Annotated in this window: 57 protein-coding genes and 1 pseudogene (2 of these 58 only partly in view); 46 read left to right on the plus strand and 12 right to left on the minus strand. The window is 69.8% G+C overall.

Translation table 11 applies throughout. The features are described 5' to 3' along the window. From ERL55_RS04605 to ERL55_RS04620, 4 genes are all read right to left on the minus strand, one after another. Window positions 1-235, minus strand: partial view of a bile acid:sodium symporter family protein gene (locus tag ERL55_RS04605; protein ID WP_129135381.1) — the beginning only. Its footprint begins 644 nt before the window's first position; only the first 235 of its 879 coding nucleotides appear in the window; it begins with the start codon at window positions 233-235; its stop codon lies off the left edge, out of view. 38 nt (window positions 236-273) lie between these two features. Beyond that, complete coding sequence (locus tag ERL55_RS04610) at window positions 274-693, minus strand: hypothetical protein (RefSeq protein ID WP_129135382.1); 420 nt, start codon at window positions 691-693, stop codon at window positions 274-276. 131 nt (window positions 694-824) lie between these two features. Continuing rightward, window positions 825-1502, minus strand: coding sequence for a C40 family peptidase (locus ERL55_RS04615; protein WP_241685838.1), 678 nt, complete (start codon window positions 1500-1502; stop codon window positions 825-827). A gap of 110 nt (window positions 1503-1612) precedes the next feature. Further along, complete coding sequence (locus tag ERL55_RS04620; RefSeq protein ID WP_129135383.1) at window positions 1613-2176, minus strand: C40 family peptidase; 564 nt, start codon at window positions 2174-2176, stop codon at window positions 1613-1615. 104 nt (window positions 2177-2280) lie between these two features. Here ERL55_RS04620 and ERL55_RS04625 point away from each other — a divergent pair, with 104 nt between their 5' ends. The 8 genes from ERL55_RS04625 (at window position 2281) to ERL55_RS04660 (ending at window position 10544) form a co-directional block, all read left to right on the plus strand. Next, complete coding sequence (locus tag ERL55_RS04625; RefSeq protein ID WP_129135384.1) at window positions 2281-2763, plus strand: peptidylprolyl isomerase; 483 nt, start codon at window positions 2281-2283, stop codon at window positions 2761-2763. 121 nt (window positions 2764-2884) lie between these two features. Then, complete coding sequence (locus ERL55_RS04630) at window positions 2885-4072, plus strand: DUF418 domain-containing protein (RefSeq protein ID WP_164972117.1); 1188 nt, start codon at window positions 2885-2887, stop codon at window positions 4070-4072. Between the two features lie 9 nt (window positions 4073-4081). Next, window positions 4082-5329, plus strand: a complete 1248-nt coding sequence (locus tag ERL55_RS04635) for an FAD-dependent oxidoreductase (RefSeq protein ID WP_129135386.1) — start codon at window positions 4082-4084, stop codon at window positions 5327-5329. Then, window positions 5326-6705, plus strand: a complete 1380-nt coding sequence (gene gorA, locus ERL55_RS04640) for a glutathione-disulfide reductase (protein ID WP_129135387.1) — start codon at window positions 5326-5328, stop codon at window positions 6703-6705. Before ERL55_RS04635 ends, gorA begins: the two co-directional genes overlap by 4 nt. Before the next feature lie 39 nt (window positions 6706-6744). After that, window positions 6745-7530 (plus strand): N-formylglutamate deformylase, encoded by a 786-nt coding sequence (gene hutG, locus ERL55_RS04645; protein WP_129135388.1) that lies wholly within the window; start codon window positions 6745-6747, stop codon window positions 7528-7530. A gap of 52 nt (window positions 7531-7582) precedes the next feature. Then, window positions 7583-9001: a multidrug transporter subunit MdtD gene (mdtD, locus tag ERL55_RS04650; RefSeq protein ID WP_129135389.1), complete on the plus strand. Its 1419-nt coding sequence runs from the start codon at window positions 7583-7585 to the stop codon at window positions 8999-9001. A gap of 150 nt (window positions 9002-9151) precedes the next feature. After that, entirely contained in the window at window positions 9152-9946 is a 795-nt protein-coding gene (locus tag ERL55_RS04655; protein WP_129135390.1) for an SDR family oxidoreductase, read from the plus strand. A 67-nt stretch (window positions 9947-10013) separates the two neighbouring features. Further along, a complete protein-coding gene (locus ERL55_RS04660; protein ID WP_129135391.1) occupies window positions 10014-10544 on the plus strand; it encodes a cytochrome b in 531 nt (176 codons plus the stop codon). 147 nt (window positions 10545-10691) lie between these two features. Here ERL55_RS04660 and parE read toward each other — a convergent pair whose 3' ends face one another. Beyond that, window positions 10692-12581, minus strand: coding sequence for a DNA topoisomerase IV subunit B (gene parE, locus ERL55_RS04665; protein ID WP_129135392.1), 1890 nt, complete (start codon window positions 12579-12581; stop codon window positions 10692-10694). Window positions 12582-12856: 275 nt separating this feature from the next. Between parE and ERL55_RS04670 the strand changes: the two genes are divergently transcribed. The 10 genes from ERL55_RS04670 to ERL55_RS04715 all read left to right on the plus strand — a co-directional run bounded on the left by ERL55_RS04670 (window position 12857) and on the right by ERL55_RS04715 (window position 20881). Beyond that, complete coding sequence (locus tag ERL55_RS04670) at window positions 12857-13138, plus strand: hypothetical protein (protein WP_129135393.1); 282 nt, start codon at window positions 12857-12859, stop codon at window positions 13136-13138. Between the two features lie 151 nt (window positions 13139-13289). Next, entirely contained in the window at window positions 13290-14981 is a 1692-nt protein-coding gene (locus ERL55_RS04675) for a CTP synthase (protein ID WP_129135394.1), read from the plus strand. A 151-nt stretch (window positions 14982-15132) separates the two neighbouring features. Continuing rightward, on the plus strand, window positions 15133-15969 hold the full coding sequence (gene kdsA / locus ERL55_RS04680; RefSeq protein WP_129135395.1) for a 3-deoxy-8-phosphooctulonate synthase: 837 nt from the start codon (window positions 15133-15135) through the stop codon (window positions 15967-15969). Beyond that, complete coding sequence (locus ERL55_RS04685) at window positions 15950-16474, plus strand: hypothetical protein (protein WP_129135396.1); 525 nt, start codon at window positions 15950-15952, stop codon at window positions 16472-16474. The genes kdsA and ERL55_RS04685 overlap by 20 nt, the downstream gene beginning before the upstream one ends. A 1-nt stretch (window position 16475) precedes the next feature. Further along, the gene (gene eno, locus ERL55_RS04690) at window positions 16476-17759 is read left to right on the plus strand and encodes a phosphopyruvate hydratase (protein WP_129135397.1); all 1284 of its coding nucleotides are present in this window, start codon (window positions 16476-16478) and stop codon (window positions 17757-17759) included. A 12-nt stretch (window positions 17760-17771) separates the two neighbouring features. Then, window positions 17772-18155, plus strand: coding sequence for a cell division protein FtsB (gene ftsB / locus ERL55_RS04695; RefSeq protein ID WP_129135398.1), 384 nt, complete (start codon window positions 17772-17774; stop codon window positions 18153-18155). Further along, window positions 18152-18859, plus strand: coding sequence for a 2-C-methyl-D-erythritol 4-phosphate cytidylyltransferase (gene ispD / locus ERL55_RS04700; protein WP_129135399.1), 708 nt, complete (start codon window positions 18152-18154; stop codon window positions 18857-18859). Before ftsB ends, ispD begins: the two co-directional genes overlap by 4 nt. Window positions 18860-18971: 112 nt before the next feature. Beyond that, window positions 18972-19463, plus strand: a complete 492-nt coding sequence (gene ispF, locus ERL55_RS04705) for a 2-C-methyl-D-erythritol 2,4-cyclodiphosphate synthase (RefSeq protein WP_129135400.1) — start codon at window positions 18972-18974, stop codon at window positions 19461-19463. Beyond that, window positions 19460-20515, plus strand: a complete 1056-nt coding sequence (gene truD / locus ERL55_RS04710) for a tRNA pseudouridine(13) synthase TruD (RefSeq protein ID WP_129135401.1) — start codon at window positions 19460-19462, stop codon at window positions 20513-20515. The genes ispF and truD overlap by 4 nt, the downstream gene beginning before the upstream one ends. Before the next feature lie 138 nt (window positions 20516-20653). After that, window positions 20654-20881 carry a hypothetical protein gene (locus ERL55_RS04715; RefSeq protein ID WP_129135402.1) on the plus strand — a complete coding sequence of 76 codons (228 nt, stop codon included), beginning with the start codon at window positions 20654-20656 and terminating at the stop codon, window positions 20879-20881. Window positions 20882-20956: 75 nt separating this feature from the next. Here ERL55_RS04715 and ERL55_RS04720 read toward each other — a convergent pair whose 3' ends face one another. Then, window positions 20957-21517, minus strand: a complete 561-nt coding sequence (locus ERL55_RS04720) for a Smr/MutS family protein (RefSeq protein ID WP_129135403.1) — start codon at window positions 21515-21517, stop codon at window positions 20957-20959. Window positions 21518-21691: 174 nt separating this feature from the next. Here ERL55_RS04720 and surE point away from each other — a divergent pair, with 174 nt between their 5' ends. The 3 genes from surE to ERL55_RS04735 all read left to right on the plus strand — a co-directional run bounded on the left by surE (window position 21692) and on the right by ERL55_RS04735 (window position 23990). Further along, entirely contained in the window at window positions 21692-22474 is a 783-nt protein-coding gene (gene surE, locus ERL55_RS04725) for a 5'/3'-nucleotidase SurE (RefSeq protein WP_129135404.1), read from the plus strand. Next, window positions 22474-23154 (plus strand): protein-L-isoaspartate(D-aspartate) O-methyltransferase, encoded by a 681-nt coding sequence (locus ERL55_RS04730; protein ID WP_129137210.1) that lies wholly within the window; start codon window positions 22474-22476, stop codon window positions 23152-23154. Before surE ends, ERL55_RS04730 begins: the two co-directional genes overlap by 1 nt. Window positions 23155-23240: 86 nt before the next feature. Beyond that, a complete protein-coding gene (locus ERL55_RS04735) occupies window positions 23241-23990 on the plus strand; it encodes a peptidoglycan DD-metalloendopeptidase family protein (protein ID WP_129135405.1) in 750 nt (249 codons plus the stop codon). A gap of 16 nt (window positions 23991-24006) precedes the next feature. Here ERL55_RS04735 and ERL55_RS04740 read toward each other — a convergent pair whose 3' ends face one another. Further along, window positions 24007-24384, minus strand: a complete 378-nt coding sequence (locus ERL55_RS04740) for an Mth938-like domain-containing protein (protein WP_129135406.1) — start codon at window positions 24382-24384, stop codon at window positions 24007-24009. Between the two features lie 48 nt (window positions 24385-24432). Then, entirely contained in the window at window positions 24433-24738 is a 306-nt protein-coding gene (gene yhbY / locus ERL55_RS04745) for a ribosome assembly RNA-binding protein YhbY (RefSeq protein WP_129135407.1), read from the minus strand. Between the two features lie 90 nt (window positions 24739-24828). Between yhbY and rlmE the strand changes: the two genes are divergently transcribed. From rlmE to ERL55_RS04845, 20 genes are all read left to right on the plus strand, one after another. Beyond that, window positions 24829-25461: a 23S rRNA (uridine(2552)-2'-O)-methyltransferase RlmE gene (gene rlmE / locus ERL55_RS04750; protein ID WP_129135408.1), complete on the plus strand. Its 633-nt coding sequence runs from the start codon at window positions 24829-24831 to the stop codon at window positions 25459-25461. A gap of 109 nt (window positions 25462-25570) precedes the next feature. Then, window positions 25571-27490 carry an ATP-dependent zinc metalloprotease FtsH gene (ftsH, locus tag ERL55_RS04755; RefSeq protein WP_129135409.1) on the plus strand — a complete coding sequence of 640 codons (1920 nt, stop codon included), beginning with the start codon at window positions 25571-25573 and terminating at the stop codon, window positions 27488-27490. Between the two features lie 103 nt (window positions 27491-27593). After that, window positions 27594-27797: a hypothetical protein gene (locus ERL55_RS04760; protein ID WP_129135410.1), complete on the plus strand. Its 204-nt coding sequence runs from the start codon at window positions 27594-27596 to the stop codon at window positions 27795-27797. Further along, window positions 27797-28699, plus strand: a complete 903-nt coding sequence (gene folP / locus ERL55_RS04765) for a dihydropteroate synthase (RefSeq protein ID WP_129135411.1) — start codon at window positions 27797-27799, stop codon at window positions 28697-28699. The genes ERL55_RS04760 and folP overlap by 1 nt, the downstream gene beginning before the upstream one ends. Before the next feature lie 291 nt (window positions 28700-28990). After that, window positions 28991-30502, plus strand: coding sequence for a sodium/proline symporter PutP (gene putP, locus ERL55_RS04770; protein WP_241685839.1), 1512 nt, complete (start codon window positions 28991-28993; stop codon window positions 30500-30502). Window positions 30503-30511: 9 nt separating this feature from the next. Continuing rightward, the gene (miaA, locus tag ERL55_RS04775) at window positions 30512-31471 is read left to right on the plus strand and encodes a tRNA (adenosine(37)-N6)-dimethylallyltransferase MiaA (RefSeq protein ID WP_129135412.1); all 960 of its coding nucleotides are present in this window, start codon (window positions 30512-30514) and stop codon (window positions 31469-31471) included. Between the two features lie 137 nt (window positions 31472-31608). Further along, window positions 31609-31881 carry an RNA chaperone Hfq gene (gene hfq / locus ERL55_RS04780; RefSeq protein ID WP_129135413.1) on the plus strand — a complete coding sequence of 91 codons (273 nt, stop codon included), beginning with the start codon at window positions 31609-31611 and terminating at the stop codon, window positions 31879-31881. A gap of 229 nt (window positions 31882-32110) precedes the next feature. Then, on the plus strand, window positions 32111-33430 hold the full coding sequence (gene hflX, locus ERL55_RS04785) for a ribosome rescue GTPase HflX (protein WP_129135414.1): 1320 nt from the start codon (window positions 32111-32113) through the stop codon (window positions 33428-33430). A gap of 112 nt (window positions 33431-33542) precedes the next feature. Then, window positions 33543-34709 (plus strand): FtsH protease activity modulator HflK, encoded by a 1167-nt coding sequence (gene hflK / locus ERL55_RS04790; protein WP_129135415.1) that lies wholly within the window; start codon window positions 33543-33545, stop codon window positions 34707-34709. Then, window positions 34706-35572, plus strand: a complete 867-nt coding sequence (gene hflC / locus ERL55_RS04795) for a protease modulator HflC (protein ID WP_129135416.1) — start codon at window positions 34706-34708, stop codon at window positions 35570-35572. Before hflK ends, hflC begins: the two co-directional genes overlap by 4 nt. After that, window positions 35569-35757: a DUF2065 family protein gene (locus ERL55_RS04800; RefSeq protein ID WP_129135417.1), complete on the plus strand. Its 189-nt coding sequence runs from the start codon at window positions 35569-35571 to the stop codon at window positions 35755-35757. The genes hflC and ERL55_RS04800 overlap by 4 nt, the downstream gene beginning before the upstream one ends. 218 nt (window positions 35758-35975) lie before the next feature. After that, window positions 35976-37268, plus strand: coding sequence for an adenylosuccinate synthase (locus tag ERL55_RS04805; RefSeq protein ID WP_129135418.1), 1293 nt, complete (start codon window positions 35976-35978; stop codon window positions 37266-37268). Between the two features lie 52 nt (window positions 37269-37320). Then, on the plus strand, window positions 37321-37839 hold the full coding sequence (locus ERL55_RS04810; RefSeq protein WP_129135419.1) for a M48 family metallopeptidase: 519 nt from the start codon (window positions 37321-37323) through the stop codon (window positions 37837-37839). A gap of 112 nt (window positions 37840-37951) precedes the next feature. Further along, window positions 37952-39163 carry an efflux RND transporter periplasmic adaptor subunit gene (locus ERL55_RS04815; RefSeq protein ID WP_129135420.1) on the plus strand — a complete coding sequence of 404 codons (1212 nt, stop codon included), beginning with the start codon at window positions 37952-37954 and terminating at the stop codon, window positions 39161-39163. Beyond that, window positions 39160-42240: an efflux RND transporter permease subunit gene (locus ERL55_RS04820; protein WP_129135421.1), complete on the plus strand. Its 3081-nt coding sequence runs from the start codon at window positions 39160-39162 to the stop codon at window positions 42238-42240. Before ERL55_RS04815 ends, ERL55_RS04820 begins: the two co-directional genes overlap by 4 nt. A gap of 125 nt (window positions 42241-42365) precedes the next feature. Next, entirely contained in the window at window positions 42366-43715 is a 1350-nt protein-coding gene (locus ERL55_RS04825) for a TolC family protein (protein ID WP_241685840.1), read from the plus strand. Next, on the plus strand, window positions 43708-44742 hold the full coding sequence (locus tag ERL55_RS04830) for an efflux RND transporter periplasmic adaptor subunit (protein WP_129135422.1): 1035 nt from the start codon (window positions 43708-43710) through the stop codon (window positions 44740-44742). The genes ERL55_RS04825 and ERL55_RS04830 overlap by 8 nt, the downstream gene beginning before the upstream one ends. Beyond that, window positions 44727-45914 carry an ABC transporter permease gene (locus ERL55_RS04835; protein WP_129135423.1) on the plus strand — a complete coding sequence of 396 codons (1188 nt, stop codon included), beginning with the start codon at window positions 44727-44729 and terminating at the stop codon, window positions 45912-45914. The genes ERL55_RS04830 and ERL55_RS04835 overlap by 16 nt, the downstream gene beginning before the upstream one ends. Beyond that, window positions 45911-47023 carry an ABC transporter permease gene (locus ERL55_RS04840; protein WP_129135424.1) on the plus strand — a complete coding sequence of 371 codons (1113 nt, stop codon included), beginning with the start codon at window positions 45911-45913 and terminating at the stop codon, window positions 47021-47023. The genes ERL55_RS04835 and ERL55_RS04840 overlap by 4 nt, the downstream gene beginning before the upstream one ends. 235 nt (window positions 47024-47258) lie before the next feature. Continuing rightward, window positions 47259-49337, plus strand: a complete 2079-nt coding sequence (locus ERL55_RS04845) for a M3 family metallopeptidase (RefSeq protein ID WP_129135425.1) — start codon at window positions 47259-47261, stop codon at window positions 49335-49337. Between the two features lie 112 nt (window positions 49338-49449). On the opposite strand, the gene ERL55_RS04850 is transcribed toward ERL55_RS04845, so the two are convergent. The 4 genes from ERL55_RS04850 to arsH all read right to left on the minus strand — a co-directional run bounded on the left by ERL55_RS04850 (window position 49450) and on the right by arsH (window position 51829). After that, on the minus strand, window positions 49450-50118 hold the full coding sequence (locus tag ERL55_RS04850; protein ID WP_241685841.1) for a hypothetical protein: 669 nt from the start codon (window positions 50116-50118) through the stop codon (window positions 49450-49452). Between the two features lie 109 nt (window positions 50119-50227). Then, the gene (locus ERL55_RS04855) at window positions 50228-50497 is read right to left on the minus strand and encodes a hypothetical protein (protein ID WP_129135426.1); all 270 of its coding nucleotides are present in this window, start codon (window positions 50495-50497) and stop codon (window positions 50228-50230) included. 159 nt (window positions 50498-50656) lie between these two features. Continuing rightward, entirely contained in the window at window positions 50657-51079 is a 423-nt protein-coding gene (gene arsC, locus ERL55_RS04860; protein WP_129135427.1) for an arsenate reductase (glutaredoxin), read from the minus strand. Between the two features lie 9 nt (window positions 51080-51088). Further along, entirely contained in the window at window positions 51089-51829 is a 741-nt protein-coding gene (gene arsH / locus ERL55_RS04865) for an arsenical resistance protein ArsH (RefSeq protein WP_129135428.1), read from the minus strand. Between the two features lie 17 nt (window positions 51830-51846). Here arsH and ERL55_RS04870 point away from each other — a divergent pair, with 17 nt between their 5' ends. From ERL55_RS04870 to ERL55_RS04890, 5 genes and pseudogenes are all read left to right on the plus strand, one after another. After that, entirely contained in the window at window positions 51847-52194 is a 348-nt protein-coding gene (locus tag ERL55_RS04870; RefSeq protein WP_129135429.1) for a metalloregulator ArsR/SmtB family transcription factor, read from the plus strand. 3 nt (window positions 52195-52197) lie between these two features. After that, window positions 52198-53484 carry an arsenic transporter gene (locus ERL55_RS04875; RefSeq protein WP_129135430.1) on the plus strand — a complete coding sequence of 429 codons (1287 nt, stop codon included), beginning with the start codon at window positions 52198-52200 and terminating at the stop codon, window positions 53482-53484. A 110-nt stretch (window positions 53485-53594) separates the two neighbouring features. Then, complete coding sequence (locus ERL55_RS04880) at window positions 53595-53870, plus strand: YlcI/YnfO family protein (protein WP_129135431.1); 276 nt, start codon at window positions 53595-53597, stop codon at window positions 53868-53870. Next, window positions 53867-54150, plus strand: a pseudogene (locus ERL55_RS04885) (type II toxin-antitoxin system RelE/ParE family toxin). Before ERL55_RS04880 ends, ERL55_RS04885 begins: the two are co-directional and overlap by 4 nt. 326 nt (window positions 54151-54476) lie before the next feature. Beyond that, window positions 54477-55007 carry the 5' portion of a restriction endonuclease gene (locus ERL55_RS04890; protein ID WP_129137214.1) on the plus strand. 357 nt of this gene lie beyond the right edge of the window, so only the first 531 of its 888 coding nucleotides appear in the window; the start codon lies at window positions 54477-54479; its stop codon lies off the right edge, out of view.

Genomic DNA, 55007 nt, shown 5'->3' on the forward strand with positions numbered 1-55007 from the left:
AGGCCGCCAGCAGCATCAGGCCCACCGCGAGTTCCGGCGGCAGGCGGAACAGCAGGGCCAGGCCGAGCGCGACCCAGGGCAGCACGCCGGTCTGCAGCAGCAGTCCGGTGACCACCGCCCGCGGGTAGCGCGCCACGCGGCGGAAGTCGTCGATGGTGAGCCCGAGGCCGAGGCCGAGCATGATCACGCCCAGCGCGAGTGGCAGCAGCAGCGTGGTGATCAGCGTGGATTGCATGTGGTTCCCCTCCCGGGAACGGTGAAGTGCTGTGGCGATCAGCGCCGCGGGTGAACAGGCCGGGTGCGGCGTGCCAGCAGGCCGCCCACCCAGGCCAGCGGCAATGGCAGCAACAGGCCGCCGGCGATCATCCAGGCCGGATGCGGCAGCGCCATCACGTTGAGGATCACGCCGCCAACGATGAGTGCACCCACCGCCAGCGCCGCCATGCTGGTCCGTGCCAGCGACAGGCGCGCCGCGACCCAGCCGCCCGCCAGCGCCGCCAGGCACCAGCCCAGCAGCACCAGTGCGAGCTTGGCCGGCGGCGCCTGTGCGACCAGCCGCGCGAGGTCCTCCTCGCCGGCGATGCGGGCGTCGAGTGGCAATGGAAACAGCCACGCACCCAGCGCTTCCATGGCCAGCATCAATGCGATGGCGACGACCAGGCCGGCCAGGATGGCGAGGACCGTGCGGATCATGGCGAGTTCTCCCCGGGCAGTCGGCGAGCATCGCTTCGCGCGCCGGGCCCGGGCAAGCCGCAGTGCAGCGTAGCGACGCGATCCAAAAAAAAAGGCCGCCCGGAGGCGGCCTGTACGAGGAGATGCGCTGGTCAGACGCCGGCGACGCGCCGGGCCTGCATGAACTTGCCGGCCCAGTAGCCGGTATCGAGTTCGGACACGGTGACGTCACGGCCGCTGCGCGGTGCGTGCAGGAAGCGGCCCTCGCCGACGTAGATGCCGACGTGGTCGATGCGGCCGCCGCGGCGGCTAAAGAACACCAGGTCACCGGCGTCGAGCTGGTCGCGGTTGACCCGCTGGCCGGAGTTGGCCATGTCGCGCGAGACGCGCGGAAGCTCGATACCCAGTGCGGTGCTGAAGACGTAGCTCACCAGCCCGCTGCAGTCGAAGCCGCGCTCGGGCGAGGTGCCGCCCCAACGGTACGGGGTCCCGAGCAGGGTCATCGCGCGCTGCAGCAGCACCTGCACGCCGCCGCGCGGCTGCGCCTTCGATTCCTGGCGCACCAGGTCGGCAGCGGCGATCAGCTGGTTGACGTCGGAGGCGAACAGCACCTCCGGGCCACCGGCGGGCAGCGGGTCGGCCAGCTGCTGGCTGACGGTGGCCACCATCGGCGACTGGTCCGCGGAGTCGCCTGCCAGGCCGGGCGCCGCGAGGGCAGGCAGAGCGAAGCCGGACAGCAGGCCGATGAGGATGAAAGAGGAAATCCGTCGGGCTCGACGGGGCGCGGTGGCGGCGGTTTGGCCTTGAAGCTGGGTTTTGGCTGTCGTCACGCGTCAAGTCAGGAATGTAGCGGTGGCGTGATGGTGCACGACGGGGCCGGGCTGTTTGTTAAGAGCCCGTCAATGAATGCGAGAGATTTCCTGAATGAATACGACTGGCGTCAAAGAATGCGACGTGCGCCCGAATAGTTGTCGCGCCAGTAATGGCCGTCGAGGTGATCGAGCCGGACGGTGCCGCCGCTGCTCGGCGCATGCACGAAGCGCCCCTCGCCGACGTAGATGCCGACATGGGTCACGTTTCCGCGGCTGCCGAAGAACACCAGGTCGCCGGACGCCAGGCGGCCCGGTTCGATGCGCGGCCCCTGCACCCCCGCCAGTTCACGCGACGAGCGTGGCAGGCGCAGGTCCAGCATGTCGCGGTAGACGTAGTTCACCAGGCCGCTGCAGTCGAAGCCGCCCTCCGGTGTGTTGCCGCCGAACCGGTAGGGCGTGCCCACCAGGCTGATCGCGCGGATCACCACCGAGTTGGCGGCTGCGGGATCGGACGGGGCGACCAGCGCGTAATGGCGCGAGGGCGAGGGCGCGGGGGCGGAGGCGGGGCGGACATCGCGGCCGCCACAGCCCGCCAGCAGCGACAGGATCGAGGCCGCGGTAGCCCAGGCCAGCAGCGAACGGGCGGCGCGGGTTGGCGTGGCGCGGCGGAAGCCGGGATAATCGTCGCTCATCGAGGCCGCATCTTGGCCGATCGGCGTGGCGATTTGAAGCCGCGGCGCCGTGTATCCCCGCCCTTCCATCCCACGCGGCACAGGCCGCGCCAGCAGGATCGCCCATGAAGATCGAGAAAGACCGTGTCGTCCGCTTCCATTACACCGTCGCCGAGGCCGGCCAGGAACCGGTGGAGAGCTCGCGCGACCGCGGCGAGCCGCTGGCGATCCTGTTCGGCCACGGCAACATCATTCCGGGCCTGGAGAAGGCCATGGACGGGCGCGAGACCGGCGACAGCTTCAAGGCCGACGTCAAGGCGGAAGATGCCTACGGCGAGCGGCGCGAAGGGCTGACCCAGCGCGTGCCCAAGAAGCACTTCGGCAACCAGCGCCTGACCGCCGGCATGCAGGTGGTGCTCAACACCAACTTCGGCCCGCGCGCGGTCACCGTGCAGAAGATCGGCATGAGCGTGGTCGATGTCGACCTCAACCACCCGATGGCCGGCAAGGACCTGCAGTTCGACATCGAGATCGTCGAAGTGCGCGAGGCTTCGGCCGAAGAGGTCGAGCACGGCCACGTGCACGGCGACGGTGGCCACCACCACTGAGGCGTCGCCGCCACGCAGCGTTTTCAAGAAGGGCCCGCCAGTGCGGGCCCTTCGTATGTGCGGGTGGGCTTGCCGGCACCGCGGTGCTCCGGCAAGGTCGCCGCTCGGCCGGGGAGATCACATGACGCAATGGGCGCCAATCGACGAGCGCGCGCGGATCGGCGTGCTCGATGCGCTGCGCGCGCTGGCCCTGCTGGGCATCTTCGTGGTCAACCTGGAGACGTTCAACCGGCCGTGGGACACGCTGGCCGATGGCATGCGCGAGGGGCTGGCGGGTGCGGACGTGGCCGTGGCGTGGTGCATCCAGGTCCTGGTGACGGGCAAGGCCTGGCTGCTGTTTTCGCTGCTGTTCGGCATCGGCTTCGCGCTCGTGCAGCAGCGTGGGGTCTCCGACGCGGTGTGGAAGCGCCGGACCTGGATCCTGCTGGTGATCGGCCTGCTGCATGGCGTGCTGCTGTGGCCGGGCGACATCCTGCGCACCTACGCGCTGGCGGCGTTCCTGCTGCTTGCGTTGCGTGGGCTGCCGCCGCCCCGCCAGCGCGACCTCGGGCTGATGCTGTATCTCGGCATCTGGGCGATGTTCGCCGCGCTGATGGCATTGGCCGGCGACATCGAGCTGCCCGCCGACGACGCTGCGGCCATCGCGGGCCGGGTGTATGCCGAGGGCGGTTGGGTGGCGGTGACGGCGCAGCGCCTGCGCGACCTGTCGACGATGCTGGGCTCCGACCTGATGTCGGTGCCGGCGGCGCTGGGCATGTTCCTGATCGGCGGGTGGCTGCTGCGCAGCGGGCGCATCCGTGATGCCGACGCCCATCTTCGCTGGCACCGGTTGATGGCAGGGGCCGCGCTGCCCGCCGGGCTGCTGGCGTCGGTGGCGATCGTTTCGACGGTCGGCCTCAACGTGACCCAGGCCGGCGGGTTCGACCGCTGGATGCTGGCGCTTGCGCTGCTGCAGGTTGCCGCGCTGCCGACGGCGCTGGGCATGCTGTCGCTGGTGGTGCTGGCCTGGCGCAGGCCGCGCTGGCGCGGCGCGCTCGATCGGCTGGCGCCGGCCGGGCGGATGGCGCTCACGCACTACCTCATGCAGTCGCTGGTCGCCTCCACGCTGTTCTATGGCTACGGCCTCGGGCAGTTCGGCCAGTGGGGCCCGGCGATGCTGCTGGCGCTGGCGGTCGTGGTGTTCGCGCTGCAGGTGCTGGCGAGCCACTGGTGGCTTGCGCGATTCCGTTTCGGGCCGGTCGAGTGGCTATGGCGCTGGTGGACCTATGGCCATCGTCCGCCGCTGCGGCGCATGCCGGTCGACGCGTAGACTTGTGCGATGGAACGAAGCGACGACGTACTGATCGTGGGCGGTGGCGTGGTGGGCCTTGCCTGCGCGCTGTCACTGCTGGAAGCCGGCCGCGGCGTGCGCATCCTGGAGGCCGGCAGCGTCGGCTGCGGCAGCTCGCACGGCAACTGCGGCACCATCACCCCCAGCCACGCCGCGCCGCTGGCGGCCCCGGGCGCGGTGGGCAAGGCGCTGGGGTGGATGTTCACGCCGGACGCGCCGTTCTACGTGAAGCCGCGGCTCGACCCGGTGCTGTGGCGCTGGATGCTGGGCTTCGCCTGGCGCTGCAATCCCAACGACTGGCGCCGCGCCATGGCCGCACGCGCCGGCATGCTGCAGGCATCGCGGCAGGCGCTTGAGGAGTGGATGGCGCGGTTCGGCCTGGACTGCGAGTTCGAGGCCTCGGGTGTCGATTATGTCTACCGCAGCGAGCGCGACCTGCTGGCCTTCGAGCACGAGGCCGGCGACCTGCGTGCGCTCGGCATCGACGTCGACATCATTGACGGGCCGACCTACCTGCGCGGCGAGCCGGCCTTGCGCGAGGGCGTGGCCGGGGTGGTGCGCTTCCCGGGCGATGCGCGCCTGCGCCCGGACCGTTATGTCGCCGAACTGGCGCGCGTGGTGCGCGCCGCCGGTGGCGTCATCGAGGAGAACTGCGCGGTGCAGGCGATCAACCCGGATGCCAATGGGGTGGCCGTCAGCACCGCGCGCGGCGGCTTCCACGGGCAGGACCTCGTGCTCGCCGCCGGCTCGTGGTCGCCTGCGGTCGGCCGCTCGCTCGGGCTGCGGATCCCGGTGCAGCCCGGCAAGGGTTATTCGATCACCTACACCCGACCTGCGCTGGCGCCGAAGCGGCCGATCGTGCTCAAGGAACGCAGCGTCTGCGTGACCGTGTGGGACAGCGGCTATCGCCTCGGCAGCACCATGGAGTTCTCCGGCTACGACACCAGCCTCAACCGTCGCCGACTGGATGCGCTCGAGCGCGGCGCGGCCGAATATCTGCACGAGCCGGTCGGCCCGCAGAAACTGGAGGAGTGGTACGGCTGGCGCCCACTGTCGATCGACGACATGCCACTGATCGGGCGTTCCCCCGCGCATCGGCAGATCTGGCTGGCCACCGGCCACGGCATGCTCGGCGTCAGCATGAGCGCGGCGACCGGGCGGCTGATCGCCGAACTGGTCACCGGTGGCGAACCACACCTGGATCCGAAGCCGTTCGACCCGGCGCGGTTCGGATGAGCGCGCGCGACCCGCTGGGCTTCGACCTCGTCGTCATCGGGGGTGGCTCCGGCGGGCTGGCCGGGGCGTTCCGCGCGGCCGCGCTGGGTGCGCGCGTGGCGCTGCTGGAGCCTTCGGAGCTCGGCGGCACCTGCGTCAACGCCGGTTGCGTACCCAAGAAGGCGATGTGGCTGGCCGCCGAGCTCGCCAACCGTATCGACCAGGCCGCCGATCTCGGCTTCGACGTGCCACCGCGGCCGGCGTTCGCCTGGCGCGAGTTCATGACCGACCGCCAGCGCTATATCGCCGGCATCCATGCCAGTTACCGGCGGCGGCTCGACGAGGCGGGCATCGTGTGGATGCCGCAGCGCGGCCGGTTGCTCGACGCACGCACGGTCGAGACCGGCGACGGCGTGCGGCTCGAGGCGCGCCACGTGCTGGTCGCCACCGGTTCGTATCCGGTGCGCCCGGACGTCCCCGGCGCGGAACTCGGGGTGGTTTCCGACGATTTCTTCCACTGGACCGAGGCACCGCGCCGCGTGGCCCTGGTCGGTGGTGGCTACATCTCGGTGGAACTGGCCGCGGTGCTGCAGGCGCTGGGCAGCAGTGTGGACATCCACGCACGCTCGTCGCGGCTGCTGACGTCGTCGGACGCCGGAATCATCGAACAGCTGCAGGAGCACTACCGGCACCTCGGCATCGGGCTGCATCTGGATGCGGAAACGGCCGCCCTCGAGCGCGACGGCGACGGCATCGTCGTGCGTCGCGGTGACGGCACGCGCAGCGGACCGTACGACAAGGTGCTGTTCGCCATCGGCCGCCGCGCGTGCACGGGCGGGCTTGGACTGGAGGCTGCCGGCGTGCGCCTCGACGACCGTGGCAGCATCGAGGTCGATGACGCGCAGGACACCAGTGCCGAAGGCGTACACGCCGTGGGCGACGTCACCGGCAGGGTCGCGCTGACGCCGGTGGCGATCGCCGCTGCGCGCCGGCTGATGGACCGCCTGTTCGGCGGTCAGAAGGATGCCAGGCTCGACTACCGCAATATCCCGACGGTGGTGTTCTCGCATCCGCCGATGGGTGCGGTCGGGCTGACCGAGGCGCAGGCGCGCGAGGCGCATGGCGATGCCGTGCGGGTCTACCGCACGAAATTCCGGCCGATGCTGCAGGCGCTGGCCGACAGCCCGCTGTGCAGCCTGTTCAAACTGGTCTGCGTGGCGGACGGCGAGGCCCCCGCGCAGCAGCGCGTGGTCGGCATCCACCTGCTGGGCGATGCGGCCGACGAGATCCTGCAGGGCTTCGCGGTGGCGCTGAAGATGGGCGCGACGCTTGCCGACCTGCATGACACGGTGGCGCTGCATCCCACCAGCGCCGAGGAACTCGTGCTGCTGCGCTGAGCGCTGCGGAAGCGGGCCGTGCTCGCCTACACTCGGGCGATGGACCACGACATCTTCCATCTGCACCGCGGTGATGCGCCTCTGCTGGTCAGCATTCCGCACAACGGCACGCGCGTGCCGGAGGCGATCGCCGCACGGCTCACACCCGAAGCCCGGCAGGTGCCGGATACCGACTGGCACGTCGAACGCCTGTACGCGTTCGCCCGCGAGCTGGGGGCGTCGATCCTGGTGCCGGTGCATTCGCGCTATGTCATCGACCTCAACCGCTCCGAGGGCGACACCTCGCTGTATCCCGGCCAGAACACCACCGGCCTGTGCCCGGTGCGGCGCTTCGATGGCGGCCCGGTCTACCTGCCGGGGCAGGAGCCGACGCCCGACGAGATCGCCGCGCGGGTCGAGACCTGGTGGCGGCCCTATCACGACGCGCTGGCCGGTGAACTCCAGCGGCTGCATGCCGCCCATGGCCGGGCGGTGCTGTGGGAAGCGCATTCGATCCGCGGCACCCTGCCGTGGCTGTTCGACGGCCGCCTGCCGGACCTCAACCTCGGCACTGCCAACGGCGCGAGCTGCTCGGCGACGTTGCAGGGGCGGCTCGACGCGGTGCTTGCCGCACAGCACGACTACGACGTCGCCGTGAACGGCCGCTTCAAGGGCGGCCATATCACCCGCCACTACGGGCGACCGCAGGCCGGGGTCGACGCGGTGCAGCTGGAGATCAGCCAGCGCTGCTACATGGACGAGGCCACGTTCGAGTGGGACGCCGCGCGTGCGGCGCGCCTGCAGCCGCTGCTGCGCGGGCTGTTGTCGGCCGCGTTGCATCCGTAGCCCGCGATCGCGTTAACACGCGGCGCACGCGGCCGTCGCCATCCTTCGCGCGATGACCGATTCCGAGACCCTGCGCGTCCACAAGCCGATGCTGTGGCTGGTGGCCGCGGCGGTGTTCATGCAGATGCTGGACACCACCATCGTCAATACCGCGCTGCCGTCGATGGCGGCCGATCTCGGCCAGTCCCCGCTGCGCATGCAGGCGGTGGTGGTGGCCTATGCGCTGACCGTGGCGACGCTGATTCCCGCGTCGGGCTGGCTGGCCGATCGCTTCGGCACCCGACGCCTGTTCCTGATCGCCATCGTGGTGTTCACCCTCGGCTCGCTGGCCTGCGCGCTGGCGCAGAGCCTGGACACGCTGGTCGCCGCGCGCGTGCTGCAGGGCGTTGGCGGTTCGATGCTGTTGCCGGTGGGGCGGCTGGCAGTGCTGCGTTCGGTGCCGCGGCAGGATTTCCTCGCCGCGATGACCTTCGTCACCGTGCCGGGGCTGATGGGCCCGCTGATCGGGCCGTCGCTGGGCGGCTGGCTGGTGCAGGTGGCCTCATGGCACTGGATCTTCCTGATCAACCTGCCGCTGGGCGTCGCCGGCGCGTTCGCGGCCATGCGGTTGATGCCCGACCTGCGCGCGCCGGTCGCGCGCTTCGATGGCATCGGCTACGGCCTGCTGGCGTTCGGCATGATCGCGGTGTCGGTGTCCGTCGATGCGCTGGCCGGCGAAACGCCACGGCGGGGTGCGATCGTGGTGCTGCTGGTATCAGGGCTGGTCGCGCTGGTCGCCTACTGGCTGCATGCCGCGCGGGCGAAGGCGCCGCTGTTTCCGCTGGCGCTGTTCCGCGTGCGCACCTATGCGGTGGGCGTGATCGGCAACCTGTTCTCGCGGCTGGGCAGCGGCGGCATGCCGTACCTGATCCCGCTGCTGTTGCAGGTGGCGCTCGGCTACCCGCCGGCGCAGGCCGGCATGATGATGATCCCGGTAGTGCTTGCAGGCATGTCGTCCAAGCGCATCGTGGTGCCGCTGGTGCATCGCTTCGGCTACCGCAGGGTGCTGGTGGTCAACACTGTGCTGACCGGCGCGGCGATGGCGAGCTTCGGGTTCATCGGCCCGGCGCAGCCGCTGTGGCTGCTGATCGTGCAGTTCGCCTGCTTCGGTGCGGTCAATTCGCTGCAGTTCACCGCGATGAACACCCTGACGCTGCGTGATCTCGGCGGCGAGCAGGCCAGCGCCGGCAACAGTCTGCTGTCGATGGTGATGATGCTGGCGATGAGCCTCGGTGTGGCCACCGCCGGCGGCCTGCTGGCGGCGTTCTCGGCCGATGCCGGCGCGCAGGCCAGCGAGCCGGTGCTGGCGGCATTCCGCTGGACCTTCATCTGCATCGGCGCGGTGACCGCGGCGTCCGCGGCGATCTTCGCGCAGATCGGCAACACCCGGCGCATCCCCGACCGGGTTGTGGAAACCACCGAGCAGCGTTGATCGCGAACCGCGGGGCGTACCCGTCCGGCCCGGGTGGGAATGCGCGTTCCAGGACACGTGCTTCCGCGTCGGGCTCGGCGTCGCCATATCTGGCTCACGGGTACGAGGCCGTCCGTCCGCATCCGCCCCGGCCGCCCACAGGAGCTGCACATGAAGATCGATCTGTCAGGAAAATCCGCCATCGTCACCGGGTCCACCGGCGGTATCGGCCTTGCCATCGCGACCGGCCTTGCCGGGGCGGGGGCGTGCGTGACCGTCGTGGGCCGCGACCAGCAGCGCGTGGACGCGGCGCTGGCGAAGCTTCGCGCTGACGCCGATGGCGCCGATGCCGGCGGCGTGGTGGCCGACGTCGGCAGAGCCTCCGGCTGCGACGCGCTGATCGCCGCGCGGCCGGATGCCGACATCCTCGTCAACAACCTCGGCATCTATGGCGCGCACGAATTCTTCGATATCGACGATGCGTTGTGGAGCCGGTTCCACGAAGTCAACGTGATGAGTGGCGTGCGCCTGTCGCGGCATTACGCGCGGGGCATGCGCGATCGCGGCTGGGGCCGGATCCAGTTCATTTCCAGCGAGTCTGCCCTCAATATCCCGGCCGAAATGATTCATTACGGGGTGACCAAGGCCGCCGTACAGGGGCTGTCGCGAGGACTGGCCAAGGTGTTGGCCGGCACTGGCGTCACCGTCAACACCATCCTGCCCGGGCCGACCCGCACCGCCGGGGCCGCGGAGATGATGGCGACGCTGGCTGCCGAACGCGGTGTCGACGAGGGAGCAATGGAAGCGCTGTTCCTCGCCGAGAACCGTCCGTCGACACTGTTGCGTCGCTTCGCCAGCCCGGAGGAAGTCGCGGCGATGAGCGTGTACGCCGCATCGCCGCAGGCCAGCGCGACCACGGGTGCGGCCCTGCGCGTGGAGGGCGGCATCGTCGAGAGCATCGCCTGACCGCGGAGCCACGGCGGTCATCGCGGGATTGCGGGATGATGGGGCCTTCCACACCGGGAGGGTCCACATGAAGAGCGATACCCCGCAACGTTACGGCACGCTGTCGCGGCTGTTCCACTGGGCGATCGCAGTCCTGGTGTTCTGGCAGGCGTTGAAGATCTTCGACCGCATCGATGACGGCGAGCACTGGGTGGGGCAGACGCTGGTGCCCTGGCATATTTCGATCGGCGTGCTGGTCCTGCTGCTCGTGGTGCCGCGCATCGCGTGGGCGCTGCGCAACCAGGGCAATCGCCCGCCGGGGCCGCAGCCGGCCTGGCTCGGTTTCCTCGCCAAGGCCGGTCATGTCGCCCTGTACGCGGCGCTCGTGCTGATGCCGGTGACCGGCATCAGCATCATGATCGGCAACGGCTACGGGCTGGCCGTGTTCGGCATGGAGCTGGTGGCCGGCGGCGGCGAGATCCCATGGCTCGCTACATTCGGCGGCACGCTGCACTCACCGGTCGCGTGGTTGCTGCTGGCGATGATCGCCGGCCATGTGGTGATGGCGCTGTGGCACCACTTCGTCCGCCGGGATGGCGTGCTGCGACGGATGCTCTAGATCGTGGGACCACCAGCAGGCCGGTGATCCCCTGGCAGCCCCGATGCCGGCGCCCAGGCCTCCGGCGTCGCCAGGTCGTCCCATGACGTTCCGCCGCCGTGCGGTGCGGGCCGTCGCCCGCGGCCGGCGTCAATGACGCAGCCGCACTCAGACCTCCAGCGTCGCCAGGTCGCCCTTGGTCTCCAGCCACGCTTTACGATCACCCGCGCGCTTCTTCGCCAGCAGCATGTCCATCAGCCCGCGGGTGGCGAGGTCGTCGTCGTTGGTCAGCTGCACCAGCCGGCGGGTATCAGGATGGATCGCCGATTCGCGCAGCTGCGAGGGGTTCATCTCGCCCAGGCCCTTGAAGCGGGTCACGTTGACATGGCCCTTGATCTTCTCGCGCTCGATCTTCTCCAGCAGCAGGCGCTTTTCTTCTTCATCAAGCGCATAGAACACCTGCTTGCCCACGTCGACGCGGAACAGCGGCGGCATCGCCACGAAGATGTGGCCGGCCGCGACCAGCGCCGGGAAGTGACGCAGGAACAGCGCCGCCAGCAGCGTGGCGATATGCAGGCCGTCGGAATCGGCGTCGGCGAGGATGACGACCTTGCCGTAGCGCAGCCCGGAGATGTCGTCCTTGCCGGGGTCGCAGCCGATGGCGATGGCGAGGTTGTGCACCTCGTCGGAGGCGAGCACCGAGGTGCTCGCCACTTCCCAGGTGTTGAGGATCTTGCCGCGCAGCGGAAGGATCGCCTGGAAATCCTTGTCGCGTGCCTGGCGGGCACTGCCACCGGCCGAATCGCCCTCGACCAGGAACAGTTCGGTGCGCGACAGGTCCTGGCTGATGCAGTCGGCGAGCTTGCCGGGCAGGGCGGGACCCTGGGTCACCTTCTTGCGGACGATCTGCTTCTCGGTCTTCAGGCGCGCACTGGCGCGCTCGATCGCCAGCTGCGCGATCTTCTCGCCGAGTTCGACGTGCTGGTTGAGCCACAGGCTGAAGGCATCGTGCGCGGCGCCCTCGACGAAGCCCGCGGCCTGGCGCGATGACAGCCGCTCCTTGGTCTGCCCGGAGAACTGCGGGTCGGTCATCTTCATCGACAGCACGAACGACACCCGGTCCCAGACATCCTCGGGAGCAAGCTTCACGCCGCGCGGCAGCAGGTTGCGGAAGTCGCAGAACTCGCGCAGCGCATCGGTGAACCCGGTGCGCAGTCCGTTGACGTGGGTGCCGTGCTGCGCGGTGGGGATCAGGTTGACGTAGCTCTCCTGCACCAGCTCGCCTTCGGGCACCCAGCCCACCGCCCAGTCCGCGGCCTCGGTCTCGCGCGCCAGCCGGCCGACGAACAGCTCCACCGGCAGCACGTCGCGTCCGGCAAGTTCGCCGCGCAGATAGTCGCGCAGGCCATCTTCGTAGTACCAGCTGTCCTGCTCGCCGGTGGCCTCGTCGGTGAGCTTCACCGTCAGGCCGGGGCACAGCACCGCCTTGGCGCGCAGCAGGTGGCGCAGCGCCCGCAGGTTGAATTTCGCGGTGTCGAAGTACTTCGGGTCCGGCCAGAAGCGCACGCGGGTACCGGTGTTCTTCTTCCCGACCGTGCCCACCACCTCGAGCGCGGTGTCGCGATCGCCGTTGCGGAACGTGATGCGGTGTTCCTGGCCATCGCGCTTGATATGCACTTCCACCAGGGTCGACAGCGCATTGACCACGCTCACGCCCACGCCGTGCAGGCCGCCGGAGAAGGTGTAGTTGCGGTTGTTGAACTTTCCGCCCGCGTGCAGCCGGGTGAGGATCAGCTCCACGCCCGGCACGCCTTCCTCGGGATGGATGTCGACCGGCATGCCGCGGCCGTCGTCGGAGACCTCGCAGCTGCCATCCCTGTAGAGGATCACCTCGATACCGCGCGCATGCCCGGCGAGTGCCTCGTCGACGGCGTTGTCGATGACTTCCTGCGCCAGATGGTTGGGACGCGTGGTGTCGGTGTACATGCCGGGCCGGCGTTTGACCGGATCGAGCCCGGACAGCACTTCGATGTCGGCGGCGTTGTAGCGGTTGTTCATGCGTTGCGGCGACCGGTGAGGCAGTCGCGCATGGTACTGGGCGGCCACGGTTTCGCGCACACGTCCGGCGGTCCAGCACGGAAATCGCTTGCAGTACAACCCGGGTGGACCCGTGTTTTCCGGCCGTTTTCGCCTTTTTTTGTAAGCGGCGGATCGCGGCCGCGTTAAGGGACCGTTGTTCAGTCGGGGGCGAGATTGGCTGTGCTCCTTTGTCGCTGCCGCAGCACGGCACTTCCCGCCGCAAATGCTGCATGACTGCCAAACGGAGACACCTCATGAAAAAGCACAACATCCTCCTGACCGCCCTGGTGGGCGCCGCGCTTGCCTCGCCGCTGGCGTTTGCCCAGGAGGTCGACGAGAGCGCCCTGCGTGACGCCGAGCGTGCCGCGGCGCAGTCCGCCGAGGCCGCGACCGCTGCCGAAGTGCAGGCCGAGCAGTCGGCACTGGACGCCACGCAGCAGGCGGAGCAGGCGCAGATGCAGGCCGACCTCGCCGAGCAGCAGGCCGAAGACAGCGAGCAGGTGCGCGAGGAGCTCGAGGAAGAAGATCCGGCCTGACGCGCCATCGCAGCCGTTCGCGCTGCAACCGGTCGAAGCTGCGGGCGCCATCCAGCGATGGCGCCCGCGCTGTTTCCGGCCGGACAGCGGGCGGTCGGGCGGGCTCCGCCGGCAACCTGTAGAATGGGGCTTTCCAGCGACCGCTGTGCCCATGACCTCCCCTCTGCGTTCCGTCACTCCGCTTGTCTTCGTCACCGGCGGCGTGGTGTCTTCCCTCGGGAAGGGCATCGCCGCCGCCTCGCTTGCCGCCATCCTCGAGGCGCGCGGGTTGCGGGTGACGATGATGAAGCTCGATCCCTACATCAACGTCGATCCGGGCACGATGAGCCCGTTCCAGCATGGCGAGGTGTACGTCACCGACGACGGTGCGGAGACCGATCTCGACCTCGGCCATTACGAGCGCTACGTCAACGTGCGCCTGTCGGGCAAGAACTCGATCACCACCGGCAAGATCTACGAGTCGGTGATCCGCAAGGAGCGCCGCGGCGACTATCTCGGCGCCACCGTGCAGGTGATCCCGCATATCACCGATGCCATCAAGCGCGCCATCGACGAGGCCACCCAGGGCTACGACGTGGCGCTGGTGGAGATCGGCGGCACCGTGGGCGATATCGAATCGCTGCCGTTCCTGGAAGCGATCCGCCAGATCCGCACCGATCGCGGTGGCGAGAAGGCGGTGTTCATGCACCTCACGCTGGTGCCGTACATCGCCGCGGCCGGTGAGCTCAAGACCAAGCCGACCCAGCACTCCGTCAAGGAACTGCGGTCGATCGGCATCCAGCCCGACATCCTGGTGTGCCGCAGCGAACAGCCGCTGCCCGACGGCGAGCGCCGCAAGATCGCCTCGTTCACCAACGTGCCCGAGCGTGCGGTGGTCTCGGCGGTGGATCTCGACAACATCCACAAGCTGCCGATGTGGCTGCATGCGCAGGGTCTCGACCAGCTGATCGTCGAACGCCTGCAGCTGGGCAACCAGGCCACCGATCCTGCCGACCTGTCGGAATGGATCGACGTGGTCGATGCCGCCGAGAACCCGGTCGACGAGGTCACCATCGCCGTGGTCGGCAAGTACGTCGACCACAAGGACGCCTACAAGTCGGTCGGCGAGGCGCTCAAGCACGGCGGTATCCGCCAGCGCACCCGCGTGAACCTGAAGTGGGTGGAATCGCAGGACCTCGAGCGCCATGGCGCGGGCAAGGTGCTCGAGGGCGTGGACGGCATCCTGGTGCCGGGCGGCTTCGGCGACCGTGGGTTCGAAGGCAAGGTGCTGGCGTCGAAGCACGCACGTGAGACCTGCATTCCGTATTTCGGCATCTGCTACGGCATGCAGGCGGCGGTGGTCGACGTGGCCCGCAACCTCGCCGGGCTCGAGGGTGCCAACAGCACCGAGAACGACCGCCAGACGCCGCATCCGGTGATCGGCCTGATCACCGAATGGCGCACCCGCACCGGCGAGGTCGAGCTGCGCAGCGAGGACTCCGACCTCGGCGGCACCATGCGCCTGGGCCTGCAGGAGCAGCGCCTGAAGCCGGGCACGCTGGCGCACCGCATGTACGGCCGCGACGTGGTCGGCGAGCGCCATCGCCACCGCTATGAATTCAACAACCGCTACCGCACCCAGCTTGAGGACGCCGGCCTGGTGATCTCGGCCAAGTCGATGGACGACCTGCTGGTTGAGATGGTGGAGCTGCCCGACCACCCGTGGTTCCTGGCCTGCCAGGCGCATCCGGAGTTCCTGTCCACCCCGCGCACCGGGCATCCGCTGTTCGTCGGCTTCATCCGCGCCGCACGCGACTGCAAGGCGACCGCCGGCGGCACGCGGCTGGAAGAAGCCACCGCATGAGCCGGTTCTGCCACCGATCCACGCGGATCGATGCGGACCAGGAACGGACTCCGTTCACGGGGCCTGCCGTGGCGCGCCGTTCCATGCCTGCACCCGCATCTGCTCCATCCGTGTCCATCCGCGCCAGTTCGCGGCAAACAAGGGCTCCCTCATGAACCTCTGTGGATTCGAAGTCGGTCTCGACCAGCCGTTTTTCCTGATCGCCGGCCCCTGCGTCATCGAAAGCGAGCAGCTGCAGCTCGACGTCGCCGGGCAGCTGAAGGAGATCACCGACGCGCTCGGGATCAACTTCATCTTCAAGTCGAGCTTCGACAAGGCCAACCGCACCTCCGGCACCGCGTTCCGCGGCCCGGGCATGGAGGAGGGCCTGCGCGTGCTGGCGGAGGTGAAGCGCCAGATCGGCGTGCCGGTGCTGACCGACGTGCACGAGTACACGCCGATGGACGAGGTCGCCTCGGTCGTCGACGTCCTGCAGACGCCGGCCTTCCTGGTGCGCCAGACCGATTTCATCCGCAAGGTCTGCGCCGCCGGCAAGCCGGTCAACATCAAGAAGGGCCAGTTCCTGTCGCCGTGGGACATGAAGCCGGTCGTCGAGAAGGCGAAGTCCACCGGCAACCAGCAGATCATGGTCTGCGAGCGCGGCGCGAGCTTCGGCTACAACAACCTGGTCAGCGACATGCGCTCGCTGAGCGTGATGCGCGACACCGGCTGCCCGGTGGTGTTCGACGCGACCCACTCGGTGCAGTTGCCGGGCGGACAGGGCAGCTCCAGCGGCGGCCAGCGCGAGTTCGTCCCGGTGCTGGCGCGCGCGGCGGTGGCGGTGGGCGTGGCCGGGGTGTTCATGGAAACCCATCCGGATCCGGCCAACGCGCTGTCCGACGGCCCCAACGCGTGGCCGCTGGCGAGCATGCGCGCGCTGCTGGAAACCATGCAGGCACTCGACCGTGTCGCCAAGCAGGGTGGCTTCCTTGAGTCGACGCTGGGCTGAGCCGCACCGCGGGCGCGTGATACGCGCGCTGGCCGCGTTCATCGCGGCTGCTGCCGTGTTGGCCGTGCAGGCCCAGCCCGCCGGGTCGCCGGCGGTCACCGCGCCCACCCCCGCCGACACCGCGCCGCTCGACGCCAATGAGTGGAACCGCTTCGCCGTGGCGATCGACGCGCTGCGCGAATGCGTGGAGCGCAGCCGCGACCGCCGCACGCCCGCGCAGGCGGTGGCCACGCTGCAGGCGCTTGGCCTTGCCGGCGAGATGCGCGCGCAGGCGCTGCTGCTGCTCCCCGCCGATGCACCGTCGCGCGCCGCACTCGCTGCGGCCGAGGACGACGCGCAGGCGATCATGCGATCCTTCCAGGCGATCTCCGCCTGGGAGCCGTCGCGTCCGATCGACCAGGCGCGCGCACTGGCCTACGTCTACCATTTCGAAGCACAGGCCACCGCAGGCGCCTGCCTGCCGTCGGCCGATTTCCTCTCCAACTACCACAAAGCACTGAGCTGAAATGAAAATCGCATCCGTCCATGCCCGCGAGATCCTCGACAGCCGCGGCAACCCCACCCTCGAAGCCGAAGTCACCCTGGAGGACGGCAGCTTCGGCCGCGCCGCCGTGCCCTCGGGGGCCTCCACCGGCGCCCGCGAGGCGGTGGAGCTGCGCGATGGCGACAGGACCCGCTACCTGGGCAAGGGCGTCAGCCGCGCGGTCGCCAACGTCAATGGCTCGATCGCCGATGCGCTCAAGGGCTTCGACGCCGCCGACCAGGCCGGCCTCGACCGCCGCCTGATCGACCTCGATGGCACCGAGAACAAGGCCCGGCTGGGTGCGAACGCGCTGCTCGGCGTGTCGATGGCGAACGCGCATGCGGTGGCGGCGGCGAAGAAGGTCCCGCTGTGGAAGCTGCTGGCCGGCGACCGCACCCCGGTGCTGCCGGTGCCGATGATGAACATCATCAACGGCGGTGCGCATGCCGACAACAACGTCGATTTCCAGGAGTTCATGGTGCTGCCGGTGGGCTTCGGCTCGTTCGCCGAATCGCTGCGCGCCGGCACCGAGATCTTCCATGCGTTGAAGGCGGTGCTGAAGGGCCAGGGCCTGTCGACCGCGGTCGGCGACGAAGGCGGCTTCGCGCCGGACTTCCGCAGCAACGTCGAAGCGCTCGACACCATCCTCGAGGCGATCGGCAAGGCCGGTTACAGCGCCGGCGACGACGTGCTGCTGGGCCTGGATGTCGCCTCGAGCGAGTTCCACGACAACGGCAAGTACCACCTGGTCGGCGAGAACAGGCGCCTGACCGGCGAGCAGTTCGTCGACTTCCTCGCCGACTGGGTCGCGCAGTACCCGATCATCACCATCGAGGACGGCATGGCCGAGGACGACTGGGCCGGCTGGAAGCAGCTGACCGAGCGCGTCGGCGACCGCGTGCAGCTGGTGGGCGACGACCTGTTCGTGACCAATCCGCGCATCTTCAAGGAAGGCATCGACTCGAAGACCGCCAATGCGATCCTGATCAAGGTCAACCAGATCGGCACCCTGACCGAGACCCTGGAAGCCATCGCGATGGCCGATGCCGCCAACTACGCGGCGGTGGTCTCGCACCGCTCCGGCGAGACCGAGGACACCACGATCGCCGATATCGCCGTGGCCACCACGGCCACGCAGATCAAGACCGGTTCGCTGTGCCGCAGTGACCGCGTGGCGAAGTACAACCAGCTGCTGCGCATCGAGGAGGCGCTGGGGGCGCAGGCCCGTTTCGCCGGTCGCGACGCGTTCGTCTCGCTCAGGCGCTGACCGGAGCCTTGCATGCGCGTCCTGCGCATCCTGCTGGTACTGCTGGTCGTCCTGCTGGGATGGCTGCAGTACCGGCTGTGGTTCGGCACCGGCGGCAACCGTGACGTGGCCGAACTGCAGGCGCGCGTGGACCAGCAGGCGCGGCAGAACTCCGGGCTGGCCCAGCGCAACGCCGCGCTGGCCGCGGAAGTCGCCGACCTGAAATCTCCCACCGGCGAGGCCGCCGTGGAGGAGCGCGCGCGCAGCGAACTCGGCATGGTGCGCCCCGGGGAGGTCTTCTACCGGGTCGTCGACGCGCCCGCCCCGGCGATCCCGCCAGCGGCACCGCGCGACCCCGCCGACCCGGAGGATCCCGAACCGGGCGAAGCGCCGCTGCAGGAGTCGCCGCTGCCATGAGCCTGGAACATCCGCGCGGGATCTGGGCGGTGGTGCCGGCCGCGGGCAGGGGCACGCGCTTCGGCGGCGAACGCCCCAAGCAGTACCTCGAAGCCGCCGGCCAACTGTTGCTCATGCACACGCTGCGCGCGCTGTTCGCGCATCCGTCGGTGCAGGGCGCGGTGGTGGTACTGGCCGCGGACGATACCCTGTGGCAGGGCTGGCACGAGATCGATGGCCGCCCGCTGCTGACCTGCACGGGTGGCGATTCGCGTGCCGCCTCGGTGCTTGCCGGCCTGCAGGCATTGCCCGCCGACGTGCGCGCCGATGATTTCGTGCTGGTGCACGATGCCGCGCGGCCCAACCTCGCTCTGGCCGATCTCGCCGCGCTGCTCGAACGCGGTCGCGAGGATCCGGTCGGCGCGATCCTCGCCGCGCCGGTGCGCGACACCCTCAAGCGCGCCGGCGACGACGGTGGCATCGACGGCACCGAGCCACGCGAGCGCCTGTGGCGCGCGCTGACCCCGCAGCTGTTCCGCCGCCTGCAACTGTCCCGTGCGCTTGCCGCTGCCGAGGACGCCGGCTTCGCGATCACCGACGAGGCAATGGCGATGGAGCGCCAGGGCGCACGCCCGCTGCTGGTGGAAGGCGCCGAGGACAACTTCAAGATCACCACGCGCGCCGATCTCGAACGCTTCGAGTTCGTGCTGTCACGGCGACGGTAACGCGCGTTCCTGCGGCGGATTTCGCCGATCAACGCGGATGGGTGCCCGCAGCAAACCACGGCGGCGCATGGCAAGCTGCCGCCCGCAATCGACAAAGGACACCACGCACGCCATGCCAGCATTACCTAAGATCCGCATCGGCCAGGGTTACGACGTCCACGCCTTCGGCGAGGGCGACCACGTCGTGGTCGGTGGCGTGCGCATTGCCCACGAGCGCGGCCTGGTCGCGCACAGCGACGGCGACGTCGCCATCCACGCGCTGTGCGACGCGATGCTGGGCGCGCTGGCGCTTGGCGATATCGGCGTGCATTTCCCGCCGTCCGACCCGCAGTGGAAGGGCGCCGACAGCCGCGCGTTCCTGCGCCACTGCAACGCGTTGATCGGTGAGCGTGGCTGGCGCGTCGGCAACGCCGACATCACCGTGATCTGCGAGCAGCCGAAGATCGGCCCGCATGCGCAGGCGATGCGCGAGGCGATGGCGTCCGATCTCGGCATCGATGTGGACGCGGTCAGCGTCAAGGCCACCACCAGCGAGAAGATGGGGTTCATCGGTCGCGGCGAAGGCATCGCCGCACAGGCGGTCTGCCTGCTGGTCGCGGCGTGAGCACGGCCGCGCCGCTGCCGTACGCGCTGGGTGGCCCCGTCATCGATGCGCGCATCCGCGCACAGGACGAGGACTTCCGCGTCGACGAGGTCGATGCCTTCGAGGCCAGCGGCGCCGGCGAGCATCTGCTGGTGACCATCGAGAAGCGCGGCATGAACACCGCCTTCGCCGCGCGCGCGCTTGCGGCATGGGCGGGCATCGACGTGGACGCGATCGGTTACGCGGGCCTCAAGGACCGCCACGCGGTCACCCGCCAGCGTTTCACCCTGCATCTGCCCGGTCGCGAGGCGCCGGCGCTCGACACGCTGCAGGTGGAAGGATTGCGGGTGCTCGCGATGCACCGGCACTCGCGCAAGCTGCCGCGCGGCGCGCTGGCCGGCAACGCGTTCGTGCTGGTACTGCGCGACGTGCAGGGCGATCGCGAAGCCGCGCAGGCGCGGCTGGCGGCGATCGCGGCGCGTGGCGTGCCCAACTACTTCGGCGAGCAGCGTTTCGGCCGCGGCGGGTCCAACGTGGCGCAGGCGCTGGCGATGTTCGCTGCCGCCGGCGCCCGGTCGGGGCGGCGCATGCGACGGGAGGAACGTTCGATGCTGCTGTCGGCCGCGCGCTCGGAACTCTTCAACCGCGTGCTCGCCCGGCGTGTCGAACAGGACTGCTGGGACGCCGCGCTCGACGGCGAGGTGTGGATGCTCGACGGCAGTCGCAGCGTGTTCGGCCCGGAACCCATGGACGACGCATTGGCTGCGCGCCTGCAGGCAGGCGATATCCATCCGACCGCACCGCTGTGGGGCCGCGGCGAACCACGCGCGACCGGCGCGGCGCTGCAGCTCGAAGTCGCCGCGCTGGGCGACGATGACGCACTGGCACTGCGCGCCGGGCTCGAACGCGAAGGCCTCAGGCAGGAGCGCCGCGCCACCCGGCTGCGTCCGCAGGGGCTCGCCTGGGACTGGCGCGCCGATGATGTGCTGGAGGTGCGGTTCGCACTGCCGCCCGGTGCATATGCGACCACGGTCTTGCGCGAACTGGCGACCACAGTGGGCACGCTCGACTGAGCGGATCGCGGGTTTCCGGCCGGACCGGCGCGTGCGTGCACCGTCTGTCGGAATATGGGGGCAGGGCACTGGAGCACGATGGCCGTCGGCGTATAAGCGGAGGCGTGGCCCCGCAGGGGCGGGGCAGGAGGAGCCGTCATGCGCACCCTGTATCGCCTGGTCCCGTTGCTGCTGGTCCTCGCGCTCGCCGCCTGTGCCAGCAGCCAGCCGATGGCGCGGTCGTCCGCGCCCACGTCGCAGCACAACCTGATGCACGACGACGCCGAGTACATCGGCCGCGTCAATGCGGAAGCGCGACGCCGCGGCCTGCTGGTGCACTGGATCAACCCGCCGCCGAAGAACACCGCCCCGCGCAGCATCGAGTGATCGGGCCGGGCGGCCGCGTGCTGGCGTGACTGGCCCGGCCGCCGTTCGAGCCATGAGCGCCGGTTCCACCGTGGGCTAGCGCGGCCGCAACAGCACCAGCACCGCGCCGGTTCCGCCCTGGGCGGCCGGCGCCGAGTGGTAGGCGATCACATCGCCCCGATGCCGCAGCAGCCGGTCGACCAGGTTCTTGATCACCGGGGTGCCATCGGCGTGCCGGCCCTTGCCGTGGATCACCCGCACGCAGCCGTAACCGTGGTCGCGTGCCTCGCCAAGGAATTGCCGCAGCATCGCCTCGGCCTGGGTGACGTTGGCGAAATGCAGGTCGAGTTCGTCCTGGGCGGCGTACTGTCCGCGCGCCAGCCGCTTGAGCACACGCGGCGGGACATCGTCGCGGCGGTAGCTCAGGCTGTCGCCGGCCAGCAGCCCGGCTTCCAGCGGGGCATCCTCGAGCAGCCTGCGGAATTCGCCACGCGCGTCGAGCTCGTCGCGCTCGGCCATGCGCGCGCGCGGACGCGGGCGGGGGCGCTGCAGTCCGGGTGCCGCCGGCTCCGGCGTGTGCTCGCGCACCGGCCCGATCGCCGCACGGAACAGCGCGGCATCGTCGTCGTCAGGCGGTGGCGGTCGATCGGCGGTCACGCGCGCAGTCTATCCCGCTGCGTGCGGTGACCCCCGCGGTCGACTGCACGCCAGACAGAAGCCGTGTGACCCGCTTCAGGCAACGGCATCGGGCGTCCGCGTCCGGGGCGGCAGTGTCCACATCCGCTATCATGTCGCGCATCCATACGATGCGAGGCACGGCAGAGCGGGTTCATGCGAGTACTGGTGAGCAACGATGACGGCGTGGACGCGCCGGGCATCCGCATCCTTGCCGAGGGCCTGCGTGGCGCCGGCCACGACGTCCTGATCGTCGCCCCCGACCGCGACCGCTCCGGCGCCAGCAATTCGCTGACGCTCGACATGCCGCTGCGGGTGATCCAGGTCGACGACACCACCTGGCGCGTGCACGGCACGCCCACCGATTGCGTGCACGTGGCGATCACCGGGATGCTCGAGATCGAGCCCGACATCGTGGTCTCCGGCATCAACAACACCGCCAACCTCGGCGATGACGTCATCTATTCCGGCACCGTGGCCGCGGCGATGGAAGGGCGCTTCCTGGGCCTGCCCGCGGTGGCGATGTCGCTGGTCACCCGCGACCACGTCGGCCAGCACTACGAGACCGCCGCGCGCGCCGCGGTGGAGATCGTCGAGCGCCTGAAGGCGGATCCGCTGCCGGCCGACACCATCCTCAACGTCAACGTGCCCGACCTGCCATGGTCGGAGGTCGCCGGTTTCGAGGTCACCCGCCTGGGCAACCGCCACCGCGCCGAGCCCTGCGTACCGCTGGAAGACCCGCGCGGGCGCATGTGGTGGTGGATCGGCCCGGCGGGCGCCGAACTCGATGCCGGCCCCGGCACCGATTTCCACGCCGTGCGCACCGGCAACATCGCGATCACCCCGATCCACGTCGACCTCACGCGCTACCAGGCGCTCGAGCAGGTGGCGAGCTGGGTCGGCGGGCTGGCCGACGAACTGCGGAACGGCAGGTCATGATGACCCCGCGCCTGCGCCTGCAGCCGGAAGCACTCGGGGTCGGCATGACCTCGCAACGGGTACGCGACCGCCTGATCGAGCGCCTGCGCGACGATGGCATCGCGGACGAGCGCGTGCTCAACGCGATCCGTACCGTGCCGCGCCACCTGTTCGTCGACGAGGCGCTGGCCACCCGCGCCTACGAGGACACCGCGCTGCCCATCGGCCATGGCCAGACCATCTCGCAGCCGTGGGTGGTCGCGCGCATGACCGAGGTGCTGCTGGAGACCGCGATGCCGCAGAAGGTGCTCGAGATCGGCACGGGCTCCGGCTACCAGGCGGCGATCCTCGCCGCGCTCGGCGTCGAGGTGCACACCGTCGAGCGCATCGGCGAACTGCTGCGCATCGCCCGCAAGCGCTTCCGCTCGCTGGGCCTCAACGTGCGCAGCAAACACGACGACGGGCGCATCGGCTGGGCGGAGAACGGCCCGTTCGACGGCATCATCGTGACCGCCGCCGCGCCCGCGCTGGTCGATGCGCTGACCGCGCAGCTGGCACCCGGCGGCGTGCTGGTCGCGCCGGTGGGCGGCAGTGGCGGGCAGACGCTGGTGCGCCTGCGCCGGCTCGCCGACGACAGCATCGAGCGCACCGACCTCGCACCCGTGAGTTTCGTTCCGCTGCTGTCGGGCGTGCTCGGCTGAGCATGTCGCCGCCGCGTTCATCCGCGTCACGGCACTCTTCGGCGCGCCCGCCTTCCATCCGCCATCGCCGTGAGGACATTGCCCTGATGCCACGCCACGCCATCCGGATCATCGCCACCATCGCGGTGCTCGCCCTGTTGAGCGCGTGCGGCAGCAGCCGGGTGGTGCGCGAAGGCGGCAGCGGCCCGGTGCGGCCGGGGAGCTCGGTGCCGCGTCCCGGGCAGTCGGTGACCGTGCAGCGCGGCGATACCCTGTACCGCATCGCCACCAGCAACGGCGTCAGCGCCCTCGACCTCGCGACCTGGAACGGCATCGCCGCCCCGTACACGATCTATCCCGGCCAACGGCTGCGGCTGTATCCGGGGGGCGCCACCGCATCGCGTCCGTCGCCCACGCAGGGCAGCGGCACCACGCGTCCGTCGTCGGGCACCGTGGCCACGCCACCTCCGGCCCCGGTGCGCAGCAATATCGCCTGGCGCTGGCCGGCCGACGGCCAGCTGATCAGCCGCTTCACCGAGGGCGATCCGACCAGGCAGGGCATTGGCATCGCCGGTACCGGTGGCCAGGCGGTGCGCGCCGCCGGCGACGGCGTGGTGGTGTATTCGGGTTCCGGCCTGGTCGGCTATGGCGAGCTGATCATCGTCAAGCACGACGACAACTGGCTCTCCGCCTATGGCCACAACCGCTCGCGGCTGGTCAATGAGGGCGAGCGCGTGCGCGTCGGGCAGCAGATCGCCGAGATGGGCCGCAGCGGCGCCGCGCGCGACATGCTGCACTTCGAGATCCGCCACAACGGGCGGCCGGTGGATCCGCTGTCGTACCTGCCGCGACGCTGAAGCCGCGGCGGCCGGTTCACCCGGCGGAGAGCACGAACGCGGCCACCACCCGGCGGCCTTCGCCGGCCAGCACCTGGTAGGTGCGCGCCACCGCGTCGTTGGTCATCGTGTCCATGCCGATTCCGCGCGCCAGGCACGCGGCCAGCACCTGGGCCGGCGGAAACACCTGGCGGTCGCCCGACCCCAGCAGCACCACTTCGGGATCGAGGGCCAGCACGGCCTCGAGGTCGGCCACGGTCAGTGCATCCACCGATGCCACGCCCCAGTCCTCCACCAGCGCATCCGGCGCGACGATGAAGCTGCGTTCCAGGCGACGGTCGTTGACCAGCGCCGCGCTGCCGTTGGCACCGCGAAGGAAGTAGTCGAAGTCGGGATTTTCGAGGGTCAGCTGCATGGGATCAGCCCGCTGCGATGGAACCGGAACGCTGCCCGGCCGGCGCGGTCAGGCGCGCGGCAGCACGATGCGGCGCTTGTCCTTGGCCGGGCGGTAGAGGATGGCGACGTTGCCGATGCGCTGCACCAGCGCCGCGCCGCTGCCGGCAACCAGGGCATCCACCAGCGCGTCGCGCTCGTCACGGTCGGCGGCGGCCACCTTCACCTTGAGCAGTTCGTGGTGCTCCAGCAGGCCGTCGAGTTCCGCAAGCAATGGATCGGTGACGCCCTTGCCTCCCACCTGGAGCACGGTGCGCAGTTCGTGCGCCTGGCCGCGCAGGAATCGGATCTGGGAGGCGGTAAGCGCGATACTCATGCAGTGCGGGGGCGGGCGGCTTAAGGGAGCGCAGGGTATCATGCCGGCCCGCCTCCTCCGGACCCGCCGGCGCCCCGCGCCGCCGTCCCCATGCCGTCGCGCAGCAAAAGCAGTCAACGCTGGCTCAAGGAACACTTCTCCGATCCGTTCGTGAAGCGGGCGCAGTCGGAGGGCATGCGCTCGCGCGCGGCCTACAAGCTGGAGGAGCTGGTCGAACGCGACCGCCTGCTCAAGCCGGGGATGACCGTGGTCGACCTCGGCGCCGCACCCGGCGGCTGGTCGCAGTGGGTCCGCCAGGCACTCGGCGACAGCGGCCGGGTCATCGCGCTGGACATCCTGGAGATGCCGCCGCTGGCCGGCGTCGAGTTTCTTCATGGGGATTTCAGGGAGGATGCGGTGTTATCGGCCCTCGAGGCCATGCTCGATGGTCGCCCGGTAGACCTTGTGTTGTCGGACATGGCCCCCAACAAGAGCGGTATGGACGCCGTCGACCAGCCCCGCGCGATGCACCTGGCCGAGCTGGCGATGACATTCGCCGACGACCACCTGCGCCCCGGTGGCACCTTCCTCATCAAGCTGTTCCAGGGCGTGGGTTTCGACGATTACGTCCGCGACCTGCGCCGCCGCTACGACAGGCTCGCCATCCGCAAGCCGGCGGCATCGCGGCAGCGCTCGCCCGAGGTCTACGCGCTCGCGCAGGGAAAGCGCGCGGTGATGAAGTGAACGGCGGGACGGCACGTTGCGTCCTGCGCCGGGGCGAGGCGACCGGCGGTAGTAACATCGGCCGGCGACACGCGGTTCCACCGCTCAATTTCGGAATGCAGACAACTCCATGAACGATCTCGTCAAGAATCTGATGCTCTGGGTGATCGTCGCCGTCGTACTGATGGTGGTGTTCCAGAGTTTCAGCCCGCGCACGGTGGGTACCCAGGAAGTGGTGTACTCGCAGTTCATGGAGGAAGTGCGGCGCGACCGCGTCAACAAGGTCGACATCGCCGAGGACGAGCGCACGATCAGTTTCGAGCGCGCCGACGGCTCGCGCGGCACGGTGATCGCGCCGCGTCGCGACGAAGGCCTGATGAACGACCTGATCAACCACGGGGTCGAGATCCGCCAGGCGCCGCCGTCGAGCGGGCCGTCGCTGCTCTACATCCTGATCAACTTCCTGCCGGTGCTGCTGATCATCGGGTTCTTCCTGTTCATGATGCGGCAGATGCAGCAGGGCGGCGGCAAGGGCGCGATGTCCTTCGGGAAGTCGCGCGCGAAGCTGCTGTCCGAGGACCAGACCAAGGTCACCTTTGCCGACGTCGCCGGTTGCGACGAGGCCAAGGAGGAAGTGTCGGAGCTGGTCGAGTTCCTGCGTGATCCGTCACGCTTCCAGCGCCTCGGCGGCAAGATCCCGCGCGGCGTGCTGATGGTCGGTCCGCCGGGCACCGGCAAGACCCTGCTCGCCAAGGCGATCGCGGGCGAGGCCAAGGTGCCGTTCTTCTCGATCTCCGGTTCCGACTTCGTCGAGATGTTCGTCGGCGTCGGCGCGTCCCGCGTGCGCGACATGTTCGAGCAGGCCAAGAAGCAGGCCCCGTGCATCATCTTCATCGACGAGATCGACGCCGTCGGCCGCCATCGCGGCGCCGGCCTGGGCGGTGGTCATGACGAGCGCGAGCAGACCCTCAACCAGCTGCTGGTGGAGATGGACGGTTTCGAGGGCGGCGAGGGCGTGATCGTGATCGCCGCGACCAACCGCCCCGACGTGCTCGACCCGGCGCTGCTGCGCCCGGGCCGCTTCGATCGCCAGGTCGTGGTGGGCCTGCCCGACGTCAAGGGCCGCGAGCAGATCCTCAAGGTGCACATGCGCAAGGTGCCGCTCGACGAGGACGTCGATGCGCTGATCGTGGCGCGCGGCACGCCTGGCTTCTCCGGAGCCGATCTCGCCAACCTGGTCAACGAGGCGGCGCTGTTCGCCGCGCGCGAGAACGCGAAGGAAGTCCGCATGGACCACTTCGACCGTGCCCGCGACAAGATCCTGATGGGTGCCGAGCGCCGTTCGATGGCGATGAGCGAGGAAGAGAAGACCCTCACCGCCTACCACGAGGCCGGCCACGCCATCGTCGGCCGCCTGGTGCCCGAGCACGACCCGGTCTACAAGGTCACCATCATTCCGCGCGGCCGCGCGCTGGGCGTGACCATGTACCTGCCCGAAGGCGACAAGTACTCGATGAACAAGGTCGCGATCGAGTCGCAGCTGTGCTCGCTGTATGGCGGCCGCGTTGCCGAGGAACTGATCTTCGGCGAGGACAAGGTCACCACCGGCGCCTCCAACGACATCGAGCGCGCCACCAAGATGGCCCGCAACATGGTCACCAAGTGGGGCCTGTCCGACGAACTCGGCCCGATCGCCTATGGCGAGGAGGACGACGAGGTGTTCCTGGGCCGCTCGGTCACCCAGCACAAGAGCGTGTCGGACGACACCGCGCGGCGCATCGACGAGGTGGTGCGTTCGATCCTCGACAAGGCCTACGCCCGCACCACCGAGATCCTCACCGCCAACATCGACAAGCTGCATGCGATGTCGAAGCTGCTGCTCGAGTACGAGACCATCGACGTGCCGCAGATCGACGCGATCATGGAAGGTCGCGAGCCGCCGCCGCCGATGGGCTGGAGCAAGTCCGGCCGCGGTGGTGATGATGGCGATGGCCGTGGTGGCGAGACGCGCCCGGTGCCGCCGATCGGCGGGGCTGCCGAGCAGACCTGAGCGGAGGCTGCACGCAGCCGCGAACCGTGACTTTCACGGTTGCATCACGCAGGGCAAAAGGCCAGAGTCGACCTCTGGCCTTTCTGCCATCTGGAGCATGCGCATGAGCAACGACGAAGCGGTCATGGATCCCATGTGGCTGGTCCTGGGCCTGCTGCTGGGCGCGGCACTGGGCTGGTTCGCCGGCAATATCGTGCTGGGCATGGTGTTCGGCCTTCCGTGCGGGATCATGGCCGGGGTGGTGGCGCGCAGCCGCCGCCTGCGCCGCATCGAACCGACCCGCTCCGGCGTCGCACGGCGGCGCTGATGTTCGACACCGTCGCGCAGCTCGACTGCCGCGGCCGCGTGCTGCGGCTCGATCGCCCGCAGGTGATGGGCATCGTCAACGTCACCCCGGATTCGTTCTCCGATGGTGGCCGCCACGACGAGGTCGAGGCCGCCGTCGCGCACGGGCTTAAGCTGTTGGAGGAGGGTGCGGACGTCCTCGACATCGGCGGCGAGTCGACCCGCCCCGGGTCCGCTGGCGTCCCGGTGGAGGAGGAACTCCGCCGCGTGCTGCCGGTGATCGAGCAGCTGCATGCGCGCACCAGCGTGCCGATCAGCATCGACACCTCGAAGCCGGAGGTCATGCGCGCCGCGGTCGCCGCCGGCGCCGGCATCATCAACGATGTCTACGGCCTGCGCCGCGAGGGCGCGCTCGACGCCGCGGCGGAAACCGGCGCGGTCGTGGTGCTGATGCACATGCTCGGCGAGCCGCGATCGATGCAGGACGCACCGCACTACGACGATGTGGTCGGCGACGTGCACCGCTTCCTTGCCGAGCGCATCTTCGCCGCCGAGATGGCCGGCATCGAGCGCAGGCGCATCGTCGTCGATCCGGGCTTCGGCTTCGGCAAGACCCTCGAGCACAACCTCACGCTGCTGGCGCGGCTGGAGAAGTTCCTCGAGCTGGGCGTTCCGGTGCTGGCGGGGCTGTCGCGCAAGCGCAGCATCGGCGAACTCACCGGCCGCGAGGTGCCCGACGCGCGCGTGGCCGGTTCGGTGGCCGCGCACCTGATCGCCGCGCAGCGTGGTGCGTTGCTGCTGCGCGTGCATGACGTCGCGGCCACCGTCGATGCGCTGAAGGTCTGGAACGCGGTGGCCGCGGTGCCGATGCCGCGCGGTGGGTCGCCGGCAGCACCGGCGATCCGCTGGCCGGACGAGCTCTGATCCGCAGCGCACGCAGCGCGGAAAACGCTTGACAGATCGCGGTGTTGCCGCGATCCGCATCTCGCAGGTGCACTGGTCAATTCTTGACCACGACGGCGCGCGGCCGCGCTGCTGCAGGGCCGTTCGATGTTGTCCACAGGCTGTCCCGGACGCTTGTCCACAGGCTCTGTGCATAAGCGCACCGCGCCGGCACCAGCCCGAACGACATATGACCCGGCCGGGCGTGGTGCGCTAGGCTGGCGCGCTTGCCGTGGGCCCACGGCATGTCCTGCTTCATCCGGGGGAAACCGCGTGCTCAGAGCCAACACACCCACCATCGTCATGTTCCTCGTGTACCTCGCGGCGATGGTCGTGATCGGGATCGCCGCCTGGCGTTCGACCAGGAACTTCGACGACTACATCCTCGGCGGCCGCAGCCTCGGGCCGGGCGTGACCGCGCTGTCGGCGGGTGCCTCGGACATGAGCGGCTGGCTGCTGATGGGCCTGCCCGGCGCGATCTTTCTCAGCGGACTGTCGGAGTCGTGGATCGCCATCGGCCTGATCCTCGGGGCGTGGCTCAACTGGCGCTACGTGGCGGGGCCGTTGCGCGTGTACACCGAGCGCACCGGCAACGCACTGACCCTGCCGGACTTCTTCACCAACCGCTTCGAGGACCACAGCCGCATCCTGCGCGTGTTCACCGCGGTGGTGATCCTGGTGTTCTTCGCGATCTACTGCGCCTCCGGCGTGGTGGCCGGTGCGCGGCTGTTCGAGAGTGTGTTCGGGCTCGGCTATGCCGAGGCGATCTGGTGGGGGGCGTCGGTCACCGTGCTCTACACCCTGATCGGTGGCTTTCTCGCCGTCAGCTGGACGGATGTGGTGCAGGGCATGCTGATGCTGTTCGCGCTGCTGCTGGCGCCGGTGCTGGTGTTCATGCACACCGGCGGCTTCGAGGCCAGCATCGATCTCATCCGCGTGCAGGATCCGCTGCATCTCGACTGGTTCCGCGGCGGCCAGCTGGGCCTGGTCGGCATCATCTCGCTGCTGGCCTGGGCGCTGGGCTATTTCGGCCAGCCGCACATCCTGGTGCGCTTCATGGCCGCGCAGAGCGTCGAGACGATCCCGTCCGCGCGGCGCATCGCCATGGGCTGGATGCTGCTGTGCCTGGCCGGCTCGGTGATCGTGGGCTTCCTTGGCATCGCCTACTTCCAGGCGCATCCGGATCAGGCCGGCCCGGTGGCCGCGAACCCGGAGCGGGTGTTCATCACCCTGGTGGAACTGCTGTTCAACCCCTGGGTGGCCGGGCTGATCCTCGCCGCGATCCTCGCCGCGGTGATGAGCACGCTGTCGAGCCAGCTGCTGGTCTGCGCCAGCGTGCTGTCGGAGGACTTCTACCGCGGCTTCCTGCGCAAGGCGGCCTCGCAGCGCGAGCTGGTGTGGGTCGGCCGCTCGGCGGTGCTGCTGGTGTCGATGGTGGCGATCTGGATCGCCCGCGACCCCGACAGCCGCGTGCTCGGGCTGGTGTCCTATGCCTGGGCGGGCTTCGGTTCGGCGTTCGGCCCGGTGCTGCTGCTGTCGCTGTTCTGGCAGCGGATGACCCGCAACGGCGCGGTGGCGGGCATGGTCGCGGGTGCGGTCATGGTGATCTTCTGGAAGGAGATCATGGTCAACCGGTTCGACGCCGGCCTGTACGAGATGATCCCGGGCTTCATCGCCGGCACGGTTGCGGCGATCGTGGTCAGCCTGCTTGGTCCGGCGCCGGGGGCCGAGGTGCAGGCCCGACACATGCAGGTGCGCGCGTCGCTGCGCGAAACCGGGCACTGACGCCGGGCCATGTCCGCTGACGACCGCCGCCCACCGGCGCTTGCGATCATGGGCCCGACCGCGTCGGGCAAGACCGCGCTGGCGCTGGAACTGGCCGAGCGCCACGGCGGCGAGATCGTCAGCGTGGATTCCGCGTTGGTCTATCGCGGCCTCGACATCGGCGCGGCAAAGCCCGACGCCGCCGAGCAGGCGCGGGTGCCGCACCACATGCTCGACCTGCGCGAGCCGTGGCAGGGCTACTCCGCGGCCGAGTTCGCCACCGATGCGCGCAGGGCGATCGACGGCATCCTCGCCCGAGGGCGCCTGCCGGTCCTTGCCGGCGGCACCGGGCTGTATTTCCGCGCGCTGCTCGATGGCCTGTCCGACATGCCGCCGGCGGATCCGGCGGTGCGCGCGCAGCTCGCGGCGGAGGCGGCCGTGATCGGCTGGCCGGCCATGCATGCGCGGCTCGCCGCGGTGGATCCCGACGCCGCCGCGCGCATCCATGCCACCGACCCGCAGCGCATCCAGCGCGCCCTCGAAGTCCACCGCATCAGCGGACGGCCGATCAGCGCATGGCAGCGCGAGCGCCCCACGGGGCCGGGCCTGCCGTGCCGCGTGCAACGGCTTGTGGTGGCGCCCGCCGATCGCAGCGTGCTGCACGCGCGTATCGCCCTGCGCTTCGACGCCATGCTCGCGGCCGGCTTCCTCGACGAGGTGCAGCGGCTGCGTGCACTGCCGCAACTGCGCGCGCATCCCGCGCCGCTGGACCTGCCGGCATTGCGCGCGGTCGGTTACCGGCAGGCCTGGGAGCACCTCGACGGGCTCTGCGATGCCGCCGGCTTCCGCGAGCGCGCCATCGCCGCCACCCGCCAGCTCGCCAAACGCCAGTACACCTGGCTGCGTGGCGACCCGGACCTGGCCTGGTTCGACCCGGCCACCGACGCGGCTGCGTTGCACGAAGCGGTGGTGCGCGCCCTGCAACGCTGAGATGGGTGTTTCCGCACCGCAGGCCCCGTTTCGCGGGTGAAGACTTGTGTACCATCGGCCGCCTGCCGCCGTTTCCGGGGAGACGGGTCGGGCAGGGCACCACGCAACCACAACAACAAACACGTTGGGGAAACACCATGTCCAAGGGGCAGTCCTTGCAGGACCCTTTCCTGAATGCACTCCGGCGCGAGCGTGTGCCGGTGTCGATCTACCTCGTCAACGGCATCAAGTTGCAGGGCACCATCGAATCGTTCGACCAGTTCGTCGTCCTGCTGCGCAATACCGTCAGCCAGATGGTCTACAAGCACGCCATTTCCACCGTGGTGCCGGCGCGCAATGTGCGCGTGGGGCCGGGTGGTGGCCACGTGCAGTCGGACGGTGCCGAAGGCGCCGCCGACGAGGCCGAATAGCCTCCCGCCCGCAGGGATCGCGCGCAGGCGCGATCCCTGCGGCGCATCCCGGCGTCCTGCGGGCGCTCGTGTGGGGGCGGCCTCGCCGGGTTCGTCCCGAGACCGCAGCTCCAGCCGGAAAAGCCGTCTGACCTGCCGAGAGTCGCGGCACCTGCCTCGCCGGCCTTGAACCGGTGGCCTGCCGCCCGCATCTTGCTGCTTCGTCCCCGTTTCCCGGAGCACGCACCGCGTGTTTGAACGCAGCAAGAAAGGCGAGCACGCGTTGCTGGTGCAGCCGCATGCCGGTGGTCCGCCCGATGACGGCGCGCTGGAGGAGTTCGCCGAGCTCGCCCGCTCCGCCGGCGCGGCCGTGGTGCATGTGCTGACCGCCCGCATCGACAAGCCGAATCCGGCCACGCTGATCGGCAGCGGCAAGCTCGACGAGATCAAGGCCGCCGCGGATGCCACCGGCGCCGACCTGGTGCTGGTCAACCATCCGCTGTCGCCCGGCCAGGAACGCAACCTCGAGAAGTTCCTCGAGCGCCGCGTGGTCGATCGCACCGGGCTGATCCTGGACATCTTCGCCCAGCGCGCCCGCAGCCACGAAGGCAAGCTGCAGGTCGAGCTCGCCCAGCTGCGCCACATGGCCACCCGGCTGGTGCGCGGCTGGACCCACCTGGAGCGCCAGCGCGGTGGTTCGATCGGCCTGCGCGGCCCGGGCGAGACCCAGCTCGAGACCGACCGCCGGCTGCTGCAGAAGCGCGTCGAGCAGCTGCAGAAGCGCCTGGAAAAGGTCGAGGTGCAGCGCACGCAGATGCGCCGCGCCCGCGTGCGCAGCGAGCTGCCGCGCGTGGCCCTGGTGGGCTACACCAACGCCGGCAAGTCGACGCTGTTCAACGCACTCACCGGTGCCGATGCCTACGCCGCCGACCAGCTGTTCGCGACCCTCGACCCCACCGTGCGGCGCATCGGCCTGCCCGGCGGCAACGTGGTACTGGCCGACACCGTCGGCTTCGTGCGCGACCTGCCGCATGAACTGGTGGCCGCGTTCCGCTCCACCCTGAGCGAGGCGCGCGAGGCCGACCTGCTGCTGCACGTCATCGACGCCGCCGATCCGCTCAGCGCCGAACGCATCGCCCAGGTCGACGAGGTGCTCGAGGAGATCGGGGCCGGCGAAATCCCGCAGGTCCTCGTCTTCAACAAGATCGACCGCATCGAGGGGGCGCAGCCGCGCCACGAGCGTCCGGAGAACGCCGCGGCCGACGAGGCGGTGCACCACGAGCGGGTGTGGATCTCCGCGCGCGACGGGCTCGGCCTGGACCTGCTGCGCGATGCGCTGGCGGTGCGCCTGGACCTGCGCCGCATCGTGGCCGACATCGAACTGCCCGCGTCCGCCGGCCGCCTGCGCGCGCGCCTGCATGCGCTCGACGCGGTGAAGACCGAGACCCACGACGAGAACGGCTGGCAGCTGACCATCGACCTCGCGCGCTCGGACCTTGCACGTCTCGCCGCCGACGAGGGTGGCGAGCCGCTGCGCGGGCTGGTGGAACCCGTCGAAAGCGAGTGGTGAGGCCGCGGCACGGCCGGCCCTGCCGCCACATCCGCCGGCACCCCCTCCCGGACACCTTGTAGAATGTGCGTCCCCTGCGTCCGCGCGGGGTGCACCCCAGATTGGAGCAGGCATGGCCTGGAATATCCCCGGCAAGAACAACAGCGGCGGGTCCGGCGGTAACAACCGCGGTCCGTGGAAGCCTTCAGGCGGTGGTCGCGGCGGCGGTGGCGGGCTCGATGGCCTGATCAACCAGCTGCGCAACCTGTTCGGCGGCGGCGGTGGCGGCAACCCGCTGCGCTGGGTCGGCATCGCGATCGTGGTGCTCCTGCTGATGAGCAGCTTCACCCTGATCGGCGAACAGCAGCGCGGCGTGGTGCTGCGCTTCGGTACCGCGGTGCGCGTGATGCAGCCCGGCCCGAACTTCAAGCTGCCGTGGCCGATCGAGCGGGTGAACAAGGTCAACGCCACGGCGATCAAGACCTTCACCAACACCGTGCCGGTGCTGACCCGCGACGAGAACATCGTCATCGTGTCGCTCAACGTGCAGTACCGCGTCGGTGATCCGGAGCTCTACCTGTTTGGCACCCGCGATGCCGACCGCATGCTCGAGCAGGTCGCCCAGGGCGTCGTGCGCGAGCAGGTCGGCCGCTCCGACCTCGACACCGTGCTCGGTGCGCGTGGCCCGCTGTCGGCGCTGGCGTCGAAGCAGCTGCAGGATTCGCTCGACATCTACCGCACCGGCCTGGTCGTGACCGAACTCAACCTGCAGGACGCGCGTCCGCCGGAAGAGGTCAAGCCCGCGTTCGACGAGGTCAACAGCGCCCAGCAGATCCAGGAAAGCCTGGTCAACGAGGCCCGCGCCTACGCCGCGCGCATCGTGCCGGAAGCACGAGGCGAGGCCTCGCGCACCCGCACCGTGGCCGAGGGTTACAAGACCGCCTCGATCGCGCGCGCCACCGGTGACGCCACCCGCTTCAGCCTGCTGCTCGACGAATACCGCAACGCCCCCGAAGTCACCCGCAAGCGCCTGTGGCTGGACACCGTGTCCGGCGTGCTGGCCGACAACCGCACGGTCGTCGGTGGCGATGGCCGCCAGCTGATCTACGTGCCGATGGGGCAGGGCGGCACCGGCACGGGCGGCAGCGGCAATACGTCGTCCACCGGCAATACCGCCAACAGCGGCCCGGCCGTGCTGCCGCCGGAAATCCTGGCTCCGGCCACGGGCAACGAGGGCAACCCCCCGCGCCCGCCCCGCAATACCCCGCGGCCCGCCCGTGGTGAAGGAGGTTCGCGATGAAGTTCCGCGCACTCATTCCGCTGCTGGCGGTGGTGCTGGTGCTGGGCCTGATGGGCTCGGTGTACGTGGTGCGCGAAGGCCAGGTCGGCCTGGTCCTGCACCTTGGCCGCGTCAGCCGCACCGACATCCCGCCGGGCCTGCACTTCAAGATCCCGCTGGTGCAGTCGGTGCGGGTGTTCGACCGCCGCTTCAACGCGGTCGACTTCTCGCCCGAGCGTTACCTGACCTCCGAGCGCAAGGACGTGGCCGTCGACTTCGTCGCCATCGTGGCGATCGCCGACGTCGGCGACTTCTACCGTGCCACCGGCGGCGACGAGCGCCTGGCGGCCGAGCGCATGGCGCCGATCATCAAGGATTCGCTGCGCAACGAGATCAACGCCCGCACCCTGACCCAGCTGGTGTCCGGCGACCGCGGCGAGGTCATCGCCAAGCAGCTTGAGACGATCAACAACGGCGCCCGCACGCTGGGCATGCGGATCATCGACATCCGCCTGAAGCAGATCGACCTGCCCACCGACAGCGACGTCATCCAGCAGGTCTACAACCGCATGCGCGCCGAGCGCAAGCAGGTGGCCAGCCGGCTGCGCGCCGAAGGTGAGGAGCAGGCACGCCTGATCCGCGCCCAGGCCGATCGCGACCAGGCAGTGATCCTGGCCGAGGCCGAGCGCGATGCGCAGACGCTGCGAGGCGAGGGCGATGCCGAGGCCACCCGACTGTACGGCGAGGCGGCCAACCGCGATCCGGCATTCTTCGCCTTCCAGCGCAGCCTCGAGGCGTATCGCCGCTCGTTCGAGGACGGCAACTCGGTGATCGTGCTCGAGCGCGACGATCCGTTCCTGCAGTACATGCGCAGCGACCGATGAGCGATCTGTGGGCCGCACTGTGCCTGGTCGCAGTGCTCGAAGGGCTGATCCTGTTCGCGATGCCGGGCGGCTGGAAGCGCACCATGGTGCAGATCCTGCAGTTGCCGGACAACCAGGTGCGCGGGCTGGGTGGCATCACCCTCGCGATCGGGTTGGTGGCGCTGTACTTCGTGCGCGGCGGCTGAGCCGCCGCCCAACCCGGGCCCCGGCGGGCTGGCACCCGCCCCACAAACCCGGATAATGCGCAAAAGCCGGCAGGGGCGTCGCAGCCCCCCGGCTTTTTCCGTGTCTGGCGCTTGCGTGGCGGCCACTCCCCGATGGAGCAGGCCGCGGATGACCCCGCGATGCCCGGCACGGTCCCTCCCGCGGCCCCGATGGCCGCACGCAATGCAGGAGTTTCGAGATGGGTCAGTCAGTGGTGGTGATCGGCGCGCAGTGGGGCGACGAGGGCAAGGGCAAGATCGTCGACCTGCTCACCCAGGACATCGGCGGCGTCGTCCGCTTCCAGGGCGGCCACAACGCCGGCCACACGCTGGTGATCGGCGGCAAGAAGACCGTGCTGCACCTCATCCCCTCCGGCATCCTGCGCGATGACGCGCTGTGCCTGATCGGCAACGGCGTGGTGCTCTCGCCCGCGGCGCTGATCAAGGAGATCGGCGAGCTCGAGGCCGCCGGCGTCGAAGTGCGTTCGCGGCTGAAGATCAGCCCGGCGACGCCCTTGATCATGCCGTACCACATCGCACTCGATCAGGCCCGCGAGAAGGCGGCCGGCGGCAAGGCCATCGGCACCACCGGCCGCGGCATCGGCCCGGCCTACGAGGACAAGGTCGCGCGTCGCGGTATCCGCGTGGCCGACCTGCACTACCCGAAGCAGCTGGAAGAGCTGCTGCGCACCGCGCTCGACTACCACAACTTCGTGCTCACCAAATACCTCGGCGTCGACGCGGTCGACTTCCAGAAGACCTATGACGAGGCGCTGGCATTCGGCGAATACGTCGAGCCGATGAAGTCCGACGTCGCCGGCATCCTTCATGACCTCCGCAGGCAGGGCAAGCGCGTGCTGTTCGAGGGCGCGCAGGGCGCACTGCTCGACATCGACCACGGCACCTACCCGTACGTCACCAGCTCCAACACCACCGTCGGTGGCGCGCTGGCCGGTGCAGGCGTCGGCGCGGATGCGATCGACTACGTGCTCGGCATCGCCAAGGCCTATGCCACGCGCGTGGGTGGCGGCCCGTTCCCGACCGAGCTCGACGACGACATCGGCCAGGGCCTGCGCGACCGCGGCCAGGAATACGGTGCCTCCACCGGTCGGCCCCGCCGCTGCGGCTGGATGGACATCGTCGCGCTCAAGCGCGCGGTGGCCATCAACGGCATCTCCGGCCTGTGCATCACCAAGCTCGACGTGCTCGACGGCATGAAGACGCTCAAGATCTGCATCGCCTACGAGTACCACGGCAAGCGCACCGAATACGCCCCGCTCGACGCCCAGGGCTGGGACGAGTGCACCCCCGTGTACCTGGAGTTCCCGGGCTGGGAGGAGAGCACCCACGGCATCACCGAATGGGACAGGCTGCCCGCCGCGGCGCGTGCCTACCTGCGCGCACTCGAGGAACTGGCAGGCTGCCCGATCAGCATCGTCAGCACCGGCCCCGACCGCGCCCACACCATGGTGCTGCAGGATCCCTTCGCTTGACCGCAGCGTTCGCCCCGCAGCAGGAAACCCCGCGCAAGCGGGGTTTTTGCCGATGCAGCCGCTGAAATACCTCGGCGGCTATCCGCCGCAGGTGCAGGCACAGGTGCGCGAGCTGATCGCGCAGGACCGGCTGGGCGCGCTGCTGGCCGCGAGGTACCGCGACGCCCACGCCGTGCGCAACGACAGCCAGCTCTACGCCTACGTGCAGGCGCTGAAAGAGCGCCACATGCGCAAGGCGCCGCCGCTGGGCAAGGTGCTCTACGACGGCAAGCTGCAGGTACTGAAGCATGCGCTGGGCACCCACACCACCATCTCGCGCGTGCAGGGCGCGCGGCTCAAGGCCAGCCGCGAGATCCGCATCGCCAGCGTGTTCCGCGACGCACCCGCGGACTTCCTGAAGATGATCGTGGTACACGAGCTCGCGCACATGAAGGAGGCCGAGCACAACAAGGCCTTCTACCAGCTGTGCACGCATATGGCGCCGGACTACCACCAGCTGGAGTTCGACCTGCGGCTGTATCTGACCGGGCTGGAGTTGAGTCCGGCCGGTGCGCGCGAGCCGGCGGAATAGCGGCGTCTTCGTGCCGGTCGATGACCGGTGCGGCCCCGCCTCGCGCTTCGTCATCGCAGAGTTATCGCGGGGCTGCTAGCGTGCCCGCTCCCTGAATAGGCTTCCGCTGCCGATGCGCCGATTCCCGCGTCTTGTAGCCGTTCCGATCGTGTTGCTGGCCCTGGTCGCCTGCGGCGAGGACGCGCCCCCCGAGGCCGTTCCCAGCCTCGCGGTCGTGCTGGCCACCCCGCAGCAGCAGGAGGTCACCCGCGAGGTGGTCGCTTCGGGTGCGGTGGAAGCGTGGGAAGAGGTCTCGGTGGGCGTGGAGCTCTCCGGGCTGCGGGTGGCCAGCGTCGAGGTCGAGGTGGGCAACGCGGTGGCCGCCGGCGACGTGCTGCTGCGTGTCGACGACCGCACGCTGGCGTCGCAGCTGCAGCAGTCGGAAGCCTCGGTGCGCGAGGCCAAGACCAATCTCGAGACCGCGCGCCGCCGTGCCGCGCGCGTGCGCGAACTCGCCGGCGAGCGCCTGGTCGCGCTGCAGGATGCCGAGCAGGCCGAGGCCGAGCGCGACAACGCGCAGGCGCGGCTCAATACCGCGATCGCGAGCCGCGATGCCGCGCGCGTGCAGCGCGACTTCACCGTGGTGCGCGCGCCGGTATCCGGCGTGGTGTCGGCGCGCAGCGTGCAGCCCGGGCAGGTGGTCGGCGCCGGCGGCGAGCTGCTGCGGTTGATCCGCGATGGCCGCCTGGAATGGCGTGCCGAACTCGCCGAGGCCGACCTGCTGCGCGTGGGCACCGGCACCCCGGTGCAGGTGGATACGCCGATCGGCGCGGTCGAAGGCAGCGTGCGCACGGTGTCGCCGGCGCTCGATCCGCAGCGCCGCACCGGCACCGTCTACGTGGACCTGCCCGATCCCGGCCCGCTGCGCGCGGGCATGTTCGCGCAGGGGCGGCTGGCGCTCGGCCGCGCGCAGGCGCTGCTGGTGCCCAACGAGGCCATCGTGCGCCGCGACGGCCGTGCCTATGCCTTCACCGTGGAACCCGATGGCCGCGTGCGCGAGCGCGGCGTGTCGGTGGGCAGCACCCACGGCGACATGATCGAAGTGCGCGATGGCCTCACCGCCGATGACCGCGTGGTCGCACGCGGCGCCGGCTTCCTCGGCGATGGCGACCTGGTGCGCGTTGTCGACAGCCCGGCAGGCGCCGATGCCGCCAACGCGCAGCCCGCCGCTGATGCGGGCACCGATGCAGGGGCCGCGCCCGCGAGCGCACCTGCAGCGCCTTCCGGCGCCGGCGCCACCCGCGAGGCCACCCACGACGCCGCCACCGGGACGCTCGCCGAATGAACTTCTCCGCGTGGTCGATCCACCGGCCGTTGCCGGCGATCCTGGTGTTCATCCTGCTCACCGCCGCCGGCCTGGTCGCCTTCAACCGGCTGGCGGTGTCGCAGTTCCCGGACCTCACCGTACCGGTGGTCAATGTCACCGTGATGCTGCCCGGCGCCAGCCCCAGCACGCTCGAGACCCAGGTCACCCGCAAGATCGAGGACGCCACCGCCAGCATCCCCGCGCTGCGCAACATGGCGTCCATCGTCAACGAAGGCGTATCGACCACCATCCTCACCTTCGAGATCGAGAAGGACGGCACCATCGCCAAGGACGAGGTGCGCGATGCCATCGACCGCGTGCGCATCGACCTGCCGGCCGACGTCGAGCCGCCGATCGTGTCGCTGGTCAACGTCACCGGCGGCGACATGCTGCATTACGCCGTCACCGCCGATGGCTGGAGCGACGAGGAGCTCAGCTGGTTCATCGACGACACCGTGGCCAAGCGGCTGTTCGCGGTGCCCGGCGTGGGCGCGGTGCGGCGTATCGGCGGCGTCGACCGCGAGATCCGCGTCGCCCTGCGGCCCGAGGCCGTGCAGGGCTTCGGCGTCAGCCCGGCGCTGATCAGCCAGCAGCTCGCGCGCATCCAGCAGGAACAGCCGGGCGGGCGCACCACCGTGGGCGGAGGCGAGCAGGCGGTGCGCACCCTCGGCACCGTCGATTCCGCCGCCGACCTCGCCGACTTCCCCATCTCCATGCCGGACGGCCGCAGCGTGCGCCTGTCGACGCTGGCCACCGTGAGCGACGGCCACGCCACCGTCAGCCAGCGCACCACGCTCGATGGCCGGCCGGTGATCGGCTTCGCCGTGCAGCGCACCACCAACACCAGCGAGGTCGACGTCGGCAACGCCGTGCGCGAGAGCGTGGCGAAGCTGCAGCAGGAGCAGCCGCGCGTGCGCGTGGTCGAGGTGGCCTCGACCACCCAGGTGGCCGAGGACTCGTTCGACTCCTCGATGCACATGCTCTACGAGGGCGCGGCGCTGGCGGTGCTGGTGGTATTCCTGTTCCTGCGCGACTTCCGCGCCACCTTCATCAGCGCCGTGGCGCTGCCGCTGTCGATCATCCCGACCTTCGCGGTGATGTACTGGCTGGGCTTCAGCCTCAACATGATCACCCTGCTGGCACTCGCCGTGGTGGTGGGCATCCTGGTCGACGATGCCATCGTCGAGGTCGAGAACATCGACCGCCACCTGCGCATGGGCAAGGCGCCAAAGCAGGCCGCGCTCGAGGCAGCCGACGAGATCGGACTGGCGGTGATCGCGACCTCGTGCACGCTGGCGGCGGTGTTCATCCCCGTGGCCTTCATGCCCGGCATCCCGGGCAAGTTCTTCCGCGAGTTCGGCTGGACCGCGGCCGCGGCGGTGATGTTCTCGCTGCTGGTCGCGCGCCTGATCACGCCGATGATGGCGGCCTACATGCTGAAGCCGCTGCCCGAGCACAAGGGCGACTCGAAGCTGATGCAGTGGTACCTGCGCTTCGTCGACAACGCGCTCCAGCACCGCAACCGCACGCTGGTGGTCGCGCTGGCGATCTTCATCGGCTCGCTGGCACTGCTGCCGCTGCTGAAGGTGACCTTCATCCCGCCCACCGACGGCATCCAGAGCAACGTGCTGATCGAGCTGCCGCCGGGCACCGCGCTCGCCACCACCGAAGAGGTGGCCGAGACCGCGCGCCGGCGCATCGCCGACATCCCCGAGATCGAACACGTGTTCGTCACCGCCGGCAGCAACTCGGGCGCCAACGGCCCCGCGGGCGACCTCACCAGCGCCGAACTGCGCAAGGCCACGCTCACGATCCGCTGGAAGGACGACCGCGACCTGACCCAGTACGAGCTGGAAACGGTGGTGCGCGAGCGCCTGGCCGATCTTCCCGGCGTGCGCCTGAGCTTCCAGGGTGGCGAACCGGGCCGTGCGCTGCAGCTGGTGCTGGCCGGCGATGATCCGGTCAAGCTGGCCGCGGCCGCGCGCGACGTGGAGCGCGAGATCCGCCAGCTGCCGGGCCTCGGCACGGTGGGCTCATCGGCTTCGCTGGTGCGCCCTGAGGTGATCGTGCGCCCGGACCCCGCACGCGCCGCGGACCTGGGCGTGTCGACGGCCGACATCGCCGCCGCCACCCGCGTCGCCACCCGCGGCGACTACGAGCAGTTCCTCGCCAAGCTCAACCTGCCCGAACGCCAGGTGCCGATCCGCGTGCAGCTGGACGAACGCGCGCTGTCGGATCCCTCGCTGCTGGGCCAGCTGCGCGTGCCCACCGCCACCGGTGGCAGCGTGCCGCTGTCGTCGGTGGCCGAGATCACCACCGCCAGCGGGCCGTCGCAGATCGACCGCTTCGACAGGCGTCGCAACGTGACGATCACCGTCGACCTCAACGGCATGGCGATGGGCGAGGTGGAAGGCCAGATCGACGCGCTGCCCTCGCTGCAGAACCTCCCGCCGGGCGTGGACCGCCAGGCCGCCGGCGACAGCGAGATCTTCGCCGAGATGTTCGGCGGCTTCGCCATGGCCATGGTGGCCGGCATCTTCTGCGTCTACGGGGTGCTGCTGCTGCTGTTCAACCACGCCAGCCAGCCGGTGACGATCCTGGTCGCGGTGCCGCTGGCCGCGGGCGGCGCGTTCGGCGCGCTGCTGATCACCGGCCTGGACATCTCGCTGTCGGTGCTGATCGGCCTGATCCTGCTGATCGGCATCGCGGTCAAGAACTCGATCCTGCTGGTCGACTACGCCGTGATGGCCGAGGAAAAGGGCATGACCCGCCACGAGGCGCTGATGGACGCGTGCCACAAGCGTGCGCGGCCAGTGATCATGACCACGCTGGCGATGGGGGCGGGCATGATGCCGATCGCGCTGGGTCTGACGGCGGATTCAAGCTTCCGCATGCCGATGGCGGTGGCGGTGATCGGTGGGTTGATCACCTCGACGGTGTTGAGCCTGGTGGTGGTGCCGGCGGCGTACACGCTGGTGGATGATGTGGAGGAGCGGGTGCTTGGGAGGTTGCGGCGGAGGGCCGGAGACGCCAGTGAGGTTGCGGCGCCACCATGACTGGCATCACGATGGCGGCGGCCGGTGCAATGGAGTGGCAGGTGTCGACAGGCAAGGCTGGCAGGCTGGGTGGGGCATACCGTCGGCGATCCCGCGCCGCGCACGGACGGGCATTCGGTCTGGCGTTGGGTCTGGTCCTGCTTGTACCGGCCACCTCGGCACTCGCGCAGGATGCGGACGCACTCAGCTTCGATCAGGCGCGCGAGCGGTTGGAACGGGTCTCCGACGCGCTGGCTGCCGCGGACGCCAACCTGCGCGCCCGGCAGGACCTGTCCGATGCGACCGCGCGCCTGCGGCTGCCGGAGATTTCGCTCGAAGCGCGCTACCTGGAGTTCCAGAAGACGCTGAGCTTGCCGCTGGGTTCGCTGGCGCCAGTGGGCGAGGCGTTCGGCATCGAAAGCCCGTTGCGGTTCCAGGAGCGCGACCGGCGATTGCGTCCGGTGTTGACCACGGTGCTGCCCCTGTACACGGGCGGGCAGATCCCGGCCGCGCAGGCGGCGGCCGCGGCCGCCCTGCGTGGGGCGGACGCGGAGCGGGCGCAGCAGTCCCAGAAGCTGACGTCGCAACTGGTCCAGGCCTACTTCGGCCAGGGCCTGGCCGAGCAGGCGCTGAGCGTGCGCCGCGAGGTACGCGACGGCATGCGGCAGCACGTGGCCCATGCCGAATCGCTTGAACGCGAAGGCTTCGCCACGCGCGCGCAGGTGTTGCAGGCGGTCGTCGCGCGCGATGCCAGCGAGCGCGAGTACCAGAAGGCGCTCAACGACCGCGACGCCGCGGCCCAGACCCTGGCGCTGCTGCTGCGCAGCGATGGACCGGTGACGCCGATCACGCCGCTGTTCGTGGTCGGTACATCGCCGGGCACGCTGGAGGCGTTCACCCGGGCCGCGCTTGAGCGACACCCCCAGCTGGCGCAGCTGCGGGCGCTTGACGACCAGACGGGCGCAGGCGTGCGTGTGCAGGAGGCGTCACTGAAACCGCAGGTGTACCTGTTCGGCCAGTACGACCTGTACCGCGAGGACGCGCTGCTGACCGACACCGATTGGGCCTTCGGCATTGGCCTCAAGTACACCTTCCTGTCCGGGCGGGATCGCCCGCGCCAGATCAGTGCTGCGCGCGCGCAGCAGGAGCAGGCGCAGGCCGCACTGCGCGAGGCGCAGAACCAGATCAGGATCGGCGTGGCACAGGCCTGGAATGCGCTGGAAACGGCACGCCAGCAGTTCCTGCTGCTCGACAGCAGCATCGAGCAGGCGCGCGAGAACCTGCGCCTGCAGGAACTGGCGTTCCGCGAGGGGCAGTCGACCTCGCTCGATGTCATGGACGCCAGGCTCGGCCTTGGCGCCGCGCGGGTCGAACACGCGCACGCCGCCTACGACTATTGCGTGGCGTTGGCGCACCTGCTCGAGCTGGGTGGCCAGTCGGCGCGCTTTGGCGAGTACATCCGCAAGGCAGACCACAGGGTATTTCCCCATGAATGAACCCGCTCCGCCGCCGCCGCCGCCACCCGTGGCTGCGGATGCACCGTCCGGCCGCCGTCGCCTGCGCCTCGTTGCCCTGGGCGTGATTGCCGTGATCCTGGTCGGCGGCCTGTGGCTGGCGTTCCGCAGCCCGGCGGACCTGGTGCAGGGCATGGCCGATGCCGACAGCATCAACGTGTCGGCCAAGGTGACCGCGCGGGTGTCGGCGCTGCTGGTGGCCGAGGGCGAGCGGGTCGAGGCCGGGCAGGTACTGTTCGAGCTGGACAGCCCCGAGATCGCCGCGAAGCAGCGACAGGCCGAAGCCGCGCTCGCGGCCGCGCAGGCGCTGGCGGACAAGGCCGAGGAGGGCGCGCGCGTGGAGGACATCCGCGCAGCGGAGGCCAACTGGCGGCGCGCCCAGGCCGGACACGAACTGGCGCGTTCCACCTTCCAGCGCCTGGAGCGGCTGCATGCCGAGGGCGTGGTCACCCGGCAGCAGCGCGACGAGGCCCGTGCGAAGGCGATCGATGCCGAGCAGCAGGCGCGCGCAGCGCAGGCGCTGTACGAACAGGCGCAGGCCGGCGCCCGCGAACAGGACAGGAGCGCCGCGCAGGCGCAGGTGCGGCAGGCCGAAGGCGCCGTGGCCGAAGTGCAGGCGGCCGAAAGCGAAGTGCGCGGCCGCGCGCCGACGGCCGGCGAGGTGTCCAAGCGGCTGGTCGAAACCGGCGAGCTGGTGGCGGCCGGCTATCCGGTCTTCACCCTGGTCGACCTCGACCACATGTGGGTGGCGTTCCACCTGCGCGAGGACCAGTTCGCGGGCCTGGAGGTGGGCCGCCGCCTGCGCGGTTCGATCCCGGCGCTGGAGCGCGAGGACGTCGAGTTCGAGGTCTACCACATCAGCCCGGCCGGCGATTTCGCGACCTGGCGCGCGACCCGGCAGTCGGCCGGCTACGACGTGAGGAGTTTCGAAGTGCGCGCGAGGCCGGTCGCGGAAGTCGCAGGCTTCCGGCCGGGCATGAGCGTGCTGTTCGCATGGCCGCAACGCTGACGCGGCCCACGGCACGCGAGGCGTTCGTCCGTTCGGCGTTGCGCGAGTGCGCACGGCTGCGCGCCGATCCCTGGGATCTGGCGTTGGCCACGTGGGTCCCGCTGCTGGCGCTGGCGCTGCTCGCCTGGATGTTCTCGGCCGGCGTGCCGCGCGAGCTGCCGGTGGCGGTGGTCGATCATGACAACAGCGCGGTCAGCCGCGAACTCGTGCGCAGGCTCGATGCCGTGCCGGGCCTGCGGGTGGCCGCGCGGCCGGCGGACCTGACGCAGGCCTGGTCGGAGGTGCGCGCGGTCCGGGCGTTCGCGGTGGTGCACGTGCCTGCGGGCGCCGAGCGCCAGGTCCTGCGTGGCGGCAGCGCCGTTGTTTTCGCCTACTACAACGCCAGCCACCAGACGGCAGGGCAGGCGGTACTGCGGGGGATCGGAGAGGCGGCGCAGGCGACCAGTGCGCATCTCGTACGCCGTGGGGTGGCGCGGGTCGGCGGGGCGCAGGCGGTCCGCCCGCCGCCGCTGCGGGTGCAGGCCACCGTGCTGGGCAACGCCGCGCGCAGCTACGAGCACTTCCTGCTCGGCCTGCTGTTCCCGGCACTACTGCACCTCGCCGCCTGCCTGGCGATGGTGGGCGCGCTCGGGCGCGAACTGCGTGACGGCAGCGCGGGCACATGGCTGGCCGGGTGCGGCGATCGCCTGCTGCCGGCGGTGGCCGGCAAGCTGGCGCCGTACCTGCTGCTGTTCACCGCCTACGGCACGCTGTCGCTGGTCTGGCTGGCCGCGATCCGCGGCGGTGTGGCCGGCAGCGCGGTGCTGCTGGTCACCGCGCAGGCGGCGATGTACCTGGCCTACGGCGGCATCGCGCTGCTGCTGGTCGGGGCCACCCGCAACATGGGCACGTCGCTGTCGCTGACCGGACTGTACGCGGGCACGTCGCTGGCGTTCTCGGGCGCGACGTTCCCGGTGCAGGGAGCGCCGCTGTTCGCACAGGTCTGGAGCCAGCTGCTTCCCTTCACCGCCTACCTCAAGCTGCAGGCGCAGCAGCTCGACCTGGGTGCGGCATGGACGGCCTCGCTGTCGTTGCTGGGGACCTTGCTGCTGTTCGTGCTGGTGGCCGGCGGCGCGGGGCTGCGCCTGTATGCGCGCGGAGCGCGCGATCCGGCCTCCTGGGGGCAGCGATGAACCAGGTCAGGGCCGCCTTCCTGGAGACTCTGCGCGCCGTGTTCTCGGACCGCTACGCGGTGGTGACGCTGATCGGCGCCGTGGTGCTGTACTCGTTCTTCTACCCGGTCGCCTACCGGCACCAGGTGGCTTCGCAGTATCCGGTGCTGGTGGTCGACCTCGACCATAGCGCCATGAGCCGCGCCCTGGTGCGCAAGGCGGGCGCGGTGCGCGCGGTGAGGATCGTCGGCGATGCGACCTCGGTGGAGGAGGCCCGGCCAAGGATCGCCCGCGGTGAAGCGCAGGGCCTGCTGGTGGTGCCCGCGGGGTTCGAACGCGGGATCCTGCGCGGCGGGCAGGGACAACTGGCGCTGTACGGCAGTGGTGCGTTCCTCGGTCGCGGCGGCGTGGTGCTGGAGGGCCTGGGCGAGGCCGCCGCCGCGTTCGCGCGCGAGGCCGCCGTGGTGCAGGCAGGTTTCGCAGGTGCGCCCGGCGCAGCGCCGCTGCAGGTGGTGGCGCGGCCGCTGTTCAACACCCGCGAGGGTTACGGCAGCGCCGTGGTGCCGGGCGTGGCACAGCTGATCGTGCAGCAGACACTGCTGATCGGCATGCTGGTCATGGCCGGCACGCGTCGCGAACGCCTGGGTCGGCTGGCGTTCTCGCGCAGCGGCCTGCTCGGCATCGCCGCCGCGTTCGCGCTGATCGGCGTGTGCAGCATGCTGTACTACAACGGTCTGGTGATGTGGCTCCAGGACTATCCGCGTGGGGGCAATCCGCCCGGTACGCTGGTGGGCGGAGCGCTGTACGTGGCCGCGGTGGTGGCGTTCGCGCTGTTCGCGGGCAGTTTCTTCCGCACCCGCGAACGGCCCTTCCAGCTGATGCTCGTCACCGCGCTGCCACTCTTCTTCCTGTCCGGGCTGTCATGGCCGGCCGTGGCGATGCCACAGCCCCTGGCGTGGCTGGCGAAGCTGGTTCCCTCCACGCCCGGCATCAACCTGATGGTGAAGTTCAACCAGATGGGCGCAAGCTTCGCCGAGGCGCTTCCCGAGTTGTGCAACCTCGCGTTCTTGACACTGCTGTATGGCGCGCTGGCGGTGTGGCGCTACGCCCCGGGGCGGGACGGCGCCTGACGGGCCGGTCACGCAGCACGGGGCCGGGGCGGCTTGTGCGCGGGTATCGGAGATGGTCTGCGCGCTGGATGTCCTGGCCGACAATCCGTTGATCGGTCGTCTGGTGCCTGGGAGCCACGACTTCCGGCACGACGCAAACGGCGGGCCAATGCACTAGATTGGGCGGTCAACCGACCGGAAGCCATTCATGATCCTTCGTTCGTGCGTCCTCTCCGCCGCCATCGCAGCCACCCTGATGAGCACCAGCCTTCCCAGCGCCGCCCAGTCGACCCCGCCGGCCGCCCAGCAGTCCGCCAATCCGCTGGTTGGCGCCTGGAGCACTCCGGACGGCGTGCCGCCCTACGACCGCATTCGCCCGGAGCACTACGAGCCTGCCTTCGACCGGGCCATCGCCGCGGCGCGCAACGACAGCCAGGCCATCGCGAAGGATCCGGCCGCGCCGACCTTCGAGAACACCATCGAGGCGATGGAGCGGTCCGGCCGCGAGTTGTCGCGCGTGGCGAGCACCTTCTTCACCGTGGCCTCCGCCGATGCCACCCCGGCCAACCAGGCGATCCAGAAGGCCATCGCGCCGAAGCTGGCCCGGCTGTCCAACGAGACCATGCTCGACCAGGCGCTGTTCCAGCGCGTGGATGCGCTCTACCAGCAGCGCGCCGACCTGGGCCTGACGCCGGAACAGAGCCGCCTGCTGGAGCAGACGCACAAGCGCTTCGTGCGCGCCGGTGCGGCGCTCTCGCCCGATGCGCGCACGCGCGTGGCGGCGATCAATGAAGAACTCGCCAACCTCGGCGTGGCCTTCGGCCAGAAGCTGCTGGCCGACCAGAAGGCCAATGACGTGTTCCTGGGCGCTGCCGAAGTGGAAGGCCTGCCGGCCGACCAGACCAGCGCCGCGGCGGCTGCGGCGGAAGCCGCCGGCAAGCCGGGCCAGTACCTGTTCCCCGCCACCCGCTCGGCCGCCGAGCCGTTCCTCACCGCCGCGCCCAACCGCGATGCGCGCGAGAAGATCTGGCGCGCCTTCACCTTCCGCGGCGACAACGACAACGCCAACAACACCAGCGCCGAGATCAAGCGCCTGGTTGAGCTGCGCATCGAGCGCGCGAAGCTGATGGGCGCCGACACCCATGCCGATTTCGTGCTCTCCGACGCCATGGCCAAAACCCCCGACGCGGCGATGGAGCTGCTGATGGCGGTCTACACGCCGGCGCTGGAGCGTGCGAACGAGGAGCTGCGCGACATCCAGGCCCTGGCCGCGAAGGACGGCGTCACCGACGTCCAGCCCTGGGACTGGCGCTACTACGCCGAGCAGGTACGCAGCGAGCGTTTCGCGCTGGACGAGGCGCAGGTCAAGCAGTACATGCCGCTCGACGGCATCGTCGATGCGATGTTCGAGACCACGCAGAAGCTGTTCGGCCTCACCGTGCACGAGCGCAACGACATCCCGGTCTACGCCGACGGCGTGCGCGTGTTCGAGATCCGCGAGGCGGATGGCCAGAAGGTCGGCCTGTTCTACGCCGACTGGTTCGGCCGCCCCACCAAGCGCCCGGGCGCCTGGATGAACAGCATCCGCGTGCCCAACGGCCTGCTGGGCGAAAGCCCGATCGTGGTCAACAACCAGAACATTACCCGGCCCGCGGCCGGCGAGCGCGCGCTGATCTCGCTGGACGAAGCGCAGACCCTGTTCCACGAATTCGGCCATGGCCTGCACGGCCTGCTGTCGACCGCGCATTACCCGAGCCTGTCGGGCACCGCGGTCTCGCGTGACTTCGTCGAGTTCCCCTCGCAGGTCTACGAGCACTGGATCACCGAGCCGACCGTGCTGCAGGCGCATGCCCGCAATGCCGACGGCGAGGCGATGCCTACGGAGATGCTCGAGTCGCTGCTGAAGGCGCAGACCTTCAACCAGGGCTTCTCCACCGTGCAGCAGCTGTCGTCGGCGATCCTCGACATGCGCCTGCACCAGCTGACCGAACTGCCGGCCGATTTCGATGCCGGCGAGTGGGAAGCCGCGCAGCTGCGCGAGCTGGGCGTGCCGGAGGAGATCGGCATGCGCCACCGCCTGCCGCACTTCAGCCACATCTTCGATGGCGGCTATTCGGCCAGCTACTACGCCTACACCTGGGCGGAAGCGATGGACGCCGACGGCTTCGATGCGTTCAAGGAAGCCGGCAACGTGTTCGACCCGGAGCTTGCAGCGAAGCTGCGCCGCGAGGTGTACGAGGTGGGCAACACCCGCGACCCGGCCGAGAGCTACAAGGCGTTCCGTGGCCGCATGCCCACCGCGGATGCACTGCTGCGCAATCGCGGCCTGAAGTGAGCCACCGCCAGCGGCGATGAAAAGAGGCGACCCGGGCAACCGGGTCGCCTTCTTTCCGGACGGGCGCGGGTGCCTTGGAAGCAGCGGCGCCGCCGTCGGACGCCGCCCGGACCTAACCGGCCAGGTCGGGGAAGGTCTCGGCGAGCGAGCCCTCGTCGGGCAGGATGTAGAAGACCCCGCCGCGTTCGAAGGTCGAGCGCACGACGTCCTCGTAGAACTCCGGCGACACGTTGATGCAGCCGTGGGTGACGCGGTTGTCGTCGGGCGTCGGCGAGGCGAGGCGTTCGGCGCGCTTCTCGTCTGGAGCCCCGGTGGCGGTGGGGTGGATGGACACCGCGGACTCGTAGTCCACCCACAGCACGCGGCCCGCGTCGATCGACGGCCCGTAACCGCCCACGAAGCGGCCGGCAGGGGTGGTGCGGTCGCGGCCCGGGATCTCGCGCAGCGCGAGGCCGGCAATGCCGGGCGCGGTGTGGTCGCCGACCGCCGAGCCGAACAGCCCGGGTGCAGCGCCGCGAAGCCGGCCGTCACCGCCGAACACCAGGATCTGCGCCGCCGCCTTGTCGATCACCGCGAACGGATAGCCCTGGTGGTCATTGGCCGCGACCACCCGGCCGGCGAGTTCGATCACCGTGTCGGAGACGTCCTGGCCCTGCGGCAGCTGGTCGACCGCGGCAGCGGGCCTGGCGGCATCTTCGGCGCTGGCCATGCCGACGCCCGCGAACGCCAGGGCCAGCACCAGGGCGCCATGCAGGGCGCGCTTGGTGGGAAGGGTGCACATACGGATGGGGATTCCTCGAAAAACGGATCAGACAAACGCCGGGACCCGACGCCCATGCAGGCCATCGGGTCCCGGGATCGGGCCGTGGGTCACGGCCCGGGCAGCGCGATCAGCCGCGCGGCACGCGGCGCGGGGCCGATTCCAGCTGCTGCACGCGGCCTTCGATCTGGTCCAGCCGCTGGTTGGCGCGCTGGGCGGCCTGGTTTGCGGATTCCGCGCTCTGGGCCGCGCTCTGCACCCGCGTATCGACCTGGTCGAGGCGCGAATTGATGCCTGCGAACTCGTCGTCATAGGTGGCGCAGGCGGAAAGGCCCACGGTGGCGAGCAGTGCCACACCGAGCGTACGTGCCACCACCAGATGCTTCTTCTTCAGGAACATGACCATCTCCTCTGTCGGGGGCCTCGAATATAGCGGCGTTTGCGGCGACGCCGTGACCCGCCTTCAGCTGACGTTCCATGTCGTGCAATAGCGATGAAGGAGCACAAAGTGACCTTGAGCGGCACGCTCGTACCCACGAAACCGGCCCCGCGGCCCAGGTCATCGCACCGATGGCCCCCGGTCCGTCGGGCCGACCACCTCACCGTCTTCCTTGGTGAACGGCTGCGCCAGCGGCGGCAGGATCTCCAGCACCACTTCGGAAGGCCGGCACAGCCGGGTGCCGGTGTCGGTGACCACGAACGGGCGGTTGATCAGCACCGGGTGCGCGAGCATCGCGTCGAGCAACTGGTCGTCGGTCAGCGTCGGATCGTCGAGGCCCAGGTCGTCGTAGGGCGTGCCCTTGCGGCGCAGCGCATCGCGCACGCCGATGCCGGCGGCGGCGATCATCGCCACAAGCTGCTCGCGCGACGGCGGATCGCGCAGGTACTCGACCACCGTCGGCTCGATGCCGGAATGGCGGATCAGCGCCAGGGTATTGCGCGAGGTGCCGCAGGAAGGGTTGTGCCAGATGGTAGCGTCCATGGGTGGCCTTCAGGTTCCGGTGGAGGTGGCGGCCGCTGCCAGCGCGGCGGCGACCAGGTGGCCCTTGCGTTCGCTGTAGCGGCTGGTCAGGTAGTCGCTGTGGCCGCGCACCAGCAGGGTGAACTTCACCAGCTCCTCGATCACGTCGACCACGCGGTCGTACAGCGCCGAAGGCTTCATGCGGCCGGCCTCGTCGAACTCCTGCCAGGCCTTGGGCACCGACGACTGGTTGGGGATGGTGACCATGCGCATCCAGCGCCCGAGCACGCGCATGGCGTTGACGGCGTTGAACGACTGCGAGCCGCCGCTGACCTGCATCACCGCAAGCGTGCGGCCCTGGGTGGGGCGCATGCCGCCATCCTCGAGCGGCAGCCAGTCGATCTGGTTCTTGAACACCGCGGTGAGGGTGCCGTGGCGCTCCGGGCTCACCCATACCTGGCCCTCGGACCACAGCGACAGCGCCCGCAGCTCGCGCACCTTCGGGTGGTCGGCCTCGCAACTGCCCTGCACGGGCAGGTCGCGCGGATCGAACACCCGCGTCTCGGCGCCGAAGTGGCGCAGCAGGCGCTCGGCTTCCAGCGCCAGCTTGCGGCTGTAGGACTCCGGACGCAGCGAGCCGTAGAGGATCAGGATCCGCGGCGGGTGGCCGCCGTCGACACCGAGGCGGGCGGCATCGGGCACCTCGAGTGCGGCGGGGTCGATGTTGGGCAGGTCGTCGGGGACCGCGGTGATTGCGCGTTCGAAATTCATTCGACTATTCTAGAAACATGGAATTGAACGACGCAAGCACCGCGCTCTCCGCGCTGGGCCATGTCACCCGCCTGTCGATCTTCCGCCAGCTTGTGGAGGCAGGCCCCGAGGGGCGCACGCCCGGGCAGATCGTCGAAGCGCTGTCGCTGCCCGGGGCCACGCTGTCGTTCCACCTCAAGGAACTCGCCGCTGCCGGGCTGATCGAGGGCGAGGCGCATGGCCGCAACATCTCCTACCGCGCCGACTTCGACGCCATGAACGGCCTGCTCGAATTCCTCACCCGCAACTGCTGCGATGGCGATGCCGGCCGTTGCGCGCCTGCCGCGCCCCCGTCGACCAAACGCGCGCCGGCGCGCAAGGCCTGATCCATGCTGCTGGCGCTTGCGATCTTCGTCGTCACCATCGTGCTGGTGATCTGGCAGCCACGGGGCCTGAGCGTGGGCTGGAGCGCGAGTTTCGGCGCGTTGCTGGCGCTGGCCACCGGCGTGGTCGGCCTCGCGGACATCCCGGTGGTCTGGGGCATCGTCTGGAACGCCACGCTCACCTTCGTCGCGGTGATCCTCATCAGCCTGTTGCTGGACGAGGCCGGCTTCTTCGAATGGGCCGCGCTGCATGTCGCGCGCTGGGGTGGGGGCCGCGGGCGCACGCTGTTCGTGCTGCTGGTGCTTCTCGGCGCGGCGGTCTCGGCGCTGTTCGCAAACGACGGCGCCGCCCTCATCCTCACCCCGATCGTCATCGCCATGCTGCTGGCGCTGCGCTTCAGCCCCGCGGCCACGCTGGCCTTCGTGATGGCGGCCGGCTTCATCGCCGATACCGCCAGCCTGCCGCTGGTGGTGTCCAACCTGGTCAACATCGTCTCGGCGGACTACTTCGGCATCGGCTTCGCCGAATACGCCGCGGTGATGGTGCCGGTGAACCTGGTCTCGGTGGCCGCCACGTTGCTGATGCTGTTGTGGTTCTTCCGTCGCGAGATCCCGGAGCGCTACGACGTCAGCCAGCTGAAGGACCCGCGCACCGCCATCCTCGACCGCACCACCTTCAATGCCGGCTGGGGCGTGCTGGCGATGCTGCTGGTGGGCTTCTTCGGGCTGGAGCGCGTGGGCGTGCCGATCAGCGCCGTCGCCGGCGCCGGCGCGCTGGTGCTGCTGGCGGTGGCGGCGCGGGGCCATGTCATCCCCACCCGCAAGGTGCTGCGCGAGGCGCCGTGGCAGGTGGTGGTGTTCTCGCTGGGCATGTACCTGGTGGTGTACGGCCTGCGCAACCAGGGCCTCACCGACCACCTCGCCGTGCTGCTGGACGCCTTCGCCGGCCACGGCCTGTGGAGTGCCACGATGGGTACGGGCCTCCTCACTGCGTTCCTCTCCTCGGTGATGAACAACATGCCCACCGTGCTGGTGGGTGCCCTGTCCATCGATGCCAGCCAGGCCGAGGGCGTGGTGCGCGAGGCGATGATCTACGCCAACGTCATCGGCAGCGACCTCGGGCCGAAGTTCACCCCCATCGGCAGCCTCGCCACCCTGCTGTGGCTGCACGTGCTGGCGCGCAAGGGCATCCGCATCACCTGGGGCTACTACTTCAGGGTGGGCATCGTGCTGACCCTGCCGGTGCTGCTGGTCACGCTGGCGGCGCTGGCGGTGAGGTTGAGTGTGGGGTGAGCGAGGACCGGCCGCGCGTGGATCGCGAAGCTCCCGCCATGGCCTGACGCTCGCCGCGGGAACGCCGAAGTTGGATGATGCGTTGCAATTGCAACGCAACCGGGTCTGAGATGAAAACGGCATTCCTCCCGTCCCTACGTGTCGATCCCGAACTCCGCAAGGCCGCCGAGTCGTTATTGCAGGAGGGCGAAAGCCTGTCCAGCTTCGTCGAGCAATCCGTGCGCGCGCAGGTCAAGCTGCGGCAGCAGCAGGAGGCGTTCATCGCCCGTGAGCTGGCCTCGCGGGATCAGGCGCGCGCGCACGGTCGTTATGTGGACGCCGCTGACGTCCTGACGGGGTTGGGGCGGCAGCTCGACCATGCGAGGAAGAAGGCAGCACAGATGTGACCTTCCGCGTCCGCTTCACGGAGGAAGCGCAGGACGACCTCGACCGCAGCGAAGGCGGCTTCGCGATCCGGAGCGCGCACTCCAGTCCATCCATGACGGCATCCGGGTGCTCGAACTCGCGCCGCTTAGCTGCCGCCGCGCGGCCGGCGGCGATCCATTCCTGCGCGAACTGGTAATCGGCATCGGGGCCAGCGGCTACGTGATGCTGTTCGAGATCGAAGAGGCGCAGACGGTGACGGTGCTGGCCGTGCGGCATCAGCGCGAGGGCGATTACCGCTAGAGCGGAGGCCGCAACTCAAACGCTAAAGCCCTCGTCGACGGCGGCCAGCTGGGCATCCTCAGCGGTCAGGTGGCGAGGTTCTGGCTCTTGCTCACTGCAATCTCCTTTGCATTCTATGTGGGGCGCCTGGCGGCACGCGACGCGTGCCTGTAAGCCCGTCACCGCCGCCCCGCCGCAGTCCCTGTGGCGTGAGTCAGCTTCGGCCAGCAACGCTGGCGGTGGAGCGAGGGGAGTGTGCTAGATCCGAGGGCCGCGAATACGCAATGCCGCAGAAGATGAGGTTGCAGCGCTTACCATTGCAGACCTGCATTCTCGGCGGGGGGGACATGGCCAACATCAGCAAGCGCCGCACCGGAGAACTGGTGCGAGAGCTGTTCAAGATCCTGCTCGCGCAGCCGGAGGGCATGCGAGCGGTCGACGCTCTGGCCGCGCTGGCGAGCTGCATCACGATGACAGAGCACGAGGCCGGCGAGTACGAAACCGGTGGTCGACGCTTCGAGAAGATCGTCCGCTTCGGCACCGTAGCCCCGGTCAAGGCTGGTTGGATGATCAAGGACAAGGGGGTCTGGACGGTCACATCTGAGGGCGAGGCTGCCCTGCAGGCCTTCCCGGATCCCGAGCAGTTCACGCACGCGGCGCGCGCGCTCTATAAAAAATGGAAGAGCGCACAGCCCGAACCTGCCGGCGACGAGGAAAGCGATGAGCTCACCGAAAGCTCCGCGACGATCACTCTAGAAGAAGCTGAGGAAATGGCTTGGGCGGAGATCGAGGCCTACTTGGCTGCGACACCGCCCTACGACTTCCAAGAGCTAGTCGCCGCTCTGCTCAAGGCGATGGGTTACCACGTGAGTTGGATC

The organism is Luteimonas sp. YGD11-2 (genome assembly GCF_004118975.1).
In the GTDB taxonomy this organism is placed as follows: domain Bacteria; phylum Pseudomonadota; class Gammaproteobacteria; order Xanthomonadales; family Xanthomonadaceae; genus Luteimonas; species Luteimonas muca.

Excerpts from the sequence above, each read along its gene's own strand:
- ERL55_RS04610 (WP_129135382.1), bottom strand. The coding sequence starts at position 693 with ATGATCCGCACGGTCCTCGCCATCCTGGCCGGCCTGGTCGTCGCCATC.
- ERL55_RS04620 (WP_129135383.1), bottom strand. The coding sequence starts at position 2,176 with ATGAGCGACGATTATCCCGGCTTCCGCCGCGCCACGCCAACCCGCGCC.
- ERL55_RS04625 (WP_129135384.1), top strand. The coding sequence starts at position 2,281 with ATGAAGATCGAGAAAGACCGTGTCGTCCGCTTCCATTACACCGTCGCC.
- ERL55_RS04630 (WP_164972117.1), top strand. The coding sequence starts at position 2,885 with ATGACGCAATGGGCGCCAATCGACGAGCGCGCGCGGATCGGCGTGCTC.
- ERL55_RS04635 (WP_129135386.1), top strand. The coding sequence starts at position 4,082 with ATGGAACGAAGCGACGACGTACTGATCGTGGGCGGTGGCGTGGTGGGC.
- gorA (WP_129135387.1), top strand. The coding sequence starts at position 5,326 with ATGAGCGCGCGCGACCCGCTGGGCTTCGACCTCGTCGTCATCGGGGGT.
- hutG (WP_129135388.1), top strand. The coding sequence starts at position 6,745 with ATGGACCACGACATCTTCCATCTGCACCGCGGTGATGCGCCTCTGCTG.
- mdtD (WP_129135389.1), top strand. The coding sequence starts at position 7,583 with ATGACCGATTCCGAGACCCTGCGCGTCCACAAGCCGATGCTGTGGCTG.
- ERL55_RS04655 (WP_129135390.1), top strand. The coding sequence starts at position 9,152 with ATGAAGATCGATCTGTCAGGAAAATCCGCCATCGTCACCGGGTCCACC.
- ERL55_RS04660 (WP_129135391.1), top strand. The coding sequence starts at position 10,014 with ATGAAGAGCGATACCCCGCAACGTTACGGCACGCTGTCGCGGCTGTTC.
- parE (WP_129135392.1), bottom strand. The coding sequence starts at position 12,581 with ATGAACAACCGCTACAACGCCGCCGACATCGAAGTGCTGTCCGGGCTC.
- ERL55_RS04670 (WP_129135393.1), top strand. The coding sequence starts at position 12,857 with ATGAAAAAGCACAACATCCTCCTGACCGCCCTGGTGGGCGCCGCGCTT.
- ERL55_RS04675 (WP_129135394.1), top strand. The coding sequence starts at position 13,290 with ATGACCTCCCCTCTGCGTTCCGTCACTCCGCTTGTCTTCGTCACCGGC.
- kdsA (WP_129135395.1), top strand. The coding sequence starts at position 15,133 with ATGAACCTCTGTGGATTCGAAGTCGGTCTCGACCAGCCGTTTTTCCTG.
- eno (WP_129135397.1), top strand. The coding sequence starts at position 16,476 with ATGAAAATCGCATCCGTCCATGCCCGCGAGATCCTCGACAGCCGCGGC.
- ftsB (WP_129135398.1), top strand. The coding sequence starts at position 17,772 with ATGCGCGTCCTGCGCATCCTGCTGGTACTGCTGGTCGTCCTGCTGGGA.
- ispD (WP_129135399.1), top strand. The coding sequence starts at position 18,152 with ATGAGCCTGGAACATCCGCGCGGGATCTGGGCGGTGGTGCCGGCCGCG.
- ispF (WP_129135400.1), top strand. The coding sequence starts at position 18,972 with ATGCCAGCATTACCTAAGATCCGCATCGGCCAGGGTTACGACGTCCAC.
- ERL55_RS04715 (WP_129135402.1), top strand. The coding sequence starts at position 20,654 with ATGCGCACCCTGTATCGCCTGGTCCCGTTGCTGCTGGTCCTCGCGCTC.
- surE (WP_129135404.1), top strand. The coding sequence starts at position 21,692 with ATGCGAGTACTGGTGAGCAACGATGACGGCGTGGACGCGCCGGGCATC.
- ERL55_RS04730 (WP_129137210.1), top strand. The coding sequence starts at position 22,474 with ATGACCCCGCGCCTGCGCCTGCAGCCGGAAGCACTCGGGGTCGGCATG.
- ERL55_RS04735 (WP_129135405.1), top strand. The coding sequence starts at position 23,241 with ATGCCACGCCACGCCATCCGGATCATCGCCACCATCGCGGTGCTCGCC.
- ERL55_RS04740 (WP_129135406.1), bottom strand. The coding sequence starts at position 24,384 with ATGCAGCTGACCCTCGAAAATCCCGACTTCGACTACTTCCTTCGCGGT.
- yhbY (WP_129135407.1), bottom strand. The coding sequence starts at position 24,738 with ATGAGTATCGCGCTTACCGCCTCCCAGATCCGATTCCTGCGCGGCCAG.
- rlmE (WP_129135408.1), top strand. The coding sequence starts at position 24,829 with ATGCCGTCGCGCAGCAAAAGCAGTCAACGCTGGCTCAAGGAACACTTC.
- ftsH (WP_129135409.1), top strand. The coding sequence starts at position 25,571 with ATGAACGATCTCGTCAAGAATCTGATGCTCTGGGTGATCGTCGCCGTC.
- ERL55_RS04760 (WP_129135410.1), top strand. The coding sequence starts at position 27,594 with ATGAGCAACGACGAAGCGGTCATGGATCCCATGTGGCTGGTCCTGGGC.
- folP (WP_129135411.1), top strand. The coding sequence starts at position 27,797 with ATGTTCGACACCGTCGCGCAGCTCGACTGCCGCGGCCGCGTGCTGCGG.
- miaA (WP_129135412.1), top strand. The coding sequence starts at position 30,512 with ATGTCCGCTGACGACCGCCGCCCACCGGCGCTTGCGATCATGGGCCCG.
- hfq (WP_129135413.1), top strand. The coding sequence starts at position 31,609 with ATGTCCAAGGGGCAGTCCTTGCAGGACCCTTTCCTGAATGCACTCCGG.
- hflK (WP_129135415.1), top strand. The coding sequence starts at position 33,543 with ATGGCCTGGAATATCCCCGGCAAGAACAACAGCGGCGGGTCCGGCGGT.
- hflC (WP_129135416.1), top strand. The coding sequence starts at position 34,706 with ATGAAGTTCCGCGCACTCATTCCGCTGCTGGCGGTGGTGCTGGTGCTG.
- ERL55_RS04800 (WP_129135417.1), top strand. The coding sequence starts at position 35,569 with ATGAGCGATCTGTGGGCCGCACTGTGCCTGGTCGCAGTGCTCGAAGGG.
- ERL55_RS04805 (WP_129135418.1), top strand. The coding sequence starts at position 35,976 with ATGGGTCAGTCAGTGGTGGTGATCGGCGCGCAGTGGGGCGACGAGGGC.
- ERL55_RS04810 (WP_129135419.1), top strand. The coding sequence starts at position 37,321 with ATGCAGCCGCTGAAATACCTCGGCGGCTATCCGCCGCAGGTGCAGGCA.
- ERL55_RS04815 (WP_129135420.1), top strand. The coding sequence starts at position 37,952 with ATGCGCCGATTCCCGCGTCTTGTAGCCGTTCCGATCGTGTTGCTGGCC.
- ERL55_RS04820 (WP_129135421.1), top strand. The coding sequence starts at position 39,160 with ATGAACTTCTCCGCGTGGTCGATCCACCGGCCGTTGCCGGCGATCCTG.
- ERL55_RS04830 (WP_129135422.1), top strand. The coding sequence starts at position 43,708 with ATGAATGAACCCGCTCCGCCGCCGCCGCCGCCACCCGTGGCTGCGGAT.
- ERL55_RS04835 (WP_129135423.1), top strand. The coding sequence starts at position 44,727 with ATGGCCGCAACGCTGACGCGGCCCACGGCACGCGAGGCGTTCGTCCGT.
- ERL55_RS04840 (WP_129135424.1), top strand. The coding sequence starts at position 45,911 with ATGAACCAGGTCAGGGCCGCCTTCCTGGAGACTCTGCGCGCCGTGTTC.
- ERL55_RS04845 (WP_129135425.1), top strand. The coding sequence starts at position 47,259 with ATGAGCACCAGCCTTCCCAGCGCCGCCCAGTCGACCCCGCCGGCCGCC.
- ERL55_RS04850 (WP_241685841.1), bottom strand. The coding sequence starts at position 50,118 with ATGTGCACCCTTCCCACCAAGCGCGCCCTGCATGGCGCCCTGGTGCTG.
- ERL55_RS04855 (WP_129135426.1), bottom strand. The coding sequence starts at position 50,497 with ATGTTCCTGAAGAAGAAGCATCTGGTGGTGGCACGTACGCTCGGTGTG.
- arsC (WP_129135427.1), bottom strand. The coding sequence starts at position 51,079 with ATGGACGCTACCATCTGGCACAACCCTTCCTGCGGCACCTCGCGCAAT.
- arsH (WP_129135428.1), bottom strand. The coding sequence starts at position 51,829 with ATGAATTTCGAACGCGCAATCACCGCGGTCCCCGACGACCTGCCCAAC.
- ERL55_RS04870 (WP_129135429.1), top strand. The coding sequence starts at position 51,847 with ATGGAATTGAACGACGCAAGCACCGCGCTCTCCGCGCTGGGCCATGTC.
- ERL55_RS04875 (WP_129135430.1), top strand. The coding sequence starts at position 52,198 with ATGCTGCTGGCGCTTGCGATCTTCGTCGTCACCATCGTGCTGGTGATC.
- ERL55_RS04880 (WP_129135431.1), top strand. The coding sequence starts at position 53,595 with ATGAAAACGGCATTCCTCCCGTCCCTACGTGTCGATCCCGAACTCCGC.